Below are 56,515 nucleotides of genomic sequence, written 5' to 3'. Positions count from 1 at the left end.
GTACCCCTGCTGAGGTGAAGCGGCTGACGCCGACATCATCCATGGTCCACTGCACGGTGTACGTGGCCGGTGTCAACGGGGCGATCTTCGCGTCCAGCGTCACGCTCTCGCCCGGCGAGATGTCCTGGGGCATCGCGGTCCAGCGGATCTTCGCCGAGTCGGTGATCTCCTTGCCGGCGGAGTCGAACAGGTTGTACCGCAGCTTGTAATTGCCGCCCTTCGGCCAGGTCGCCTGGCCCTGGTTGGTGACCGTCACCTTCTGGACGCCCTCGGTCGTGGCGGTCACCGGCGCGGTGAAGTCACCGAGCTTGTACGTGGCGCCGTACTTCGTCCAGGTCACGTCCAGGCTGGGCTTGCCGCCCGGGTAGTCGTCGGACCCGAACTGCTTCCAGCCCTTGGAATCGGAGGTGGAGGCCTTCACCGCGAGGCCGTAGTTCTTCTTCCGGCCGTGGGTCCAGTCGTCCACCAGCTTGCGGCCGGCCGAACCGAGTTTGATGCTCTCCCAGGCCGGTCCGCACGACCACGTCGTCGTGCCCGAGGGCCGCCAGCCGTGCGCGAAGCTCTTCGACGCCAGCGACGAACCGGTGGACGGTCCCGGGTACTTGGTGGTCGTGGACTCCGACCAGTTGGACGTGATGGGGTGCACGGTCACGGGGCGCGCGGTGCACGACAGGGACCAGGTGTTGTAGAGGGCCAGGTTGGCACCGAGCACCCAGGCGTTCTTGAGCGTGCTCTCGACACCGGTGAACCGGATGAAGGCCGCGGCCTTGTGGTCACCACCGTCGTACGTGCCGACCTTCAGGACGGTGTCCGAGGCGAAGTTCTGGTTGTACGGGTACTGGACGTAGGTACCGGAGGTGGCATCGATGGACTTGACGGAGGGGTCGACCCGCACGGGGAAGACACGGTCCGGATCGCTGAGCCATTCCTTGTCGAGCTTCACTACGAGAACCTGACGACCGGCCTCTTCGGTGAGGCTGTACGTCACTCCGGAGGAGATCGCGCCTTCGTTGGCGTTCTCGGCGAAGGCGGAGTCCTCCATCCATCCGGCGGGGGTCCACGCCCGCTGGGCGCCCTCCTCGTCGACGAAGAGCAGTCCTCCGTGGCCGTCAAGACGAACAGTGAGTCCCTGGAGATCCAGTGGGAAGCGCCACTCGGTGGGCGCTTCCTCGTCCTTCAGGATCAGCGTCTCCTTCACCGAGTCACTGCCCGCGAGGAACTCGATGTCCGAGTACGGACGCACGTCCTGATAGGTGACCTTGCTGCCGTCGGCCAGGCCCGGCGAGGGGCTTGCCTCGTCGACTCCATAACCGATCGAGAGTCCATCGCCGAGTTGCATCCGCAGGACGGCATCCGCGTCGGCGGACCCGGCGAACGAGATCGCCTTCTCGGTGGAGTTGGTCTCCCACCCCGGCTCACTCGCACTCATCGTGCGCGGACCGGAATCGTCCTGGCGTGCCAGCGTGGTGTCGACGGCGATCCAGTCACCGTCTTTGTTCCGGTAGTTGACGGGCTCTGTGTAGAACCGGGTCGTATGTGTACCGTCCGGGTTCCGGAAGGTCCGCTGACGCTCCTCGCGCTCGCTCTTGATCTCGGTGCTTCGTCGGCTGTCGAACCCCTGCGGCACGGGCGCCCCGGGCACATCGGTCGGCGTCGCCGGCCCGGGCTCAGGCATGCTCGGAACGTTGGGCAATCGAGTGACGCCTGGTCCCTGGTCCGGGGACAACTCTCCGCGGCCGGTCAGCGCCCCTGCGCGTCCGCCCGTGGCCGAGGCATCCGTGGCATCGGCCGGTGCCTTGTGACTGCGACCGGTGGCCGAACCCCACCCCTGCTCCGGGGCGCTCTCACCGGAACTGTCACCTGGCCACTGTCCGATCGCCAACGCGGCCTGCTCCGTGCCGGCAAGCCCGGCGAGCACGAAAGCAACGACAACAGCGAACGAACGCGTCGAACGACGCACAGACGCCCCCACTTGATCAACCCAAAAGTCGGGAAAACGTAAGCGCCTCACAGGTTGATTCACAAGATGATCACAACTTCTCGTGATCACAGCGTGATGATCCTCGACCGATATATTCGATAAATGATCACTGGTCCGGCAGGGAAGGGCCCAGCACGCTGCAAGACTCATCGGATCGAGCACCGGGGCAGTCGCCGATCGGCGGACAGGACGGAAACGCCACCATGGCCAACGCTGCCGAGCTGACGCACTGCCCGGTCAAGGGCCGTGCCGGGACATCGGTACGCGAGGCGCCGCTCACCTCCGCCGGGCTCGCGCACCACACGACCTTCCCGGGCTCCCGCTCCCCCACTCCCCACGTGTCCGCCGGCCCGGCCCCGAGCAACATCCCGCGCACGCCGTCGACGTACGGCAGGAGGCGCGGGAGGAGGCCACGGCCGGGCGGCACGCCCAGGACGACCGTCAAGAGGCGTGCCCTGCGAAGGGGATGCGGTAGTACGTGGCCTCCGGTTCGCGCTCTTCGGGGTGCGCGACGAATGGGCCGCCTTGCCTCGCCGCCATCCCCCGAAGGGGATACGGGCGATATCTGACGCAAACTCCGTTTAGGTTCCCCTGTGGGCCCAACGCACCGGAATGCAACCGTCAGTTGATCTTCGACACCATGACGGGGGACACTACCCGTCAGATGCGCGTTCCCGACCGAGTGGCACTTGCTTCAGCGCCCTCCCGCGCAGGTCGTCGGAGGCCATCCACCCATGTATCACTGGGCAGTTGACCTCGGGGTTTCGTGGTAGCGTCCTCGCCCGGAGGGACAGCGCAACCTGAAAGGGCAATCGTGAACACGGAGAAGATCACCGCTCGCCGCCTCTCGCTGGAAGAGGTGACGAAGCTCGGCGTGAAGGACAGGATCTTCGTTTCCGCCGACACGGCAGAACTCAAGCTTCCCGACTGCCATGTCCCTGCTTTCCTGACCAAGCCCGGTGAGAATTTCGAGGGCGGCTCGATCACGGCGAGGACCATCTTCCAGGAAGAGGTCTCCTGCCTTCCCGACGACGAGAACGAAGCGGGAATCTACCTGGCCGACGAGAACGGCCCGGTGACCATCGAGGTCCTCCAGTCCGCCGGTGTCGTGCTGGACCTGGCGCTCTTCGTCCCCGGCGGGGACAAGGGATCCCTCACGGCCCTCTACGCCGCGGCCCGGCAGGCGTTCGGCGCCGACATCGTGCAGATCTGGCGCCAGGGCCTCAAGGAGGTCCCCGACGTGAAGGTCGACATCTTCGAGGAGCAGATCCCCCGGGGACGCAAGGCGAGCGACAGCCCCAAGCGTGACCGTCGCGCGATCGACACCTACCCCACCCGCGCGGACTTCATCGACTTCTCCGCGGGGTGGAAGCCGGTCATCGAGATCCACAAGCCGGTGGTCGACGACACCCCGACTATCTGAGGCGGCGCCACCTCTCGTCCCGGCCCGGGAGAACACACCGATCGGTATTCTCGGCACGTGCTCACCGGCCCGGTGAGCACCAGGGCGGTCGCCGACCGGCGGAACAGGACGGAAACGCCACCATGGCCAGCGTCGCCGAGCTGACGTACTACCCGGTCAAGGGCTGTGCCGGGACATCGGTGCGCGAGGCTCCGCTCACCCCCGCCGGGCTCGCGCACGACCGCAGCTTCATGGTCGTCGGCGAGGAGGGGGTGGGGCGGACGCAGCGCAGGGACCCCCGGCTGGCCCTGATCCGGCCGACGGTCAGCGCCGACGGCGGCCGGCTCACCCTCCACGCACCGGAGTTCGAGACGCTGGAGCTCCGCGTGGACACGGCCGCCGTCCGGCGGAAGGTGGACCTGTTCGGGACGGTCCACCAGGGCGTCGACCAGGGCGACACGGCCGCCGAATGGTTCACGGAGGTGCTCGGCGTGCCGAGCCGGCTCGTGCGCGTGCCGCCGGAGCACGACCGGGTGACCGACGGCAGGACCCCCGGCACCTCCGCCTACGCCGACAGCTGCGCCCTGCACGTCCTCTCACGCGCCACGCTCGACCTGCTCAACCGCAAGCTGGCCGAACGCGGCCTCCCGCCACTGCCGATGAACCGCTTCCGCCCCAACATCGTGGTCGACGGCTGGGACGAACCGCACACCGAGGACCGCGCCCACCGCATCCGCGTCGGCGACACCGAACTGGGCTACGCCAAGCTCGCCGTCCGCTGCGCGGTCACCATGGTCGAACAGGACACCGGGGCGAAGGCGGGCCCGGAGCCGCTGCGCACCCTCGCCGGCTACCGCCGCGCCACCGGGGGCGGCATCGCCTACGGGACCAAGTACGCCGTGCTCCGCACCGGCACCCTGTCCGTCGGCGACGACGTGCACGTCACCTCGTGGGGAGACAGCGAACTGTAGGACGGTTCAGCCGTCCGGCCCGGCGCAGAGGATGCTCATCCCGCCGGCCGGCGGCGGCCCCGCCGACCGGTGACCGGAAGGCCCGCCCCGCCGCACGCCCGCGTCAGTCGCGGCGGAGGGCGCCGGCGCGGCGCAGGCGGCGCACGACCGAGCGGAGTTCGGGGGGTGGGGCGGGCGCCGGGTCCTCGGCGGCGGGCGTGGCCCACAGGGCGAGTTCGCGGTCCCGGAGGCCGTGTTCGACGTGCGGGTCGCCGTCGCCGTAGACCTGCACGGGATGCCCCGCGTCCCAGCGCTCCCAGCCCGGCGAGCCGTCGGTGACGAAGCGCACCCACGCCCCGTGCATCGCGTCGGCCAGGTCCCGCGGCGCGCCCTCGCCCGCGAGCTTGCGGGCGTCGGGCTCGTCGCCGCTGTCGAAGACGAAGCCGAGTTCCAGGGCGTGGCAGGCGCCCAGGCCGGGGCGGCGGGAGGGCCAGGCGAACTCGTAGACGTACGAGGGGTCCCGGCGGCCGTCGGCCAGGCGGTGCAGGGGGACGCGGAGCAGGTGGTCGGTGACCAGCTGGCCGACGAGTTCCGCGGGGCCGGCGTCCGGGCGCAGGGCGCGGTAGCCGCGCGGGACCTCGCCGCCGCAGCGGCAGCGGGCCATCGCGCCGGCGAGGGCGAGGGCGCCGAGGCGGTCGACGCGTTCCACCAGGCCGCCGGGGACGAGCCAGAGGCGGTACTCGTCGCGGGTCCAGCCGGTCAGCAGCTCCACGCCGGGGGCGGCGCCGTCGGTGAGCGCCTCCAGGGGGTCGCGCGGGACCAGGTCGCCGTCGGTGACGATGCCGAAGGCGGGGCCGCCGAGTATCGGGCTGCCGAGGCGGCCGACGTCGGCCTGGACGCGGAGCAGCCGGCCGCGGTCGACGGCGGCGAAGGCCTCGGCGGTGGCGGGGACCTTCAGGCGGTTCGCCATGCGGCGGACCATGCGGCGCACCTTGTCGCGGTCGGCGGTCTCGGGCGGGCCGCTCTGCAGGACGGCGCGGCGGACCAGTCCCCGGGTCTGCGGGGCGGCGAGGAGAGCGCCCGTGCTGATCGCTCCGGCGGACTGGCCGCCGAGGGTGATGCGGTCCGGGTCGCCGCCGAAGGCCCGGACCGCCGTGTGGACCCAGTGCAGCGCGGCGAGCTGGTCGCGCAGGCCGGGGTTGGCGGGGGCGTCCGGGAAGAGGCCGTAGCCCTCGACGCCGAGGCGGTAGTTGACCGACACGAACACCACGCCGTCGCGGGCGAAGGTGTGCCCGTCGTAGACGGGGACGGCCGAGGAGCCCCTGGTCAGGGCGCCGCCGTGGAGCCAGACGAGGACGGGGAGGCGGGCTCCGGGGGCGGGGTCGGGGGTCCACACGTTGAGGTTGAGGCAGTCGTCGCCGGGGACGGACGGGTCGGACAGGTACCGGGCGAAGGCCTGCGAGTACGGGGGTTTGGGGGCCGTCGGCCCGAAGGCGGCGGCCTCCCGCACGCCGTCCCAGCGGTCGGGCGGGGCCGGTGGACGGAAGCGGCGGGGGCCGAAGGGGGGCGCCGCGTAGGGGATGCCCCGGAAGACGGCCACGCCCCGCTCCCAGCGACCGCGCACGGCCCCGTACGGGGTTCCGGTCACGGGGTGCTCCCGGTCTGCCGTCATGTGCCCACCGCCCCTTCGCCGCACCGCGCCGCGTCGCGCACCGGACGGGCCCGCCGGTGACATGAGAGCCCCACGACGCCCTTCGGTATTCCCGCGTCCGTGTGGGAGTTCTTCCCGCCCCGGTGCGCCGGACCTACAGTAGGAAGCGCTTTCTATTCGGAGGGGTGGATGCTCGATGGTCCGTGCGGGGGGTGCCGGCGTGACGGCCGGGCCGACGCTGGCGGTGGTGGCCCGCGAGGCGGGGGTGTCCGTGCCGACCGCGTCCAAGGTGGTCAACGGCCGCGAGGACGTGGCCCCCGAGACCCGCCGCCGCGTCACCGAGGCACTGGACCGGCTCGGGTACATCAGGAGACCCCGGTTCGACGGCGGGAGGGCGCCGCGCCTGGTGGACCTCGTGGTGCACTCGCTGGAGACCTCCGGGTCGGGCGCGGTGCTGCACGGCGCGGAGGAGGCGGCGCACGACGCGGGCCTCGAGCTCGTCGTCTCGGCGGCCCTGACGCGCAGCCGTGCGGAGCGGCCGGAGCGGGGCTGGCTGGACAAGCTCGTCCTGCGGGGTTCGTCGGGGGTGCTGTTCCACCTGGCCGAGCTGAGCGAGCCGCAGTACGCGTGGCTCGAGCAGCACCGCATCCCGTTCGTGATGATCGACCCGGTGCTCGAACCGCCGGCGGGCGTGGTCTCGGTGGGCGCGGCGAACTGGCGGGGCGGGGTGACGGCGACCGAGCACCTGCTGGCGCTGGGGCACGAGCGCATCGCGGTCGTCGCCGGACAGCGGCGCACGCTGTGCGCCGACGCGCGGATCGCCGGTTACCGCTCGGCCCTCGCCGCGGCGGGCGTGCGGCACCGCCCCGAGTACGTCCGGCACGCCGGCTCCGGGGAGGACGCGGCCGGCCGCCGGCTGCGCGAGCTCCTCGATCTGCCCGAGCCGCCCACGGCCGTCTTCGTCTGCTCGGACCGGATGGCGCTGGGCGTCTACGAGGCCCTGGCCGAGCGCGGTCTGCGCGTACCGGACGACATGAGCGTGGTCGGCTACGACGACCTGCCCGAGGCCCGCTGGCTCACCCCGGCCCTGACGACGGTCCGCCAGCCGCTGTCCGAGATGGCGGCGACGTCCCTGCGGCTGCTGCTGCGCATGATGGACGGCCACCGCCCGGAGAGCACCCGCACGGAACTGTCGACCCGGCTGGTGGAACGCGCGAGCACGGCGCCTCCCGGCCCCCGTGCGGGCGGTCACGGCTGACGGACGGCGCCGTGCTCCCGCCCGGCCGCGCCCCGGCGTCCGGCCGGGCGGGACCGGAGGCCGGGAGACGGCGTCCCCGCCCGGTACGGCGTGACCGTGACACAGCTCACGGCGGTGTGCGGCCCGATCGTGGAATGCGCGGCCCGCCGTCCTTGCTCCACTCCTTATGGGCTTGCTCCGTCCAAGGGCCTGCCCTCTCCCGGAGTGCGCCGTGCAAGGGTGCTCAGCGCGACCGGCCACGAGAGCCGGGGACGGCCTCGGTCCTTCCCTCCCTCACTCCGGCCCGCTGTCTTCGAAAGGTTTCCCCGCACCATGCCCCTGGCTCTGCTGGCCCTGGCCGTCGTCGCGTTCGGCCTCGGCACGACCGAGTTCGCCACCATGGGGCTGCTGCCCCAGATCGCCGACGGGGTCGGCGTCTCCGTGCCGGACGCCGGCAACCTCGTCTCGGCCTACGCGCTCGGCGTCGTCGTCGGCGCCCCCGTGCTGACCGGCATCGGCGCGCGCGTGCCCCACAAGCGGCTGCTGCTGCTCCTGTCCGGGCTGTTCGTGGTCGGCAACGTCGCGTCCGCGCTCGCCCCCACCTACGGCCTGCTCTTCGGCGCGCGCTTCCTGACGGGGCTGCCGCACGGGGCGCTGTTCGGCGTGGGCGCCGTCGTGGCCTCCCGGCTGGTCGCCCCCGACCGGGCCGCGCGCGCCGTCTCGAAGATGTTCCTCGGCCTCACCGTCGCGAACATCGTCGGCGTCCCGGCCGGCACGGCCCTCGGCCAGCAGCTGGGCTGGCGGTCCGCCTTCCTCGCGATCGCCGTCATCGGCCTCGCCGCCCTCGCCGCGCTGGCCCTGTTCGTCCCCCACCAGCCCCGCGGCGGGCAGACCGGCATCCGGCACGAGCTGCGGGCGATGGGCAACCGGCAGGTCGCGATCGGTCTGGCCGTCGCGGTGGTGGGATTCGGCGGCTTCTTCGCCGTCTACAGCTACCTGGTGCCCATCCTGACCAACGTGACGGGCATCTCCGAGTCCTCGACCACCCTGGTCCTCGCGCTCTACGGCGTCGGGATGACGCTCGGCACGCTGGTCGCGGGCCCGCTCACGGACCGCGCCCTGCGCCCGACGCTGTACGCGGGGCTCGCCCTGCTCGCCGCGGCGCTGGTGACGTTCTCCTTCACCGTCCACAGCACCTGGCCCGCCCTGGTGACGATCACCTTCATCGGCGCGCTGGGGTCCCTCATCACCACGCCGGTCCAGATGCTGCTCATGGCCAAGGCGAAGGACGCCCCGACGATGGCGGCGGCCTCCAACCACTCCGCCTTCAACCTGGCCAACGCGGGCGGCGCCTGGCTCGGCGGGCTGGCCCTCTCGGCGGGCTGGGGCTGGACCTCCCCCGCCCTGGTCGGCGCCGTCCTCGCCGTGGCCGGCCTCGGCCTCGCCCTCACCGGCGGCCTGCTGAACCGGGACGGCCGCCGCTCCGAGGTGATCACCTCGTCCTCCGCCGGGGCCCCGGCGCGGGCCGGTCAGGTCACGGCCTCCCACCGCCCGGACTGACCCGCTCGCCCGCCCAGGCGATCCCGCCGCGCAGGTGGGCGCGGAAGGCGGGGTCGTCGTAGGCCTCGGCGGCATGCCCGAGCGCGGTGTAGAAGACCCGCCCGGCGCCCTGGTCGCGGCACCACGCCAGGGGGTGTCCGGGCCCCGTCCCGGCTCCCTCGTACGACGACTCGTCGGCGCGGAGCAGGACCCGCACGCCGGCGGCGCGCGGGTCGGTGCGGAAGTCGTACCACTCGTCCGTGAAGTCCCAGACGGCGGGCAGGTGCCGGGTCGCCGGGTGGCCGTGGTCCTCGGTCACGACCCGGCCCGGCTGGAAGGCGGGGTGCCGGTCGAAGCGGGCGCCGAGGAGTTCGCCGTAGTACGGCCAGTCGTACTCCGTGCAGGCGGCGGCGTGCACCCCCACGAACCCGCCGCCCGCCTCGACGTACGCCCTGAGCCGCTCGCGTCCGGCCGGGGTGAGCACCTCACCGCTGGTGGAGAGGAAGACGACGGCGGCGTACCGGCCGAGCGGTCCCTCGAGGGCGGCCGGGTCCTCGGTCGCGTCGACGGCGAAGCCCCCGAGGGCGCGCAGGGCGGCGACACCGGCGGGGATGGAGTCGTGCCGGTAGTCGGTGGTGCGGGTGTACACGAGGAGTGCGGGGGCGGGCATGGGCGAGAGCCTATGCGGCGGGCGCCGGGAACTCGTCGCCGGGCGGCCGGCGCGGTGCTCCAGAATGTGCGGATGACCAGTAACCGGATCACCCACCGCACGGCGGACGGCGTGCGCGTCCCCGGAACGTGGCGGCACGTCTTCATCCGCAACAGGGGCTATCACCTGACCGACCTGTTCGTCTACGCGGACGGGCTCGTCGACTGCTGGGGACTGGTCACCCTGGAGGAGTTCGAGGAGGAGCTGCGCAGCGGCCGGGTCGCGACCGAACTCCCCGAGGGCGGTCGGGCGTCCGCCCACGGGCTGGCCGAATGGGAGTTCGGCGAGCCGCGCACGTGGCTCACCCCCGAGGCGCTGCTGGCCGAGGTGCGCGACACCGTCGACCGGCTCAACGGGCGTCCGGACTCGACGGACCGCTGTCTGGCCGCCGTCGACGCGTTCCTGGCCGACCGGACCGAGGAGAAGCGGGCCCTCGCCCGTGACGCCTACTTCGCGATCCCCGAGACACAGCGCCACTACGCGCTGGGCGACATGCACGAGAAGGACCGGCCGTTGTGGATCCTGGTGACCGGCCCCGACGGGTCCGGCGGCCACCGGCCGGACGAGGGGATCACACAGGAGGAGTACGAGGAGGCGCTCGCCTACTTCGAGGACGGGGCGGAGGAGAGGGCCGAACGGCGCGCACACGTCCCGGCCGACGGACCGGCGACCGCCTTCGCCCCCGCGGTCCACCTCCACCAGGGCCACACGCCCGAGCCGCTGGACGCCCCCGGCACGAAAGTCCTGCGCAACGACTACCCGGCCCCCGTCACCGTCGGCGGGACCACCTTCCCCACGGTCGCCCACGCCTACTGGGCCCTGTCCGCCGCCGACCCCGCCGTCCGGGAAGCGGTCGCCGGGGCGGGCAACGCCTTCGCCGCACGCGGTCTAGCGGCCGCCGCCGGCCGGCGCGAGGGCTGGGAGCAGGCCCGCACGGCCGTGATGACCGGCCTGTTGCGGGCCAAGTACGCCCAGCACCCGGACCTGGCCCGCGTCCTCCTGGCCACGGACGACGCGACGCTCGTCTACGACGACGTCGAGTCGGACTTCTGGGGCGACAACGGCGGGCGCGGCCGGAACTGGACGGGCCGCCTTCTGGAGCTGGTCCGCTCCGAACTGCACGCAGAGCGGGCGGGCTGCCCGCCCGGGGCGTGAACGTCGCGCGGCCGGTGTCCGATTCCTTCAAGACCGGGCCGGCGCGCCGGCCCTACCGTGGGCGGCATGAGCGCACGATTCGATGCCATCGGAATGGTCGTCTCGGACATGGCCGCCTCCGTCGCCTTCTACCGGCGGCTCGGGTTCGCCTTCCCCGAGGGGGCGGAGACGCAGGGACACGTGGAGGCGGAACTGCCGGGCGGGCTGCGGTTGTTGCTGGACACGGAGGAGGTGATCCGGTCCTTCCACACGGAATGGGAGCCGCCGACGGGCGGGGGCAGGACCTCCCTGGCGCTGCGGTGCGACGGTCCCGCCGAGGTCGACGCCCTGTTCGCGGAGATGGCCGAGGCCGGGAGCCGTGTCGAGCTGAAGCCGTGGGACGCGGTGTGGGGGCAGCGGTACGCCGTCCTCCTCGACCCGGACGGCAACGGGGTGGACCTGTTCGCCCCGCTACCCGCGGGCGACTAGCTCGCCCAGCGCCAGTCCCGTCAGGTGCCGTACGTCGCGCGCCAGATGGGGCTGGTCGGCATAGCCGGCGCGGGTCGCCGTCTCCGCGAAGGGGACGCCCGCCCGCGCCAGGGCCAGCGCGCGGCGCATCCGGAGGATGCGGGCCAGGGTCTTCGGTCCGTAGCCGAACGCGGCCAGCGAGCGACGGTGCAACTGGCGGGCTCCCACGCCCAGTTCGTCGGCGGTCGCGGCGACCGGGCGGCCCGCCTCGAGGGCGGCCACGAGAAGGCCGAGCGAGGGGTCCGGCCGGGTGGTCTCCGCCGCCCGGCGCAGGGCCAGGTCCTCCAGGGCGCGCGCCGGGTCGTCCGCCGCGTTCACCCGGGCCGTCATGCGGCGCACGTCCGCCGGCGGCCACAGGTCGGCCAGGTCGACGCGGCGGTCGCGCAGTTCGTGGGCGGGCACGCCGAGCAGGGCGGGCGCGGTGCCGGGGCGGAAGCGGACGCCCGCCCAGGCGCTCGGCCGGCCTTCGGTGAGGTGGGCGCGGGTGTCGGGGCCCGCGACCAGCAGGCGTCCCTCGTTCCACAGCAGGTCCATGCAGCCGTCGGGAAGCACCCGGCTCTCCCCGCCCGGGGACGGGGTGCTGGTCCACACGACCGCTCCCGTCAGCCGCGACGCCCGTTCCCTGTACACGCCCTCAGGTTACGCCGCCCGGTTCCGCCACTCCTGCGGGCTGACCCCGTAGGCCCGTTTGAAGGCGGTGGACAGGGCGAAGGCGCTGCCGTAGCCGACCTGGCGGGCGATCGCGCCGATGGTGTCGTCGGTGTCGCGCAGGCGGTCCGCGGCGAGGGCGAGGCGCCGGCCGGTGAGGTAGGCCATCGGGGGTTCGCCGACGAGCCGGGTGAAGCGGCGGGCGAGGGCGGCGCGGGAGACCCCGGCCTCGGCGGCGAGTCCGGCGACCGTCCACGGGTGGGCGGGATCGTCCTGGAGCAGGCGTACGGCCGGGCCGACGACCGGGTCGGCCCGGGCCCGGTACCAGGTGGGCGGTTCCGCCTCCGGGCGGGCGAGCCAGGCGCGCAGCGCGGTGATGACCAGCAGGTCGAGCAACCGGTCCAGGACGACCTCCTGGCCGGGGGCGTCGCGCACGATCTCGTCCATGAGGAAGGGGGTGAGCGGGCAGTCCCACGCGTCGGCGGTGAGGGAGAGCAGCGGCGGCAGCGCGTCGAGGAGCCGGCCGCCGGTCTCGCCCCGCATCCGGTAGGCGCCGATCAGCATCACCGTCCCGCCGTCCGGCCGGTGGCCCCAGGTGCGGACGCCCAGGTCCATGACGCCGTTCAGGGGGCGTCCGTCGGGGTAGGAGCACTCGCCGCCGGGCAGGATCAGCGCCTGCGGGGCCGTGGCCGGGTCGTCGGCGCAGGTGTACGGGCCGGGGCCGCGCGCGATGGCCAGGTCGCCGGGGCGCAGTCGGAGGCGTTCCCCTCCGTCCGGCACGACCCACGCCTCGCCGCGGACGAGCAGCATCACCGTCAGGGGGGCGCGGTCCTCCACGCGGATCGCCCACGGCGGTTCGAGACAGGCCCTGATCATGAACGCCCCCCGTGCTCGGGGGCCCTCGAGCAGACCGGTGAGTGCGTCCATGGGAGCAGCGTAGACGCGGGCTCATGGGAGCGAGCCGTTCGGCGATGGTTCCCCGCGGCGGGGGCGGAGCCCCGGGCCGGGAGGAACGGCTCACTTCTCCTCGTGCCCCGGGTCCTCGTCGTGCCCCGGGCCCTCGTCGTGCCTCGGGTGGGTGGACTTCGCATGGGCGCGCAGCCGGGCCGTGACGTCCTCCGGGGGCAGGAAGCGGGACCAGCGTTCGGGGAACTCGGAGGGCATGTCGGGGTCGGCCTCGCCGGCCGCGGCGGTGCGGGCGACGTACTCGGCGACCTGCGCCTGCCGCAGCCGCTCGTTGGCCTCGCGGGCCGCGGCCGTCGCGGCGGCCGGCCAGACCCGGTCGATGGCCGCGTTGACCGCGGCGCCGACGAGCACGGCGAACGCGGACACGCCGATCCACAGCAGTACGGCGACGGGGGCGGCGAGGGAGCCGTAGATGGTGGGGCCCTCGACGGTGTTCGTCAGGTAGAGGCGCAGCAGGAAGCTGCCGAGCACCCACATGGCGAGGGCGACCAGCGCGCCGGGCACGTCCTCGATCCACGGGGAGCGCACGGGCACGGAGACGTGGTAGAGCGTGGTCAGGAAGGCGACGGAGAGCAGGATCACGACCGGCCAGTAGAGGATCTGGACGAGCGTCGTCGACCAGGGCACCACCTGGACGACCGCGTCCGGTCCCGCCACCATCAGCGGCAGCGCGACGGAGCCGATCAGCAGGGCCACGATGAACAGCAGGAAGGCCAGCAGCCGGGTCCTGACGATGCCCCGCACGCCGTCGAGGCCGTACATGACGGTGATGGTGTCGATGAAGACGTTCACCGCGCGGGAGCCCGACCACACGGCGATCAGGAAGCCGAGGGAGATCACGTCGGGGCGGCCGCCCTTGGTGACGTCCCGCAGGATCGGCTCGGCGACCTCCGTCACGCCCCGGTCGGACAGCACCGTCCGGGAGGCCTCCAGGAGGTTGCGCTGCACGCTCTGGATGGTGTCGGCGCCGGTCCAGGCGTCGACGTAGCCGAGCAGGCCGATCAGGCTGAGCAGCAGCGGGGGCACCGACAGCAGCGTGAAGAACGCCGCCTCGGCCGCCAGGCCCAGGATGCGGTACTCCATGCACGAGTTGACGGTGTCCTTCAGCAGCAGCCAGGCGGTCCTGCGCTTGGAGACGTTCCGGTAGAGGGCCCGGGCCCGGTGGAGGCGGCCGGAGGGCGCGTCGGGGGGTTCACTTGCTGGCTGCACGCCCTAAAGGTATCCGTCGTACCAGGTCGCACTCACCCACAGGCCGGATCGGCGGGTGAGGCCCGGGTGCCAGGGGGTACGTTCGTGGGCATGGCAGGCACCACGCACACCGTGACCAATCAGGCTCCCCCGCTGGTGCAGTACGACGTGTTCGGCGCCGACCGGGCGCTGGTGGAGGCGGTCGAGCGGCATCTGGATCCCGGCGTGCGGGACGAGGGCCTCTCCGAGCTGTCGGGGTTCGGGCGGACCGCCGGATCCGCGCAGGTGCAGGAGTGGGGGGCGCTGGCGAACGAGAACCCGCCGCGGCTGCGCACCCACGACCGCTACGGTCACCGGATCGACGAGGTCGACTTCCACCCGTCCTGGCACCGGCTGCTCGGCAAGGGCGTCTCGGCGGGGCTGACGGCGGCCTGGGGGCGGCCGGGCGGGCACGTGCGGCGGGCGGCGGCGTTCCTGGTGTGGACGCAGGTGGAGGCCGGCAACGGCTGCCCGCTGTCGATGACCCACGCGGCGGTCCCCGCGCTGCGCACGGACCCGGAGCTGGCGGCGGAGTGGGAGCCGCGGCTGACGTCGACGGTCTACGACCGCGCCCTGCGGCCCGCGGGGCACAAGCCCGGCGTCCTGTTCGGGATGGGCATGACGGAGAAGCAGGGCGGCAGCGACGTGCGGGCGAACACGACGGCGGCCCGGCCGCTGGCCGGGGACGGCGCGTACGAGCTGACCGGGCACAAGTGGTTCTGCTCGGCGCCGATGTCGGACGCCTTCCTGGTGCTGGCGCAGGCGCCCGGGGGGCTCACGTGTTTCCTGGTGCCGCGGGTGCTGGAGGACGGCACGCGCAACGTGTTCCTCATCCAGCGGCTCAAGGAGAAGCTGGGCAACCGGTCCAACGCGTCCGCCGAGGTCGAGTTCGACGGGACGTGGGCGCGCCGGGTCGGGGACGAGGGGGCCGGGGTGCGCACCGTCATCGGGATGGTGGCGGCGACCCGGCTGGACTGTGTGCTGGGCTCGGCGGGGCTGATGCGGCAGGCGGTGGCGCAGGCGGTGCACCACTGCGCGTACCGGGAGGCGTTCGGCGGGAAGCTCGTCGACAAGCCGCTGATGCGCAATGTGCTGGCCGATCTGGCGCTGGAGTCGGAGGCGGCCACCACGCTGGCGCTGCGGCTGGCGGCGGCGTACGACGACGGCGGCGAGCGGGAGCGGGCGTTGCTGCGGATCGCGGTGCCGGCGGCGAAGTACTGGGTGACCAAGCGGTGCGCGCCGCTCGCGGTGGAGGCGGCGGAGTGCCTGGGCGGGAACGGGTACGTCGAGGAGTCGGGGATGCCGCGGCTGGTGCGGGAGTCGCCGCTGAACTCGATCTGGGAGGGCGCGGGCAACATTCAGGCGCTGGACGTGCTGCGGGCGCTGCGGCGGGAGCCGGCGGCGCTGGACGCGTACCTGCGGGAGGTGGGGCGGGCGCGCGGGGCGGATCACCGGCTGGACGCCGCGATCAAGGACCTGCTGACCGACCTGGCGGACCTGGAGGGCGTCGAAGGGCGGGCGCGGCGGCTGACGGAGCGGCTGGCGCTGGTGCTGCAGGGGTCGCTGCTGGTGCGGTACGCGCCGCCCGAGGTGGCGGACGCGTTCTGCGCGGCGCGGCTGGGCGGGGACGGGGGCGCGGCGTTCGGGACGCTGCCGCACGCACTGGACCTGGCGTCGGTGGTGGAGCGGGCCCGGCCGGTGTGCTGAGCGGCGGCGGGCGCGACGCGGGGGTGGTGCTGCGCCGACACGGCACCACCCCCGCCGCACGGGCCCTTGCGAGCCGTGGACGCCGCTCGGGACGGCGTCGCCCAAGTCTCGGTCGGACGGGAGACCTCCACCAGGGTTGCAAGGGGTTGCAACGTGTCGTCCCCGTGGCCGTGGCGGGCGTTCGCGCCGGGGGACGGACGGCAGTATGGGACCGACAGTTCTTCTTCCGGGAGGGGACCGGTGGCGCTCTCGCCGATGGACGTGACGCAGCTGGCCGCCGTCGACGCGGCGCGGGCGGCGCGGGTGCTCGACGAGGTCCGCTCCGCCACGCTCTCCGGGCGGCGCACGCCCGTGGCGCCCCGTCCGGTGATCGGGCAGTCCTGGGAGCGGATGCTGCGCAGCGGGGTGGACCCGGACCACGACTTCCGCAGCCGTCCGCTGTCCCGGGAGGAGGTGCAGCGGCGGCGGGAGACCTCGGCGCTGCGGCGGATACTGCCGGTGCTGCGGGAGGGGCTGCTGCCGGTCGCGGACGTCGCCCACCACATCATGGTGGTGGCCGACGAGGAGGGCCGGGTGCTGTGGCGGGAGGGCAGCGCGCCGGTGCTGCGCAAGGCCGACGGGCTGGGCTTCGAGGTCGGCGCGGACTGGCGCGAGGAGGTCGTCGGCACCAACGGGGTGGGCACGCCGGCGGTGGCACGGCGTCCGGTGCAGGTGTTCGCCGCCGAGCACTTCGTGCGGTCGCACGCAGCCTGGACGTGTGCCGGGGCGCCGATCACGGACCCCCGTGACGGGCGGCTGATCGGTGTGGTGGACGTGAGCGGGCCGCTGGAGACGATGCACCCGGCCACGCTGGCGTGGGTCGCCTCGGTGGCCAAGCTCGCCGAGGCGCGGTTGCGGGAGACGCACCTGCGGTCGCTGGAGCGGCTGCGCGCGGTGGCGGCGCCGGTGCTGGCCCGGATCGACGGGCGTGCGCTGGTCGTGGACCGGCAGGGGTGGACGGCGGCGGTGACGGGGATGCCGTACACGGAGCGGCTGACGCTGCCCGCGTCGGTGTCGGCGGGCATGCGGTGGCTGCCGACGCTGGGCCGCTGCTCGCTGGAGCCGCTGGCCGGGGGCTGGCTGGTGCGGGCGGCGGACGAACCGGTGGCGCGCGCCGCGACCCGGATCGTGCTGGATCTGAGGGAGCCGCGCCGCCGGTCGGTGGAGGTGTCCGGCACGTCGGGCTCCTGGACCCGGGAACTGAGCCCCCGGCACGCCGAGTTGTTGTACCTGCTGGCCGTGCACCGCACGGGGCGCAGTGCCGCGGACCTCGCCCGGGACGTCTTCGGCGACCCGGCCCGCACGGTGACGGTACGCGCGGAGATGTCCCGCGTGCGCCGCTACCTGGGGCCCCTCCTGGACCACCGCCCCTACCGCTTCACGGAGAGCGCGCAGGTGGAGGTCGTCCTCCCGGACGGCCCCCACGACCCGTTCCCCCGCCCGGCGGCCCCGGTCCCGGGCGGTCCACGGCGACCGGTGCGCAAAGCCTGACCGGCCCTTCGCCGTCAGGACCGCGCGGGGGCGCACAGGCGTGCCCGCCGACTCCTCGGAAGGCCGCTGTTTCGCGTATTTGCGGGGTCTCCCCCTCCCGGACCGGCCGCCTGCCGTAGCATCCCGGTACGGGCCACCCCAGCTGTTCCACGGTCAACGCTCGGACCACCGGAAACAGTTGGCTCGTCTCGGGAGGACGTCATGAAGCATCGCGGCAGACACCGCCGGCGCAGGCGGAGCAGGGCGCTGCGGGCGGCGCTGGCCGGGACCGCCCTCGCGCTGACCGCTGCCGCCACCATGATCAGCGCCTCCCAGGCCACCGACGCCGACGACCCCGGGGCGCTGAAGCCGCTCACCGCGTCCGCCGAGACCGCGCCGCTGCGGCTGACCGAGCACCAGGTGCCGCGCGACGCGCTGGAGCGGCTCTCGGACGGAATGGGCCGGCCGGTCGGCGTCGGTTCCGTGCTCGCCGATCCCGACGGCGCCCTGGGCGACGCCGGGGACTGTACGGCCGACGACCGGCGGGCCCTGCCGGTCGAGCCCGCCGCGACCCGCGCGTACTGCTGGCCGGCGGCCGACACCGACGGCTGGCGGTCCGGCGCGGTCACCACCTCGGGGGACGCGGACGACGACGGCCGCTGGGGCGAGCACCGGGTGATCCTGGCCGGGTGGAGCCGCAGCACCGGCACGCCGTCCGAGGACGGTCTCGCCCGCGTCGCCTTCGTGGACGCCGGCGACCCGGACGGCCTCCGCTACACCTGGGTCCTGCTGGCCGTTCCGGTGGACGGCGGCCGCGACTACCGCGGGCTCGGCTCCGCCGTCTCCGGCATGGTCTGGTACCAGGACAAGCTGCTGGTCACCGCGGGCCCGGCGGACGACAGCACGCTGTACGTGTACGACGTCGAACGGATCCAGCGGGCCACCGTGGGCGGCACGTCGGTCGGCCGGGTGCCCGGCGGCTGGTCGGCGGCGGGAGCGCGGTACGTGCTGCCGGCCGTCGCCTCCTACCGGACGGACGGGGCTAGCGCGCCCCGGCCGGGCGGCATCTCCCTGGACCGCAGCACCGCACCCGCCAGCATGGTCGCGCACGAGGCGGCGCCCGCGGACGAGGACGGGCCGACCCGGCTGTGGCGGTACGCGTTCAGCGCCGGGCCGGAGCGCGCGGGACTGCTCGACCCCGACCCGGTCGGGGTGTACGAGACGGAGCTGACCGATGTGCGCGGCGTGCTCTCGTACCGGTCGGGCTGGTACCTGGGCCGGATGACCGGGACGCCGGACGAGCGCGGCACGCTGTGGCGGCAGGACACGGACGGGGCGCGCCCCACCCGGTGCGGCGCGGACGAGACGCACCGCTGCTGGAGCGGCCGGGTGACGGCCCTGTCCCACTGGGAGGAGACCGGCGACGTGTGGTCCCAGTCCGGCCGGATGCTGTTCGCCCTGCCGCTGGCCTCGGTCGACCGTTCCCTGGACTAGGACCGTCCACGTCCTGGTCGGGCGTTCGACAGGAGTTCGGGCCGGATGGTTCCCTTTCGGGCATGACGACCATCTCCGTGACCACCTGGTCCCTGGAGCAGACCGCGCCCACCGATCTCCTTCCGGCCGCCGTGCCCGAGGGGGACGTGCGCATCGTCCGCTCCGAGGTGCCCTCCCCCGAGTTCAGCCGCTTCCTGTACGCCTCGGTCGGCGGGGACATCCGCTGGACCGACCGGCTGGGCTGGACGTACGCGCGGTGGCTGGAGCACCTGGACCGGCCCGAGGTGGAGACGTGGGTCGCCCACGACCGGGGGACGCCCGCCGGGTACGTGGAGCTGGAGGCCCAGGAGGACGGGGTCGTCGAGATCGTCTACTTCGGGCTGCTGCCCGCCTTCCGGGGGCGGCGCATCGGCGGACACCTGCTGTCGTACGGCACGGCCCGCGCCTGGGACCTGGCGGAGCGCCGGCCGGGGCTGAAGCCGACCACGCGGGTGTGGCTGCACACCTGCAGCAAGGACGGCGAGCACGCCCTGGACAACTACCGGCGCCGCGGCTTCACCCTGTTCGACACCAAGGTCGAGGAGGAACCGGAAGTGCCGACTCCGGGCCCGTGGGCCGGTGCCTACCCCGCCTGACCAGCACGGACAAGACCGCCTGCGGCACTTGTGACCAAGGACACCCTTGTCTCTCACTCCGAGACAAGGGCGTCCGCATCTTGGACGAAGCTGGACTGTGTCCAGATCGCCGTGCCACGCTTCCGTCATGCCTGGAACTGGGATCGCCTTGGTGAGTCGGCGGCACGTCGACCTCGGCCGCATGTCCAGCGCCATCTGTCCGGCGCGCTGAGAGCACCCGGCGCCGCCCGGCACCCCCTCCTCGCCCCACTCCCCGCGCAATGACGCGCACATGGACCCGTGCGTACGCATGCGCAGGTCAGAGCCTCTCGCCGCCCCTCACCGACGGCGCCGCGCGCCGACACCATCCACCGCTGTCCCGAAGGACGTATCAACCATGGCCGCCACCCCGCAGAAGCCTGCCGCGACCTCCCGCCGCAAGGTGAGCCGTCACCGCGGAGAGGGACAGTGGGCTGTGGGGCACCACACCCCACTGAACGGCAACGAGCAGTTCAAGAAGGACGACGACGGTCTCAATGTGCGGACACGCATTGAGACGATCTACTCCAAGCGCGGTTTCGACTCGATCGACCCCAACGACCTGCGCGGCCGGATGCGGTGGTGGGGTCTGTACACCCAGCGCAAGCCCGGGATCGACGGCGGCAAGACCGCGATCCTGGCGCCGGAGGAGCTGGACGACAAGTACTTCATGCTGCGGGTGCGCATCGACGGCGGGGCGCTGACGACCCGGCAACTGCGGGTGATCGGCGAGATCTCGCAGGAGTTCGCGCGCGGCACCGCCGACATCACCGACCGGCAGAACGTCCAGTACCACTGGATCCGGGTCGAGGACGTGCCCGAGATCTGGGAGCGTCTGGAGGGCGTCGGTCTGTCCACGGTCACCGCCTGCGGCGACACCCCCCGCGTGATGATCGCCTCCCCCGTCGCCGGCATCGCCGAGGACGAGATCATCGACGGCACCCCGGCGCTGGAGGAGATGAAGCGCCGCGTCCTGGGCAACAAGGCGTACTCGAACCTGCCCCGCAAGTTCAAGACGGCCATCTCCGGTTCGCCGCTGCTCGACGTGGTGCACGAGATCAACGACGTCGCGTTCGTCGGCGTCCGCCACCCCGAGCACGGACCGGGCTTCGACCTGTGGGTCGGCGGAGGTCTGTCCACCAATCCCAAGCTGGGCGTGCGGCTGGGCGCCTGGGTGCCGATCGAGGACGTCCCCGACGTCTACGAGGGGGTCCTGTCCATCTTCCGCGACTACGGCTACCGCCGGCTGCGCAACCGCGCCCGGCTGAAGTTCCTGGTCGCCGACTGGGGCGCGGAGAAGTTCCGCCAGGTGCTGGAGGACGAGTACCTGGGCGGGCGCAAGCTGATCGACGGACCCGCTCCCGAGCAGCCGGTGCAGCAGTGGCGCGACCACGTCGGTGTGCACCGGCAGAAGGACGGCCGCTACTACGTCGGTTTCGCCCCCCGGGTCGGCCGCGTCGACGGCACCACGCTCACCAAGGTCGCGGACCTCGCGGAGGCGCACGGATCCGGCCGGATCCGTACCACCGTCGAACAGAAGATGATCATCCTCGACGTCGAGGAGGACCGGGTCGACTCCCTCGTGGAGTCCCTGGAGGCGCTGGACCTCAGCGCCCGGCCCTCCTCGTTCCGGCGCGGCACCATGGCCTGCACCGGCATCGAGTTCTGCAAGATCGCCATCGTCGAGACCAAGGCACGCGGCGCCTCGCTGATCGACGAACTCGAGCGCCGCATCCCGGACTTCGACGAGCCGATCACCATCAACCTCAACGGCTGCCCCAACGCCTGCGCCCGTATCCAGGTGGCGGACATCGGTCTCAAGGGCCAGCTGATGACCAACGAGAAGGGCGAGCAGGTCGAGGGCTACCAGGTGCACCTGGGCGGCGCGCTCGGTCTGGAGCCGTCCTTCGGGCGCAAGGTCCGCGGCCTGAAGGTGACCTCCGACGAGCTGCCCGACTACATCGAGCGGGTCCTCAAGCGCTTCCAGGAGGAGCGCGAGGACGGCGAGCGGTTCGCGGCCTGGGTCGGCCGCGCGTCGGACGAGGCCCTGTCGTGAGCGAGCGTGCGGCGCCGTTCCACTGCCCCTACTGCGGCGACGAGGACCTGCGTCCGGGAGAGCAGGGCCACGGGGCCTGGGAGTGCGGCGCGTGCAACCGAGCCTTTCAGCTGAAGTTCCTCGGGCTGCTCGCCCGGGGACCCCGGCGATCCGACACGGGAGGGGACCGGACATGACGGCTGTTCAGGAAGAGCGCACCACCGAGGACCTGAAGGCCCTGGCCGAGCAGGCGGGCCGGGACCTGGAGGACGCCTCCGCCCCGGAGATCCTCCAGTGGGCCGCCGAGACCTTCGGCAAGCGGTTCTGCGTGACCTCCTCGATGGAGGACGCGGTGGTCGCCCACCTCGCCTCCCGCGCGCTGCCCGGCGTCGACGTGGTGTTCCTCGACACCGGCTACCACTTCCCGGAGACCATCGGCACCCGCGACGCGGTGGAGGCCGTGATGGACGTGAACGTCATCACGCTGACCCCGCGGCAGACGGTCGCCGAGCAGGACGCGGAGTACGGCCCGAGGCTGCACGACCGCGACCCCGACCTGTGCTGCAAGCTGCGCAAGGTCCGGCCGCTGGAGGAGGGTCTGAAGGGCTATGTGGCCTGGGCGACCGGCCTGCGCCGCGACGAGTCCCCGACCCGGGCGAACACCCCGGTCGTCGGCTGGGACGAGAAGCGGCGGAAGGTGAAGATCTCCCCCATCGCGAAGTGGTCGCAGGAAGACGTGCAGGCGTACGTCGACGAGCACGGCGTCCTCACGAATCCGCTGCTGACGGACGGCTACGCCTCCGTGGGCTGCGCGCCCTGCACCCGTCGGGTGCTTCAGGGCGAGGACGCGCGCGCCGGCCGCTGGGCGGGGCGCTCCAAGACCGAGTGCGGGCTGCACGGCTGACATGACGACGACCACCGAGATCCAGGAGAACCACGTGACGACCGGAGCCACCGTCTGGCTCACGGGTCTGCCGAGTGCGGGCAAGACCACCATCGCCCACGAGCTGGCGGGCCGGCTGCGCGAGCAGGGCCGCCGGGTCGAGGTGCTCGACGGCGACGAGATCCGCGAGTTCCTCTCCGCGGGCCTCGGCTTCACCCGTGAGGACCGGCACACCAACGTGCAGCGCATCGGCTTCGTCGCCGAACTGCTCGCCCGCAACGGCGTCCTCGCGCTCGTCCCGGTCATCGCGCCGTACGCGGACAGCCGGGACGCGGTCCGGGGGCGGCACGGGGCGAACGGCACGCCGTACGTCGAGGTGCACGTGGCGACCCCGGTCGAGGTGTGCTCCGTACGCGACGTGAAGGGCCTGTACGCCAAGCAGGCCGCGGGCGAACTCACCGGACTGACCGGTGTGGACGACCCCTACGAGGAGCCCGAGAAGCCCGATCTGCGGATCGAGTCCCAGAACCAGACCGTGCAGGAGTCCGCGGCGTCGGTGCACGCCCTGCTCAGCGAAAGGGGACTGGCATGACGACCGTCGCCACCGTCGAAGAGGGGACGGACAACCCGTACGCCCTCTCCCACCTGGACGCCCTCGAGTCCGAGGCGGTGCACATCTTCCGCGAGGTGGCGGGCGAGTTCGAGAAGCCGGTGATCCTGTTCTCCGGCGGCAAGGACTCCATCCTCATGCTGCACCTGGCGCTGAAGGCGTTCGCCCCGGCGCCGGTGCCGTTCTCGCTGCTGCACGTCGACACCGGGCACAACTTCCCCGAGGTCCTGGACTACCGCGACCGCACGGTCGCCAAGCACGGGCTGCGGCTGCACGTCGCCTCCGTGCAGGACTACATCGACCGCGGGGTGCTCAAGGAGCGCCCGGACGGCACCCGCAACCCGCTGCAGACCCTGCCGCTCACCGAGAAGATCCAGAGCGAGAGGTTCGACGCCGTGTTCGGCGGCGGACGCCGCGACGAGGAGAAGGCCCGCGCCAAGGAGCGGGTGTTCTCGCTGCGCGACGAGTTCTCCCAGTGGGACCCGCGCCGCCAGCGCCCCGAACTGTGGAACCTGTACAACGGCCGGCACGCCCCCGGTGAACACGTCCGCGTGTTCCCGTTGTCCAACTGGACCGAGCTGGACGTGTGGCAGTACATCGCCCGCGAGAACATCGAGCTGCCGGAGATCTACTACGCGCACGAGCGCGAGGTGTTCCGCCGCGGCGGCATGTGGCTGACCGCCGGTGGGTGGGGCGGCCCCAAGGACGGCGAGAGGGTCGAGAAGCGGCTCGTGCGCTACCGCACCGTGGGCGACATGTCCTGCACCGGCGCGGTGGACTCCGACGCCGACACCATCGAGAAGGTGATCACCGAGATCGCCGCCTCCCGGCTCACCGAGCGCGGTGCCACCCGCGCCGACGACAAGCTCTCCGAGGCAGCGATGGAAGACCGCAAGCGCGAGGGGTACTTCTAGAGATGAGCACCATCACCACCGAGGAGCTCGCGGCCACCACGCTGCTGCGGTTCGCCACCGCCGGCTCCGTCGACGACGGCAAGTCCACCCTGGTGGGCCGGCTGCTGCACGACTCCAAGTCGGTCCTCACCGACCAGCTGGAGGCCGTGGAGCGCGCGTCGGCAAGCCGCGGCCAGGAGGCGCCCGACCTCGCGCTGCTCACCGACGGCCTGCGGGCCGAGCGGGAGCAGGGCATCACCATCGACGTGGCCTACCGCTACTTCGCCACGGCCCGCCGCCGGTTCATCCTCGCCGACACCCCGGGCCACGTGCAGTACACGCGGAACATGGTCACCGGCGCCTCCACGGCCGAACTGACGGTGATCCTGGTCGACGCCCGCAACGGTGTCGTCGAGCAGACCCGCCGGCACGCCGCCATCGCCGCCCTGCTGCGCGTCCCGCACGTCGTCCTCGCCGTGAACAAGATGGACCTGGTGGACTACCGGGAGTCCGTGTTCGCGGGCATAGCCGAGGAGTTCACGGCGTACGCGACCGAGCTGGGCGTCCCCGAGGTCACCGCGATCCCGATCTCGGCCCTCGTCGGCGACAACGTGGTGGAGCCGTCCGCGCACATGGACTGGTACGGCGGCCCGACCGTGCTGGAGCACCTGGAGACCGTCCCGGTCAGCCACGACCTGGCGCACTGCCACGCGCGGCTGCCCGTGCAGTACGTGATCCGGCCGCAGAGCGCCGAACACCCCGACTACCGGGGCTACGCGGGGCAGATCGCGGCGGGCACCTTCCGGGTGGGCGACGAGGTGACCGTGCTGCCGTCCGGGCGGACCACGACGGTCACCGGGATCGACCTGCTGGGCGAGCCCGTCGACGTCGCCTGGACGCCGCAGTCGGTGACGCTGCTGCTGGCCGACGACATCGACATCTCCCGCGGTGACCTGATCGTCCCCAGCAAGGACGCGCCGGCCACCTCGCAGGACGTCGAGGCCACCGTGTGCCACGTCGCCGACCAGCCGCTGACCGTCGGTCACCGGGTGCTGCTCAAGCACGGCACCCGCACCGTCAAGGCGATCGTGAAGGACATCCCGTCCCGGCTGACGCTGGACGACCTGTCGCTGCACCCGCACCCCGGACAGCTCACCGCCAACGACATCGGCCGGGTGAAGATCCGCACCGCCGAGCCGCTGCCCGCCGACTCCTACGCGGACTCGCGGCGCACCGGCTCGTTCATCCTCATCGACCCCAGCGACGGCACCACGCTCACCGCCGGCATGGTCGGTGAGTCCTTCGCCGCACCGGAGCCCGTCAAGGACGAGGCCGAGGACGACGGGTGGGACTTCTGAGCATGAACTCCACGGATTTCTACTCCGGGTTCGCGAAGGAGGGCGGCCGCGTCGGCAGCGGTGCTCTCGGCAGCGGGCAGGGCGGGGTCGACCGATGTGTGCGCTGACGTACGCGCACCGCTCGCGCGCCCTCACCCCCCACCGCCGTAGACGAAAACCCGCCGACTTCCCGGCCACGGCCTGAGAGACCAGGACCGTGACCGCCGGGCCCTGCGAGAGGAACACCTCCCGTGCCTGCCACGAACGCCCTGCGCCGTACCCTCGCGGTGATAGCCGCGCTTCCGCTGCTCACCCTGGCCGCCTGCGGCTACGGGTCCCAGGCCGAGGACGACGACTCCGCGAAGGTCGCCGCCGGGGCGAAGAAGATCGACGGTCTGGACTCCGTCAGGATCGGTTACTTCGGCAACCTCACCCACGGCACCGCGCTGGTGGGGAACAAGAAGGGCCTGTTCCAGAAGGAACTCGGCGCCACGGAGGCGAAGTACGCGATCTTCAACGCGGGTCCTTCGGAGATCGAGGCGCTCAACTCCGGTTCCATCGACATCGGTTTCATCGGCCCCTCCCCGGCCGTCAACGGCTACACCAAGTCCGGCGGCAGGAACCTGCGCATCATCGGCGGTTCGGCGTCCGGCGGGGTCAAGCTCGTGGTGAACCCGGACAAGGTGAAGTCCCTGAAGGACGTCGGGGGCAAGCGGATCGCGACCCCCCAGCTCGGCAACACCCAGGACGTGGCGTTCCTCAACTGGGCGGCCGAGCAGGGCTGGAAGGTCGACGCCCAGAGCGGCAAGGGCGACGTCACGGTCGTCCGCAGCGACAACAAGGTCACCCCTGACGCGTTCAAGGCCGGGTCGATCGACGGCGCCTGGGTGCCGGAGCCGACCGCGTCGAAGCTGGTCGCGCAGGGCGGCGAGGTGCTGCTGGACGAGGCGTCCCTGTGGCCGGACGAGAAGTTCGTGATCACGAACATCATCGTGCGCCAGGAGTTCCTGGAGAAGCACCCGAAGGCCGTCGAGGCGGTGCTGAGGGCGTCCGTCGAGACCAACCGGTGGATCAACGCCAACCCGGACGAGGCGAAGACCGTCGCCAACGAGCAGTTGGCGGCCGACTCCGGCAAGGCGCTGCCCGCCGAGGTGCTGGACCCGGCGTGGGAGTCGATCACGTTCATCGACGACCCGCTGGCCGCCACGCTCGACGCCCAGGCGGAGCACGCCGTCAAGGCGGGTCTGCTGGAACAGCCGGACCTGGACGGCATCTACGACCTCACGCTGCTCAACGAGGTCCTGAAGGCCGCCGGTGAACCGGCCGTCGACGACGCCGGACTCGGCGCCGAGTAAGCCCGGACCACGAAGAGTTCCCAGGAGGTGACGACCATGGCCACGACCCTCGCCAAGGCCGCCGACGGCATCGGGGCGGCCACGCACGCCGCCCGCATCGAGCACGTCTCGAAGTCGTTCGCGGGCCCCGCCGGACAGCAGCTGGTGCTGGACGACATCAGCCTCGATGTCGCACCCGGTGAGTTCGTCACCCTCCTGGGTGCCTCGGGCTGCGGCAAGTCCACGCTGCTCAACCTGGTCGCGGGGCTCGACCGCCCCACGGCCGGCACGATCAGCACGGACGGGCGGCCGGCCCTGATGTTCCAGGAGCACGCCCTCTTCCCGTGGCTGACCGCGGGCAAGAACATCGAACTCGCCCTGAAGCTGCGGGGCGTGCAGAAGAACGAGCGCCGCGAACGGGCCGAGGAGCTGCTGGAGCTCGTCCGGCTGAAGGGCGCGCACGGCAAGCGGGTGCACGAGCTGTCCGGCGGTATGCGCCAGCGCGTGGCGCTGGCCCGGGCGATCGCCCAGGACAGCCGGCTGCTGCTGATGGACGAGCCGTTCGCGGCGCTGGACGCCATCACGCGGGACGTGCTGCACGACGAGCTGACCAGGATCTGGAACGAGACCCGGCTGTCCGTCCTGTTCGTCACGCACAACGTGCGCGAGGCCGTGCGGCTCGCGCAGCGGGTGGTGCTGCTGTCCTCCCGTCCGGGCCGGATCGCCCGCGAGTGGACGGTGGGCATCCCGCATCCGCGCCGCATCGAGGACACCGCCGTGGCGGAACTGTCCGTCGAGATCACCGAAGAACTCCGTGGGGAGATCCGCCGTCATGGCCAGCACTGAGACGACCGCGAAGGACAAGGACGGGGGCGATCTCGCCGGTCTGGAGGCGGGGCTCGACGCACTGGAGACGGTGCAGACCGGACGCAAGCCGCTGCGCCAGACCTTCGTGGAGAAGATCCTGCCGCCGGTCACCGCCATCGTGCTGGTGCTGGCGGTGTGGCAGGCCCTGGTCTCGTTCGAGATCGTCGACGATCCGACCAAGCTGCCCTCGCCGGGCGCGGTGTGGGGCGTCCTGCGTGAGGCGTGGCTCCAGGGCGAGCTGCTCGGCTACATCTGGACCAGCGTCTCGCGCGGTCTGCTCGGCTTCTTCTTCGCGCTGCTGATCGGCACCCCGCTGGGGCTGCTGGTGGCGCGGGTGAAGTTCGTGCGCGCGGCGATCGGGCCGATCCTGTCCGGGCTGCAGTCGCTGCCGTCGGTGGCGTGGGTGCCGCCGGCGGTGATCTGGCTGGGTCTGAACAACCAGATGATGTACGCCGTCATCCTGCTCGGCGCGGTCCCCTCGATCGCCAACGGTCTGGTCTCCGGAGTCGACCAGGTGCCCCCGCTGTTCCTGCGGGCCGGCCGCACCCTGGGCGCGACCGGGCTGAAGGGCACCTGGCACATCGTGCTGCCGGCCGCGCTGCCGGGTTATGTGGCGGGCCTGAAGCAGGGCTGGGCGTTCTCCTGGCGTTCGCTGATGGCCGCGGAGATCATCGCGTCCTTCCCCGACCTCGGCGTGGGCCTCGGCCAGCTCCTGGAGAACGGCCGCAACGCCAGCGACATGGCCATGGTCTTCGAGGCCATCCTGCTGATCCTGACCGTCGGCATCGCCATCGACCTGCTGATCTTCAGTCCGCTGGAGCGGTGGGTGCTGCGCAGCCGCGGTCTGCTGGTGAAGGGCTGAGGAACACCATGCGCCGTCCGGTACTTCTCGTCGTCGCCCACGGCAGCCGCGATCCGCGGCACGCCGCGACCGTGCACGAACTGGTGCGGCGGGTGCGGTCGCTGCGGCCGGGGCTGCGGGTGGAGACCGGGTTCCTGGACTTCAACGTCCCTGGCGTCCAGGGGGTGCTGGAGTCCCTGGACGCGGAGGGCGTCCGCGACGTGGTCGCCCTTCCGCTGCTGCTGACCCGCGCCTTCCACGCCAAGTCGGACATCCCGGCGGTGCTGGCCCAGGCGCCGCCGCGGCTGCGGATCCGCCAGGCCGAGGTGCTGGGCCCGTCCCCGCTCCTGACGTCGGCGCTGGAGCGCCGGCTGTACGAGGCGGGCCTGACGCCCGCCGACAAGTCCTCGACCGGGGTCGTGCTGGCCTCGGCGGGGTCCTCCGACCCGGAGGCGATCGCAGTGATCGCAGCAATCGCGCGGGAGTGGCGGCACACCGGTTGGTGCGCCGTGCGGCCTGCGTTCGCCTCCGCATCCCTGCCCCGCACCGAGCAGGCGGTACGCGAACTGCGCGCCCTCGGCTGCGCTCGCGTCGCCGTCGCGCCGTACGTCCTGGCCCCCGGCTTTCTCCCGGACCGGATCGCCCGGGGCGCGGCCGGTGCGGACGTCCTCGCGGACGTGCTGGGTCCCGCGCCGGAGGTGGCGCGGGTCCTGCTGGAGCGGTACGACGAGGCGCGGGTACCGCTGCTCGCGGCGGTCGGCGCCTGAACCGTCGGCTCCGCCCCTCAGTCGAAGGACAGGCCGCCCGTCCGGGTCCGCTTCAGCTCGAAGAAGTCGGGGTCGCCGGCCAGCACCCGGAAGCTGTCGAAGAGTTCGGCCGCCCGCTCGCCGCGGGGGATGGCCCGCAGCACGGGTCCGAACCACACCGTGCCGTCGACGTGGAGGGTGGGCGTTCCCACGTAGGCGCCGGTGTCCGCCTCGGCGCCCGCCTCGTGGCTGCGGCGCACGGCGTCGTCGTGCGCCGGGTCGTGCGCGGCGGCGGCCAGGTCGGCGGGCAGGCCGAGTTCGGCGAGGGACTCGGCGATCACGGTGTCGAAGTCCTTGACGCCACGGTCGTGGATGCGGGTGCCGAAGGCGGTGTACAGGTCCCGCAGCACCTCCTCGCCGTGCCGTTCGGCGGCGGCCACCGCCACCCGGACCGGGCCGATCGAGCGGTCGACCAGGTCCCGGTACCAGTCGGGCAGTTCGTTGCCGAGGTTGTGCAGGTAGAGGCTCATCACGCGGAAGCGCAGGTCGAGGGGGCGTTCGCGGTCGACCTCCAGCAGCCAGCGGGAGGTGATCCAGGCGAAGGGACAGGCGGGGTCGAACCAGCAGTCGACGCGGGTGGGTGATCGGTCGCTCATGCCGTCGACCGTACGTGCGGCGGGGAGCGGACGCCTGGTCCACTTCGGCGCCTCGCCACTGGTCCACTTCCGTCGGCGCTCCGGCACGTCAGTCCCCGGTGAGCTCCACGAGCTTCGTCACCGTGTTCCAGTTGCGGCTGGTGGCGACGACGCCCCTGGTGAGGCGCGGCCTGGAGAGGTGCTCGGCGAGTTTGGAGCGGCCCAGGCCGTTCGGGGCGCAGAGGTAGAGCGCGCGGTCGCCGAGGCTGAACTCCTCGGGCCGGTAGGCGTCCGGGTCGATCTCGGCGAAGCGGTCGGGGGTGACGGGCGCGGAGAAGTACGTGACGTGGAGCTGCTTGGGCTCCAGTTCGCCGGCCGGATACGGGCAGGCCTCCACGATCCCCCTCAGATAGGCGTGGTCGCGCACGATCACGTCCACGGCGAAGCCGAAGTGCCGCTCGATCGCCTCCGACACTCCTGCGGCCAGCGACTCCTCGTCGCCGTGCGCGGCGGTGAACACCGCCTGGCCGCTCTGCAGGTGGGTGCGCACCCCGTCGTGGCCGAGCCCTTCCATGAGGGTCCGCAGTTCGGCCATCGGCACTTTCCTGCCGCCGCCCACGTTGATCCCGCGCAGCAGTGCCGCGTATCTCGTCGCCATGCCGCACAGCCTAGGACGGCCGCTCCGCGGGAAGGGGCGCGACGGCGGACCCGCACCCTGATCACCGGCCCCGACATCCCGGGGTGGGTGTAAGGGGCCACTGTCCTCCTCAATGAGGAAGAGGCGGGCGCCGATGGGATGACCCGGGGCCCTCGGGCTTCACCGGACAGCACGACGAGACGGGCTTATCCGGCCCCTACCTTCGAAAGGGTCAGGTGGCGGCAGGGGGCCGCTGCCGAACACGAGGGAGCGAGCCCGTCATGGGGACCGGAGAATCACGGGTGCGGGGCCTCGCCGCCCGGGCCGGCGGCTGGAGCGCCCGGCACCGCTGGGCGGCCGTCGGCATCTGGGTGCTGTTCGTCGTGCTGGCGATGGGACTCGGTTCGGCCGCGGGCCGGGTCGACGTCGGCGACAGCGATCAGCTCAAAGGAGAGACCAGTACGGCCGCCCGCATCATCGAGGACGCCGGCATCGAGGAGCCGGCCGGTGAGACCGTGCTCGTCCAGGCGAAGGACGACGGCCTCACGGCCACGGACGAGGAGTTCCGGTCGGCGGTCACCGCGGTCGTCACGGCCGTCGGGAGGACCGGCGAGGTGACCGCGGTGACCTCGCCGTACGAGAGCGGCACCATCTCGAAGGACGGGCGCAGCGCGCTGGTCCAGTTCGACATGCGGGGCGACTCGGACACCGCCGGTGAGCGGGTCGAGCCGGTGCTGAACGCCGTGGAGGAGGTCCAGCGGGACCACGAGTCGCTGCGGATCGAGGAGATCGGCGGCGCCAGCATGATGAAGACGTTCGACGACGCGTTCGGCGACGACTTCAAGAAGGCCGAGTACTCCGCGGTGCCGGTGGCCCTCGGCATCCTGCTGATCGCGTTCGGCGCGCTGGTGGCGGCGCTGCTGCCGGTGGCGCTGGCGATCACCGCGATCATGGCGACGATGGGTCTGATGGGCCTGGTCAGCCATCTGCAGCCGATGAGCGAGACCGCGAACTCGGTGATGCTGCTGGTGGGCCTGGCCGTCGGGGTCGACTACTGCCTGTTCTACCTGCGTCGTGAGCGTGAGGAGCGGGCGGCCGGACGGGACGCGCAGACCGCGCTGCGGATCGCCGCCGCCACCAGCGGCCGCGCGATCGTCGTCTCCGGTGTCACGGTGTGCGTGGCCATGGCGGGCATGCTGTTCACCGGGCTCGCCGAGTTCGAGGCGATGGGCCTGGCCTCGCTGATGGTCGTGGCGGTCGCGATGGTCGGCTCCGTCACCGTGCTGCCCGCGCTGCTCTCGCTGCTGGGCGAGCGGGTGGAGAAGGGCAGGGTTCCGTTCCTGCGCAGGCGGCGGGCCGGCAAGGGCGACGACAGCCGGTTCTGGTCGGCCGTACTGAAGCGGGTGCTCGCCAAGCCGGTGCTGTCGGTCGTGGTGGCGACCGGTGCGCTGCTGGCGGTGGCCGCCCCGGCCATCGGGATGAAGACGCAGAACCTCACGCTCGACCAGGAGTTCGGCGACTCGCTGCCGATCGTGCAGACGTACAACCGGGTCAACGACGCCTTCCCGGGCGGCACCGAGCCGGCCGAGGTGGTCGTCAAGGCGGACGACATCAACGCACCCGAGGTGAAGTCCGCGCTCGCCGCCTTCCGTGAGCAGGCGATCAGTTCGGGGGCCTCGCGCGGCCCGGTCGAGATCAAGCTGCACGACCAGCGGAACGTCGCCTTCGTCTACGTGCCCCTGGTGGGCGGCTCCGACCAGGACAAGGCGGGCGAGAGCCTGGACAGGCTGCGCGACGAGGTACGGCCCGCCACGCTCGGCGAGGTCGACGGCGTCGAGGCGCCGATCACCGGGCAGGTCGCCGGGAACAAGGACTTCAACGACCAGCTGGTCGGCTCCGTCGTCCCGGTCTTCGCCTTCGTGGTGGTCTTCGCCTTCCTGGTGATGCTGCTGTCGTTCCGCTCGCTGACGGTCGCGCTCACCTCGATCGTGCTGAACCTGCTGTCGGTGGGCGCCGCGTACGGCATCCTCGTGGCGGTCTTCCAGCACGGCTGGGGCGCGTCCCTGGTGGGCGCGGAGGGCGTCGGCGCGATCATCACGTGGCTGCCGCTGTTCCTCTTCGTGATCCTGTTCGGCCTGTCGACGGACTACCACGTGTTCGTGGTCTCCCGGATCCGCGAGGCCCGGCTGCGGGGCCGTACGACGCGGGACGCGGTGCAGCACGGGGTGGTCACCACGGCCGGCGTGGTCACCAGTGCCGCGGTCATCATGGTCGCCGTGTTCGGGATCTTCGGAACGCTGTCCATGCAGTCCATGAAGCAGATGGGCGTGGGCCTGGCGGCGGCGGTGCTGATCGACGCGACGGTCATCCGGGGTGTGCTGCTGCCCGCGGTGATGACGCTGCTCGGCGAGCGCAACTGGTACCTGCCGAAGTGGCTGCACCGGATGCCCGACCTGACCCACGACGAGTCGCCGGAGGCGGTGGCGCCGCCGACGTCGCGGGACGACGAGGGCGAGCGGGTGCCGGTGTGATCCGGTAGGCGCGGCGAGGCCCGGCGGTTTTCCGCCGGGCCCTTCTTCGTGCGCAGGGGCGGAGGTCACGCTGCCCGGCGTTTTCGGGGTGCCTCCCCCGCTCTCGGCCGCGCTCGAGCGGGAGGTACCCCCACCGCCCGCCCGTGCCGCCCTGCGGCACGACTGTCCGCAGTCAGGCGGGCAGCTCCGCCTCGATGAGGTCGGCCGCCCGGCGCGTACCGCCCTCCTCCGCCATCTCCGCCTGGATGTCCTTCAGCCGCCGGGCGACCTGCGGGTCGTCGACGAGGTCGAGGGCCGCCGCCCTCAGCACCTCGGCGTTCGCCCCGTCCGCCGGAACGTGCCGGGCCACCCCGAGCCCCTGGAGCATGTCCGCGTTGCCGAACTGGTCCACGGCCTGCGGTACGGCGATCATCGGCGTGGCCGTGGCCAGCCCCTCCTGGCTGCCGCCGGCCCCGGCGTGGGTGACGAACAGGTCGGCCTGCTTCAGGATCGCGAGCTGCGGCACCCAGGACCGCACCTCGACGTTCTCCGGCACGTCCCCCAGTTCGGCGGGGTCGACGTGCCGGCCGACCTGGAGCACCAGGTGCCAGCCGGGCAGGTCCGCGAACGCCTTGACGCACTCCCGGTAGAAGGCCGGCTGCTTGGTGAAGGACGATCCGAGCGACACCAGCACGACCTTCTCGGCCCCGGCGGGCCGCTGCCAGTCACCCTCGGCGCTCCGGTCGCCCTGGCAGGCCCCGACGAAGGAGTACACGCTCCCGTCGACCCGGTCGGCGTTCGGCTGGAGCGCCCTGGGGATCAGGACGATCGAGCGGGCGGGGCGGCCCACGAAGTCGTCCGGGTGCACGGTGATCCCGTTCTCCTCCAGCCAGGCGTGGAAGCGGGCATAGTACGCCTGCCCCCGTTCGGTCTTCCTCGGCTCCTCCCACATCGGCTCGGCGACCTCCTTCTCGTACCCGTCCCAGGCGACGAGGTTCGGCGAGAGGGAGACCGCGGGCACGCCCCAGCGGTGGGCGAGCACGCGGGCCGGGTAGGAGGTGATGTCGTGCAGGACGAGGTCGGGGGTGTCGCCCTCGTAGGCCTCGACGAGCTGCGGGAGCGCCTGGATCGCGTCGTTCAGGAACGGCTCCACGTTGTCCAGCAGCGTGGAGCCCCAGGCCTCCGGGTCGTCGTCGGGGCCGGGCAGCGTGCTGTTCCACGGCTTGGGTTCGGCGCCCGTCTCCGCGACCTTCTCGGCGAACAGCGGCGGGATCGCGTACGTGACCCGGTGGCCGCGCGCCACGAGCTCGCGGATCACCTCGAGGCTCGGGTTCACGTGGCCGTGGGCGGCGATGGAGAACATGGCGATGTGCGCGGGAGTGGTCATGCCGGAACCATAGGCGAGACGATACGTCTCGTGCAACACGTGTGCGATCACGGGGCCAGCGCCTCGTGCAGCCGCAGCCACCGCTCGGGCGCCACCTCGCCCACCAGCACCCCGGAGTCCAGCCGCGCCGCCCGGAACGCGGCGTCCACCCTCCGCCGGGGATGCGCCCGGCGCAGAGAGGCGTGCAGCGAGCCGCCGGCCCCGGAGAAGCCCAGCTCCACCAGGCTCCGCCAGCCGTCGGTCGCGGTGGCGTCGAGCAACGGGGTCCGACGGCGTTCGATGCGGACGACACCGGCGTCGACCCGGGGCACGGGCCGGAAGGAACGCCGGCCGACCCGGGCGAGCAGCCGCCACTCGTAGCGGGGCCAGGTCAGCACCGTGAGACGGGTCCACCTGCCGTAGTCGCCTGTGCGCTTGCGGGCGTACTCGAGCTGGGTCAGGAGGGTGGCGTCGGTGAGCCGGGGTGCGCGCAGGCACCAGTCGACGACGGCCGCGGTGCGGGAGAACGGCACGTTCCCGGCGACGGAGAACGGTGTGCGCGGCGGGCGCGCGGCGAGGAAGTCGGCGCCGACGACGCGGACGTGGGGCGCGGCGGAGAAACGGCCGCGCAGCGCGGGCACGAGCCGAGGGTCGATCTCGTAGGCGTGCAGCTCCCGGCAGAGCGGGGCGAGGGCGTCGGTCAACGCGCCCTTTCCCGCGCCGACTTCGAGCAGCAGCGGGGCGGACCCGCCGTGCGGGACGGCGAGGCGGGCGAAGCGCCGGGCGGTGGCGCGATCGGTGAGGAAGTTCTGCGAGAGCGCGCGGGATGCGGAGGTGGTGCGGGCCATGGCCTGCGGTCCTTGTCTTCCGTGAAGGGGAAAAGGGCAGACGAACGCCCTGACCGGAAGACGGAGGAGGGAAGGGGGAGGCGTGCGAACCGCGGCCGCGCCGGCTCAGCGGGCGTGGCTCCCCGGACCGGTCAGGGCTCCGGGGCCACGACGCATCCGGGTGGAATACGTGCAGCCCCGGCCGGGACCGGAGTCGAAGATCGCGTTGAACGCTGCCACGGAGTGCACGCTAGGCGGCGCGCGCGACGGCGTGCAACGGGTTTTCGGACGGCCGCGCTCAGCGCTGGTAGCGGGCCAGGACCAGGTTGCCGTCCTCCTCCAGCCGCTCACGCAGCTCGTCGAGGCCGATCGCGCCGCTGTAGTACTCCTGGAACGCCGGGGTGGCGACCTTGTCCTTCCATTCGGGGTAGCCCCGTACGGTCTGTGCGGGGGCCGGGCGCAGCTGGGCGGCGAGGGCCGTGCCGGTGGCCCAGCCGTGTTCGGCGGTGTGCAGGGCGGGGTCGGCGAGAGCCCGGCTGCCGGTGGGCAGCATCCAGTCGCCGAGGGCGAGCCGGACCATGTTCTCCGGCCGGAGCAGGAAGTCGAGGAAGGCCACGGCCTCCTTCTTGTGCGGGCAGTCCTCGGCGACGGAGAGGGTCTGCGGGCTGACGCCCTGGGTGAGTCCGCCGGTTCCGGCCGGGGCGGGCAGCACCTGCCAGTCGAAGCCCTCCGGCGCCTGCTGGACGATCTGCTGGCGGTAGGAGAAGCCGAGCGGCACCATCGCGTACGTGCCGGCGAAGAAGCCGGGCAGGGTGTCGGAGCCGCCGCTGCCGAGCGTGGTGGGCGAGGCGCTGCGATCGGTGTTCACCTGCTCGTGGACGGTGCGCGGGACGGTCTCGTCGCCCTCCTCGAACCGCACGGTCACCCTGCCGTCGTCGCCCCGGTGGAACAGCCGTCCGCCTGCGGAGAGGGAGAGGTTGAGCGTGGCGGACACGGGCTCCTTGAGCGGCCAGGCCACCCCGTATGTCCCGTCGCCGCTGAGCCGCTTCGTGATGTGACGAAACTCGTCCCAGCTCCAGGGGTGTTCGGGGGTCGGTACGCGGACACCGGACTCCTTCAGCCAGGTGGCGTTGGCGACGAGCACGCGCGGTTCCTGGAGGAAGGGCACGCCGTAGACACCGTCGCCGAAGGTGACGGTCTCCCAACTGCGGGGCGGGATGTCGGACTTCAGCCGCCCGGGCAGCAGGTCCGTCAGATCGGCCAGGTAGCCGCCGTAGGCGAAGTCGGCCAGGTCGTCGGAGGCGTCGTGGATGACGTCGGGGGCCTCGCCGCCCTCGAAGGAGGTGAGGAGCTGGTCGTGGACGCTGTCCCAGCTGCCCTGGACGTACTCCACCCGGACGCCCGGGTGGGAGGCGTTCCACTCCTCGACGAGTTCCTCGGTGGCCTCGACGGACTCCTCCTGCCAGGCCAGGGACTGGAACCGCAGGGTGATCCGGCCGTCGTCGCGGGTGCCGCCGGAGGAGCAGCCCGCGAGGAGCAGGGCGAGGGCGAGCGCCGCCCCCAGGATTCTGGCCCGCATCAGCTCTTCACCGCCCCGGCGAGCATGCCGCCCGTGATCCGCCGCTGGATGATCGCGAAGACGACCAGGGAGGGCAGCGTCGCGAGGAACGCGGCGGCCGCCAGCGGGCCGAGGTCGGCGACTCCCTCGGCGCCGATGAAGTGGGTGAGGACGACCGGCAGGGTCTGTTTCTCCGGGGTCTTGAGCAGGACGAGGGCGAAGAAGAACTCGTTCCACGCGCTGACGAAGGCGAACAGCGCGGTCGCCACGATCCCCGGCGCGAGCAGCGGTGCGGTCACCGACACCAGGGTCCGCAGCCGCCCGGCGCCGTCGACGGCCGCCGCCTCCTCCAGCTCGGCCGGCACGGCGCGGACGTAGCCGGTGAGCATCCACAGGGCGAAGGGCAGCGCCCAGACCACGTAGACCAGCACCAGACCGGGCACGGAGTCGATCAGTCGCAGGTTCTTCAGCACCAGGAACAGCGGGATGATCAGCAGCACGAACGGAAACGCCTGGCTGACCACCACCCAGCCGGTGGCGGCCCGGGCGAGCGCGGTACGGTGACGCGCCATCACGTAGGCCATGGGGGTAGCGATGACGACGGCGACCACGGCCGCCGCGAGCGCGGCGAGCAGGGAGTTGAGGGCGGCCCGCGGCAGTGGCTGTTCCTCGAAGGCCTGACGGAAGTTGGCGAGGGTGGGGTCCTGGGGAATCCAGGTCGGATGCAGACCGGCCAGCTCCGCCGGCGGCTTGAACGCCGTCGAGACCAGCCAGAGGAACGGGAAGGCGAGGAAGACGAGATACGCGAGCAGCGCGGCGTACTGGCCGGCGCGGGCGCCGGTGGAGGTCCTCATCTCTCGTCACCTCCCCGGAGCCGGCCGGCGAGGAAGACGGCCAGCGCGATCGAGACGGCGGCGACCATGACGCAGCCCATCGCCGCCGCGTAGCCGAACTGCCCGTAGCGGAAGGCCTCTTCGTAGGCGAAGAGCATGGGCAGCCGGGTGCGTCCGCCGGGACCGCCGTTGGTCAGCACGTAGACCAGGGCGAAGGAGTTGAAGTTCCAGATCAGGTTGAGTGCCGTGACGGCGAGGGCGACGGGGCGGAGGGCGGGCCAGGTGACCGTCCGGAAGCGGCGCCAGGCGCCGGCGCCGTCGACCGCCGCCGCCTCGTGCAGCTCGCGCGGGGTGTTCTGGAGCCCGGCGAGCAGCGCGACCGTGGTCTGGGGCATTCCGGCCCACACCCCGACGACGATCACCGCGGGCAGGGCGGTGGCGAGCCCGCTGAGCCAGTCCCGGCCGTCACCGAGGCCGAGGTCGCGCAGCGTCTCGTTGAGGATGCCGGCGTCGGGGTTGTAGACGATCCGCCACATGATGCCGACGACGACCTCGGGCATCGCCCAGGGGACGATCGCCAGGGCGCGGGCGAGCCAGCGCAGCTTCAGGTCCTGGTTCAGCAGCAGGGCGAGGCCGAGCGCGAGCAGGAACTGCGGCACCGTCACCCCGACGGCCCAGACCAGGCCGATACGGAACGACTCCCAGAACAGGGTGTCCTGCAGCAGGTCCTGGAAGTTGAGGGTGCCGATCCACCGCGTGGGCTCGGTGCGCCCGGACTGGGCGTCGGTGAAGGCCAGCAGGACGCCGTGGAGCAGCGGGCCGACGCTGAGGAGGAGGATCGGGAGCAGCGCGGGCAGCACCAGGAACCAGGGGCCGTGGTCGACGGCCCGCCCGGTTCTGCGGCCCGGGCCGGGTGCGCGGGGCGCCGGTCTCCTCACCTCGGTCACCGGTGTCACGGAATCAGCCCCTTCGCGCGGCGCGGGCGGCCCAGGTCATGGTCGTGAAGGTGGTCCGCCTCGTCAAGACACCGCGCACACCGCCGTCACCTGTGCGAATGCGACACTGGCCGACGGACCGCCGGATCCCGGCGGTCGGACGGGACCGGTGATCGGGCGTGGACGGACACGGAGGCGGACGGATGGACGAGGCACGGGCGCGGGACGTGCTGGCGGCGGCCGGGGTGCTGCCCGGTGCGGCGGCGGACGCGCGGCTGCTCGCCCTCGGGGAGAACGCGGTGTTCACCGCCGGCGGCCTGGCCGTCAAGGTGGGCCGGGACGCCGAGCTGCTGGAGCGGGCCCGCCGGGAGCTGGCCGTCGCGGGGTGGCTGGCGGAGGAGGGCGTGCCGGCGGTGCGGGCGGCCGAGCCGGAGGCGCTGCTGGTCGACGGGCACCCGGTGACCGTGTGGCACCGGCTGCCGGAGGCGGTGCGGCCCGCCGAACCCCGGGATCTGGCCGAACTGCTGCGACTGGTCCACGCACTGCCCGCTCCCCCCTTCGCACTGCCGCCCCGCGAGCTGCTGGGCGGTGTGGAGCGCTGGCTGCGGCTGGCGGGCGACGCGATCGCCCCCGCGGACGCGGCGTACCTGCGCGAGCGGCGTGACGGCTTCGCGGCGGCCGCGGCGGCGCTGACGCCCGAGCTGCCGCGGGGGCCCATCCACGGGGACGCGCTGCCCCGGAACGTGTACATCGGGCCGGATGGGCCGGTCCTGACCGACCTGGAGACCTTCTCCACCGATCTGCGCGAGCACGACCTGGTGGTCATGGCCCTCTCCCACGACCGCTACGGGCTGCCGGACGAGGCGTACGCGTCCTTCACCGCCGCCTACGGCTGGGACGTGCGCGCCTGGGAGGGCTGCTCGGTGCTGCGCGGCGCGCGGGAGACCGCCAGCTGCGCCTGGGTCGCCCAGCACGCCCCGGGCAACCCCGGGGCGCTGGCCGAGTTCGAACGCCGGGTGGCGTCCCTGCGCGACGGGGACGAGAGCGTGCGCTGGTATCCCTTCTGACCCGGACCGCGCGGCGCGCCGGACCCGCTCGCCCGCCGGCTCCCGCGGCGGCCACAGGGATCGACCGTTTGGCCGTTCGCGAGCCACGGATACCCGGCCTTGCCCACTTCGGCCCGGAGCCGGCCGTGGAAGGCCACGGCCTGGGCGGGCTCTTCCCGCCCGGTCCCAGCGGATTCCACGACGGCGCGGGGATTCCCCCGTCGTCACCGTCGGACAGGAGATCTCGGCCGAGATCCTCGACGTCGATCCCACCCGGCGGCGCATCACTCTCTCCCACCTGCAGGCCCTCACACGCGGAAGGGCTTGACCAGCCCGGGCTAACGGCTGCGCGGGACGACCGGCCAGGCCGGCTCGACGACCGCCGCCGGGTTCGTGGTCCGTCTCAGGTACGCCTGCAGAGAGGCCGACTGCTCGGCCGCCGCTCGTACCTGGAGGTCGTGCAGGTCCGCCAGGGGCATCGTCCCGACGGGCTGGTGCTTCTCCCCCAGGCGTCGCACCACACGGGCCGCGGCCACCGCGTCCGCCCTCGCGTCGTGCGCGTCGTCGAGCGACACGCCGTAGTGCGCGCACAACGCGTGGAGGGCACGCTTGCCCCTCCGGTACTTGTCGATGTGCTTGTCGATCACCAGGGGATCGATGACCGGGGAGGGAAGGGCGCCCAGCCGCTCGCTGAGCGACTCCAGCCCGTACCGCCGGCACTCACGGTCCAGCAGCGACAGGTCGTAGCGCGCGTTCATCACGACCAGGGGAGTCCCTGCCCGCAGGACCTCGGCGACGGCCTGTGTGATCTCCTCGACGGCGAACGGGGCCGGGGCCCCCTGCTCGCGGGCCTGCTCCGTCGAGATGCCGTGGATCGCCGCGGCCTCTTCCGGTATCGCCACCCCGGGATCGAGCAGCCAGGTCCGTTCCGTCGAGATGGTCCCGTCCGGCTCCAGGCGTACGACCGCCGCGGTGACGATGCGGTCGGTCTCGATGTCCGTGCCCGTGGTTTCCAGGTCGAAGGCCACCAAAGGCCCCGTGGTCCAGCTCATCACGCGGCCTCCGCTCCGGCGCAGGCCGCAAACCGGCACGCCGCTGCCGGACGAGACGTCCGGGACGCGCCCGAAGCGCGTGGGTGGAAGGCGACGACCGGGGCGCCCGGCCCCTCCCGGCGGCCCGCCGCCTCCCCCGCTCCGACCTCGCTCACGGCCCCCGTGACGATCCGTGCCTCGTGCGGGTCGGTACCCGTCGTCTCCAGGTCGAAGCCGATCAGCAGCTCCCGGTGCCAGCCCATGGCTGCCCCCTTCCGTGTGGTGCGTTCCCCCAGTGGTTCCCACCTTCGCACGCACCACTGACAATCAGAGGATCGCGTTCCGCTCACCGGCCCCTCCCCGGGGCGTTCAGGACACCGGCCGCGAATCCGCCCACATCAGCTCGAACTCCTCGCGGTAGGTGGGGAACAGCCCGCCTTCCTCGACTTCGCCCGGCTTGACCACTCTGGCGCCGTTGCGCAGGACCAGCACCGGCGCCTCCATCCCCCGGGCCCGGCGCAGGTGGTTCTGGACGACCGCGACGCCGTCCGACCCGTCCCCGTCCACCAGGTAGGCGGTGCAGCGGGGCGTCTCGTCGTAGACCTGGATCTCGAAGGCTCCGGGGTCGCGCAGCCGGGACCGGACCCGGCGCATGTGCAGGATGTTCATCTCGACGCTGCGGCCGAGCTCGCCGCGCTTGAGGCCGAGTTCGCGCTCGCGGCGCTTGACCGCGCTGGAGGCCGGGTTCAGGAACAGCAGCCGCACCCGGCAGCCGGACTCCGCCAGCCGCACCAGACGCCGCCCGGAGAAGTTCTGCACCAGCAGGTTGAGGCCGATGCCGAGGGCGTCGAGCCGGCGGGCCCCGCCGAAGATGTCCTCGGCCGGGAACTGGCGCAGCAGCCGCACCCGGTCCGGGTGGACGGCGACCACGTCGGCGTACCGGTCGCCGACCAGGTCCTCGACCGCGTCGACGGGCAGCCGGCGCGCGGACGGCACGTCGCCGCCGGCGCCGAGCATCTCGAGCAGCCGCGCGGAGGCCCGCTCGGCCTGGCCGAGCACCGCCTCGGACAGCGCGCGGTTGCGGGAGACGACGTTCCGGGTGACCTCCAGCTCGTCCAGGGCGAGTTCGACGTCCCGGCGGTCGTCGAAGTACGGCTCGAAGCAGGGCCAGTGCGCCACCATCAGCTCGCGCAGCTGCGGCAGCGTGAGGAAGGACAGGACGTTGTCGTCGGCCGGGTCGAGCAGATAGCCCTTGCGGCGGCTGACCTCGCGCACCGCGACCGCGCGCTGCACCCACTCCTGCCCGGCGGGCCCGGCGGCGGCGACCACCCAGTCGTCGCCGTGCACGGGCTCGTAGATGGGGCGCAGGACGGCGGCCACGACCGCGCGCAGCCGCTGCTCGACGAGGTTCAGCCAGATGTAGGCGCGGCCGGCCCGCTGGGCGCGGGTGCGCACCTCGCGCCAGGCGTCGGCGCCCCAGTCCAGCTCCGGCCCGATCGAGCCCGCGTCCATCGGCCGTGCCAGGGACACCGCACCGGGCGGGACGTCCGGGGAACCGCTCCCCTCGTGACCATCGTCACCAGGGGGCAGTTCCAGCCCTCCCGCGCCCACCCGCGTACCGCCTTCCGCTCCCCCGAGCACTCCGTCCCGACGATCAAGGAGAGTACTCCGCCGACGGCGCGCGGTGCAGCCCGATGGACAGGGTCGTTTCCCAACTTCCCGCGATCACGGGACCGTTCCGCCCCGAAGACTCCCGGGAGTGAGCGGATTCATAACGGGATCGGCGGCGGATACGGGTCATCGGAGCCGGGTGGTCCGGGTAGAAGGTGGTTCCCGTCCTTTCGGGGAGACACGGAAACACTCGGAGCCAAGGCGCCCCACCGGCGCCGTACACCTGAAAGAGTCCTATCCATGCAGGTCTGGCCTGGCGAGGCGTATCCGCTCGGTGCCGCGTACGACGGCGCCGGAACGAATTTCGCGGTCTTCACGGAGGCCGCGGACCGAGTGGAGCTGTGTCTGCTGCACGACGACGGCTCCGAGACCGCGGTCGAACTGCGCGAGAGCGACGCGTTCGTGCGGCACGCGTACCTGCCCGGAATCATGCCCGGGCAGCGGTACGGCTTCCGTGTGCACGGGCCGTACGCCCCCGAGCGGGGGCTGCGCTGCAATTCGGCGAAGCTGCTGCTCGACCCGTACGCGCGTGCGATCAGCGGCTCGGTCCAGTGGGGCGAGGAGGTGTACGGCTACCACTTCGACGACCCCGACCGGCGCAACGACCTCGACTCGGCGCCGCACACGATGACGTCGGTCGTGGTCAACCCGTACTTCGACTGGGGCGACGACCGGCCCCCCCGTACGGAGTACCACCACACGGTGATCTACGAGGCCCACGTCAAGGGCCTCACCATGCGCCACCCGGGGCTGCCGGAGGAGCTGCGCGGCACCTACGCGGGCCTGGCGCACCCGGCGGTGATCGAGCACCTGACCGAGCTGGGGGTGACGGCGCTGGAACTGATGCCGGTGCACCAGTTCGTCAACGACCACCGCCTGGTGGACATGGGCCTGAACAACTACTGGGGCTACAACACGATCGGTTTCTTCGCCCCGCACAACGCCTACGCGTCCTGGGGCGACCGTGGCCAGCAGGTGCTGGAGTTCAAGTCGGCGGTGAAGGCGCTGCACGAGGCCGGCATCGAGGTGATCCTCGACGTGGTCTACAACCACACCGCCGAGGGCAACCACCTGGGCCCCACGCTGTCCCTCAAGGGCATCGACAACCCGTCGTACTACCGGCTGACCGACGACCCCCGGTACTACATGGACACCACAGGCACGGGGAACTCCCTGCTCATGCGGTCCCCGCACGTACTGCAGATGATCATGGACTCGCTGCGGTACTGGGTCACCGAGATGCACGTCGACGGGTTCCGCTTCGACCTGGCGGCGACCCTCGCGCGGCAGTTCCACGAGGTGGACCGGCTGTCGTCGTTCTTCGACCTGGTCCAGCAGGACCCGGTGGTCTCCCAGGTGAAGCTGATCGCCGAGCCGTGGGACGTGGGCGAGGGCGGCTACCAGGTGGGCAACTTCCCGCCGCTGTGGACCGAGTGGAACGGCAAGTACCGCGACACCGTACGGGACCTGTGGCGGGGCGAGCCGCGCGCGCTCGCGGAGTTCGCCTCCCGGCTGACCGGCTCCTCCGACCTGTACCAGGACGACGGGCGGCGCCCTCTGGCCTCGATCAACTTCGTCACCTGCCACGACGGTTTCACGCTGCACGACCTGGTGGCGTACAACGACAAGCACAACGAGGCCAACGGCGAGGACAACCGGGACGGCGAGAGCCACAACCGGTCCTGGAACTGCGGGGTCGAGGGCGAGACCGACGACCCGGGCGTGCTGCGGCTGCGGACGAGGCAGATGCGCAACTTCATCGCCACGCTGATGCTCTCCCAGGGCGTGCCGATGATCAGCCACGGCGACGAGGTGGCCCGCACCCAGCGCGGCAACAACAACGCCTACTGCCAGGACAACGAGCTGGCCTGGCTGGACTGGCCCGCGCCCGGCGGGGCGGAGGAGGGCGAGGAGGACCCGCGCCGGCGGCTGCTGGAGTTCACCCGCGCGATGGTGTGGCTGCGCAGGGACCATCCGGTGTTCCGGCGGCGCCGCTTCTTCCACGGCCGGCCGGTGGAGGGCACCCACGACGACCTCTCCGACATCGCCTGGTTCACCCCCGAGGGCGCGGAGATGACCCAGCGGGACTGGGACTCCGCGCGGGCGTCGGCACTGACGGTGTTCCTCAACGGCAACGCGATCTCCGAGCCCGGGCCGCGCGGGGAGCGCATCACGGACGACTCGTTCCTGCTGATGTTCAACGCCTCCCCCAAGCCGCTGGACTTCGTCGTGCCGGTCGGCCACGGCCGGCAGTGGCAGGTGGTCGTCGACACCGCCCGCGCGGACGGCGTACCGCCGGGGACCGGTCCGAAGGCGGCGGCCGGCGCCCGGCTGACGCTGACCGACCGCAGCATGACGGTGCTGCGGCGGCCGGCGTAGGCGGGGGCGCGGCCCCCGGGGAGTACGGCCCCCTCCCCTTCCCGTCCCCCGGAGAAGCGGGTCCGGGGCGGAGCCCCGGGTTCGGGCGGGAAGGGGCGGCGGGGGAGAAAAACGTCCCGATCGCACCCCGAACGGAGGAGCGATGGCACGAGAGGCGGCTACGCGGGTACGTACGTTCCCATGACCCCTGAGCGACCTGACCCGGCGGTGCCCACGGCCACCTACCGGCTGCAGCTGCAGCCCGGCTTCCCGTTCGGGGCGGCGGCGGACGCCGTGCCGTACGTGGCCTCGCTCGGCGTGTCCCACCTGCATCTGTCGCCCGTCCTGGAGGCCGTGCCCGGCTCGCGGCACGGCTACGACGTGGTGGACCACACGCGCGTGCGCGAGGAGCTGGGCGGCGAGGAGGGCCTGCGGGAGCTGGCGCGCACCGCGCGGGAGCACGGTCTCGGCCTGGTCCTGGACATCGTCCCGAACCACATGGCGATGTCCCCGCGCCACAACCGGGCCCTGTGGGAGGTGCTGCGCGACGGCCCCGCCTCGCGCCACGCGCGGTGGTTCGACATCGACTGGGAGGCGCAGGGCGGCCAGGTGCTGCTGCCGGTGCTCGGAGGACCGCTCGGCCGGGAGGCCGAGCACCTGAGGACGGACGGCGACGTGCTGCGCTACCACGACCACGCGTTCCCGCTGCGTGAGGGGACGGCCGGGCTGCCGCTGCCGCGGCTGCTGGACGCGCAGTGGTACCGCCCCGTGTGGTGGCGCCTGGCGCGGACCGAGCTGAACTACCGGCGGTTCTTCAGCATCTCCGAGCTGATCGGGGTGCGGGTGGAGGACCCGGAGGTGTTCGACGCCACCCACGCCAAGATCCTTCAGCTGCTCCGGGAGGGCGTGATCGACGGGCTGCGCGTCGACCACCCCGACGGGCTCGCCGACCCCGACGGCTATCTGCGGCGGCTGCACGAGGCCACGGGCGGCCGGTGGACGGTGGTGGAGAAGATCCTCGCCGACGGCGAGTCGCTGCCCGCCTCCTGGCCGGTCGCCGGCACCACCGGCTACGACGCCCTGCGGCACGTGGACGGGCTGTTCACGGACCCGGCGGGGTTCGGGGAGCTGCTCGGCCGGTACCGGCGGTTCGCGGCCCCGCGGACGGACCGGGGCGGCGACTGGGACGCCACGGTGCGGCGGGCCGCGTACGAGGTGCTCACGCACGAGCTGGCCGCCGAGGTGGACCGGCTGGTCCGGGTGGCGGCCCGGCTGTGCTCGACCGCTCCGGAGACCGGGCTGCGCGACCGCGCGCCCTGGGCGCTGCGCACCGCCCTGCGGGAGCTGCTGGTGCGGCTGGAGGTGTACCGCCCGTACGCCTCCGTGGACGCGTCCGCGGTGGTCACCGAGGAGGCCGCCGCCGAGGCCCGGCTCGCCTTCGCCGTCCCCGAGGAGGCCGGGGCGGTGGACGTCGTACGGGACCTGGTGCTCGGGCGGTACGGGGACGGCGCGGAGTACGTGGAGTTCCGTACGCGGTTCGCGCAGACCGCGTCGGCGCTGCGGGCCAAGTCCGTGGAGGACACGGCGTTCTACCGCTACGTGCCGCTGCTGTCGGCGACGGAGGTGGGCGGCGACCCCGGTGACCCGGCGGTGTCCCCGGAGCGGTTCCACGCGTACTGCGCGCGCGTGCAGCGCGACTGGCCGTCGACCGGGACGGTCGTCTCGACGCACGACACCAAGCGCAGTGCCGACGTGCGGGCGGCGCTGCAGGTGCTCACCGAGTGCCCGGAGCGCTGGGCGGAGGTCCTGGCGGAGGTCACCGGCGCGGGCGAGGGCGTGCCGGACGCGCAGCTGGCGTGGGCGGCCTGGCAGACGGTGTTCGGGCTCGGGCCCGCGGAGGAGGAGCGGGTGCGGGGGGCGCTGCTGAAGCACGTGCGGGAGGCGGGCCTGTACACGAGCTGGACGGAGCAGGAACCGCCGTACGAGGAGGCGGTGGCGCGGTTCGTGGCGGCGGGGCCGTGCGGGGCGCCGGGCGAGCGGGTGGCGGCGCTGCGCGCCTCGCTGGAGGCACACATCCGGGCGAACGTGCTGGGCACGGCGCTGGTCCACCTGACGATGCCGGGGGTGCCCGACCTCTACCAGGGCACCGAGCGCGAGTACCGGGCGCTGGTCGACCCGGACAACCGGCGGACCGTGCGGTTCGCGGACGACGCGGACGACGGGAGCGGCAAGGATGCGGTGACGCGGGCGGCGCTGCGGCTGCGGGCGCGGCGGCCGGACGTCTTCGGTGACACGGCCGCCTACGAACCGTTGTCCGCCGAGGGGCCCGCGGCGCCGCACTGCCTGGCCTTCGTTCGCTCCGGCGAGGTGCTCACCGTCGTCACCCGGCTGTCGCTCCGGCTGGCGGAGGCGGGCGGCTGGCGCGGCACCCGGCTGTCCCTGCCGCCGGGGCGGTGGGCCGACGCGCTGGGAACGGGACGGGAGTTCAGCGGGCACGCGCGCCTGGAGGAGCTGCTCGGACGCTCCCCCGTGGCGTTGCTGGAGCGGCTCACGGACTGAACGCCTTGACACCGCCTCCCCGCCGTGGGGTACTGCGCAATGCGGGTGCGGGTGGTGACGGGGGGTGGGTCCGCTGCTGGAGCTGCGCTATCCGACGGTGGCCGAACTGGTCTCCGCCGCCCGTGTGTTGGCGGCCGGGGCGCCCGGTCTGTGCGTCCTGCGGCAGGTGGGGGTCTCCCGCGCGGGCCGGCCGCTGCACCTGCTGTCCGTCGGACACGCGCGGCGGGCCGTGCTGGTGGTGGCCGGCGCCCACGCCAACGAGCCGGCCGGCGGGGGCACGCTGCTCGCGCTGGCCCGGCGGACGGTCCGGGAGCGGGAGCTGCGCGACGGCGTCTCGTGGCACTTCCTGCTGTGCGCGGACCCCGACGGGGCGAGCCTCCACGTGACGCCGGCGCCGCGCAGTCTGTACGACTACCACCTGGGCTTCTTCCGCCCGGCGGGACCGGAGCAGCCGGAGTGGGCGCCGTCGGTGCTGCCGCCCGGCCGGCTGCCGCCCGAGACCCGGGCGCTGACCGGGGTCATCGACGAGGTGCGGCCCTATCTGCAGGTGTCCCTGCACGGCACCGATCTGGGCGGCACCTGGGTGCAGTTGACGAGGGACGTGCCCGGGCTGGCGGAGCCGTTCGCCAAGTCGGCGGCGCAGCTGCACATTCCGGTGGAGACGGGCGCCTCGGACGCGGCGGGCTGGCCGGCGTCCGGCCCCGGGGTGCACGTGATGCCGGCGCCGGAGGCCGCGCCGGCCTATCCGAGCCTGACCGACGACGCGCGGCACAGCACCTGGTACCACGCCCACCGGTACGGCGGCCTGACGGCGGTGATCGAGGTGCCGATGTGGGCCGGCGACCTGGTGGGCGACCCGGCGCCGCATCCGGACCCGGACGCGGCGCTGCGCCGGCTCGCGGACCGGCTGCTGCGGGAGGCGGACGAGGTGCGGCGGGTGCTGGAGGGGACGCGTCCGCGGCACGGGGACGGGCCGCTGCTGCGGGCGGCCGCCTGGGGACTGGAGCTGGTGCCGGGACTGGCCGCCGACCTGGTCCGCACGCCGCCCGTGGGCGGCACGCGGGCGTACGTGGGCAGCGTGGACGCGTTCACGCGCCGGGTGCCGCTCAGGGCGGCGGCGATGCTGCGGCGGGCGCTGCGGGAGAGCGACACGGGGGCGGCGGACCGGCTGGAGGGGCTGGTCGCGCGCTGGAGCGCCGCGTTCGCCGGGCGCTTCCGCGCCCGGTGGGTGCCGGTGGACCATCAGGTCGAGCACCAGTCCCGCACGGTGCTGGTGGCTGCCCGCCAGGCCCGCGAGCAGGCCCGGTGACGAGGCGCTCGCGGGCGGGGCGTCGGTGCCGGGCGGCAGGGGCGGTGCGCAGCCCGGCGCCGACGGGGCGCCTGCCCCTACCGCCCTCCCGTGCCGCCCCGGGGGCACCTTCCGGGCCCGTGAGGCACTGGGGCGGCACGACTGCCCGCGGCCGGGTCGGTCATCGGGGGTCCAGGGCGAAGACCGAGCCCGTCCGGGCGGTCAGCATGCAGGTGTTCGAGAAGGTCTCGGTGTAGTCGACGGGGTGGCCGCGCCACCTTCCGCTCGCGTGCGCCGTCACCGGGGCGAAGACCATCGGACAGACGGCGTCCTTCGCCGGGAGGTCGGCGATGCGCCCGTCCACCGCGTCCAGCTCCGCGCAGGCCTCGGCGGCGCGCCGGTGGCCCCGGGGCGGGTCGCACCGCAGCATGGTGCCGCCCTCCGCGGTGGACGGCGTCTCTCCGCGGCTGACCGTGAGCATCAGCCACCTGTCCTCGGCGAAGTGCCCGCCGCCGGCCCGCGCGGGCGCCGCGCACGCGAGCAGGACGAGGGCGGCGACCAGTCCCGCCCGTACCGCTTTCACTGAGATGTGCGTCATTCCCGATGCATCGGCACGACGGCGCCCGGACCCCACTCAGCTCACCCGAACGGAAGGTTCCGCGGCCGGCCACGGCTTCGGGGGGACGGTCGGCGCCTCGACGGCCGTGAGGGCTTCGCGGAGGATCAGTGCGCCGCGAGCCGGTAGGTGATCTGCCCGAAGCCGATCTGGTCGCCCTCGCGGACGACGGCCGCGCCGACCACCCGACGCCCGTTCACCGTGGTGCCGTTGGTGGAGCCGAGGTCCCGCAGCACCCAGAGGCCGCCCTGGTGGCGGAGTTCGGCGTGCACGCGGGAGACCGTCTCGTGGCTGAGCCGCAGTCCGCTGCCGGGGTCGCGGCCTATGCGCAGGGGGTGGCCGGTCGCCGGATGCGGCAGCAGCAGCTTGGGGAGCTTCTCGGCCCGCCAGGCCCGGCGCAGCCGTACGGTGAACCCGGAGACGGCCTCCACGGTGCCGAACACCAGGCGGGAGACGCGGTTCTCCCGCGGGAGGTCGGCGGTGAGCGCGGCGAGCTCGTCGGAACGGCGGGCCACGAGCGCGAGTTCCATGCGCCGGACGAACGTGTCGTGGGAGAGGCGGCCCGCGGCGACGCCGTCCCGCAGCACGCTCAGCGCCTTGTCGCGCTCCGCGTCGGAGAGCCGCGCGGGATACGTGTGGAACTCGAAGGACGACGTCACGTCGCCGATTGTCGGTCAGTGACGGCCGGGCTGTCCAGGAAGCGGGGGAACGGCCGCACCCGCGCGCGGGTGCGGCGACACCCGCCGCAAAAGGGAGGATCCCCCGGCGAATTGATCTCCGATGGAGCACGATGGAGGGGCTACATCACGGTGAGCAGACGAAGGGGAACCGTCCGTGCAGTTCGAGGTGTGGGCACCGCAGGCCGACCGAGTGACGCTCCAGTGCGACGGCGTCGGGCACGCGTTGGAGCGCGATCCGGAGCGGGAGGGGTGGTGGCGGGGGGAGGCCGGGGCGCACGACGGCTCCCGGTACGGCTTCGCGCTGGACGACGGGCCCGTCCTGCCCGATCCGCGCTCGCGCCGGCAGCCCGACGGGCCGGACGGGCTGAGCGCCGTCGTCGACCACGACCGGTTCGCCTGGCGCACGGAGTGGACGGGACGCCCGCTGCCCGGCGCGGTGCTGTACGAGCTGCACGTGGGCACGTACACGCGCGAGGGCACCTTCGACGCCGCCGCCGAGCGGCTCGGCCACCTCGCGGAGCTGGGTGTGACACATGTCGAGCTGATGCCGGTCTGCCCGTTCCCGGGCCGGCACGGGTGGGGGTACGAGGGTGTCTCGCTGTGGGCGGTGCACGAGCCGTACGGCGGACCCGAGGGACTGAAACGGTTCGTCGACCGTGCGCACGCGCTCGGCCTCGGCGTCGTGCTGGACGTCGTGCACAACCACCTGGGACCGTCCGGGAATCATCTGCCCGAGTTCGGGCCGTACTTCACGGACACCCATCACACCCCGTGGGGGGCGGCGGTCAATCTGGACGCGCCCGGCTCCGACGAGGTGCGCGCGTTCCTCGTGGACAGCGCGCTGGCGTGGCTGCGGGACTACCGGTTGGACGGGCTGCGGCTCGACGCGGTGCACGCGCTGGCGGACACGCGCGCGTGCCACTTCCTGGAGGAGCTGTCCGGGGCCGTGGACGCCCTCGCCGCCGACACCGGCCGGCCCCTGTTCCTGATCGCCGAGTCGGACCTGAACGATCCCAGGGTCGTCCGGCCCCGCGCGGAGGGCGGCTTCGGGCTGCACGCGCAGTGGAACGACGACTTCCACCACGCCCTGCACACCGCGCTGACGGGTGAGGCCCAGGGGTACTACGCCGACTTCGCGCGCGCACCCTTCGCGGCCCTCGCCAAGACGCTCACCGGCGGGTTCTTCCACGACGGGACGTACTCCAGCTTCCGGGGCAGGCGTCACGGCCGCCCCCTGGACCGCAACCGGGTGGCCGGGCACCGGCTCCTCGGCTACAGCCAGACCCACGACCAGATCGGCAACCGCGCCCGGGGGGACCGTCTGGCCGCCCTGGTCTCCCCCGGGCTGCTGGCCTGCGCGGCGGCCCTCACGCTGACCGCTCCCTTCACGCCCATGCTGTTCATGGGCGAGGAGTGGGCGGCGGGCACGCCCTGGCAGTTCTTCACCGACCACACCGACCCGGAGCTCGCCAAGGCGGTGAGCGCGGGCAGGCGGCGGGAGTTCGCGGCGCACGGCTGGGCCGAGCAGGACGTGCCAGACCCGCAGGACCCCGCCACCCGCGACCGCTCCTGCCTCGACTGGTCGGAACCGGAACGCGAGCCCCACGCGCGCGTGCTGTCCTGGTACCGGCTCCTCCTCGCCCTGCGTCACGAGCACCCGGACCTCACCGACCCCGACCTCGGCGACACCAAGGTGGCCTACGACGAGGAGCACCGCTGGCTGGCCTTCAGGCGGGGGGACGTCCGGGTCGCGGTGAACCTCGGCGCCGAGCGGGCGGCGATCCCCCTGGGCGTCCCCGGCGCACGCGTCCTGGCGGCGTGGGAGCCGGTGCGGACCCCGGGCCCGGACGGGGTGCTGCACCTGCCCGCGGAGTCGGCGGTGGTGCTGCAGGAGTGACCGCCGCGGCTACGGGACTTCGTCGCCGCCGAGGTCGGTCACGCGTTCCAGCATGATCGGTTCCCAGGCGCGGCGCAGCCTGGTGCGCGAAGGGCGCGGCGACGGGGCGGTGGCGGGGCCGGCGAGCGCCTCGTCGAGCCGGACGAGGGCGTCGCAGCGGGCCAGCCACAGGCCGCGCAGGCAGGGGCGGGCGCCGTAGCCGGCGAGGGTGGCGGCGCGCACGGCGGCCGGGGCGCCGACGGCGAGGGCGAGACCCGCGATGTCCTCGGCGGGATCGCCGACCACCGCCGCGTCCCAGCCGAGGACGCCCCGGACCCGGCCGTCCGCGCTCACCACGAGGTGCCCGCCGGTGAGGGCGTGGTGGACGAGGACGGCCGTGCCGGGCTGGGCGGCGAGCTGGACGGCGGCGGGCGGGGTGAGCCGGTCCAGCCGCCCCGGGTCGAACTCGTCGGCCGCGGCGAGCCGTCCGGCGGCCTCCGCGGCGACCCGGCGCAGGGCTTCCAGGGAACGCGGGGGGACGCGCGGCACGCCGAGCGTCTCCGCCTGCCGCACCGGCACCTCCCGCAGCCCCGAGAGCAGCCCGGCCAGGTCGGCCTCGCCGACGGCGGACACGCGGTGCTCCTCCCCCGTGCCGCCGGTCAGCCTGGTGTCCAGGCTGCAGAGCAGACCGGGCGCCCACTCGCCGTGCGCCACGGCGGACGGCAGCGCGACCGGGACGTGCGGGCGGACGAGGTCACGCAGCCGCAGTTCGCGGCGGCGGCGCACGCTCGCCCCACGGTCCGGGGCGAGGCGCAGCACATGGCGGGTGCCGACCCACCAGGCGGCGGGCTCGGCACCCGCGGCGACGGGCCGGACGTCGGGTCCGGCGGCGGACTCCGCGCCGCCTCCGCCGCCGTCCCTCAGCAGGGAACGGGCCAGTCGGCGGACGGTGTCCGCGGTGGGTGTCGGTGTCTGGGTCATGGTCGCGCCCTTGCCGTTCGGGGAGGCGGGGAGGGGACGGAAGGGCCTTCAGTCCACTGTGACCATCTCCCGCTCGGTGTTGTTCAGCCGCCGTCCGCCGTCCTCGGTCACGGTCACGATGTCCTCGATCCGCACGCCGAACCGGCCGGGCAGATAGACGCCGGGTTCGACGGAGAAGCACATGCCGGGGACGAGGGGCCGCTCCTCGCCCTCGATCATGTACGGGGGTTCGTGCGTGGTGACGCCGATGCCGTGCCCGGTGCGGTGGATGAAGTACTCCCCGTACCCCGCGTCGGCGATGACCGCGCGGGCGGCCCGGTCGACGTCCTGGCAGGCGGCTCCGGGCCGTACCGCGCGGAAACCCGCCTCCTGGGCCTCGCGCACCAGGTCGTGCACCCGGCGCTCCTCGTCGGTGGGTTCGCCGACGTGGACGGTGCGGGAGGTGTCCGAGCCGTAGCCGTCCTTGAGGCCGCCGAAGTCGAGGACGACCATGTCGCCGCGTTCGATGACGCGGTCGCCGGTCTCGTGGTGGGGGTTGGCGCCGTTGGGACCGGAGGCGACGATCGTGAAGTCGACCCGGGAGTGCCCGAACCGGCGCAGCAGGACGGCCAGATCGGAGGCGACGTCGGTCTCGCGGCGGCCGGCGAAGGCGACCTGCCTGATCTCCTCGAAGGCCGCGTCCGCCGCGGCACCGGCGGCGGTCAGGAGCTCCAGCTCCGCCGCGTCCTTGACGGCGCGCAGCATCGGCAGGGCCTCGGTGAGGGAGGCGTACGAGGTGCCGGGCAGCGCCTTCTGCAGGCCGAGCAGGTGCATGGCCCAGGCGTTGTCGCTGATGCCGAACCGCCCGTCCGCGTCCAGCAGGGCGGCGGCGGTTGCGTAGGGGTCCTTGCCGTCGGTCCAGTCGCGCAGGGTGAAGGCGCCGGCGCCGGGGGCGCGCTCGGCGTCCGGGGCCTCCAGGGTCGGGACGACGAGCACGGGGTCCCGGCCGGCCGCCAGCACCAGCAGGGTGAGCCGCTCGGTGACGGCGGTGGGGGTGTAGCCGGTGAGCCACACCAGGTCGGGGCCGGGCGCCACGAGCAGCCCGGCGAGGCCGGCGTCGGCGGCCTGCCGCGCCGCACGCTCCATACGGGCCTCGTAGTCGTCGGCGGTGAAGGACGCGGGCGCGGCGCCGGTCATCTCGGGGGCCTCCCAGGGCGACAGCAGGTTACGGGCAGCATCCTGCCCGGCGGGCAGGGCCGACGCGAGCCGGTTCGCGGTGTTCGCCCCGCCACCCTCCTCGGCCAATGGCAGGGCATTGCTCTTCCATTACATCTAATGATGAGATCGCACTGAACCGTTAACAGGAACATCGGGGAGGCGTACGACCGTGCTCGTACTCGCGCACATCAGCGATCTGCACCTGGACGGAACCACGCGGGCGACGGAGCGCGCCCGGCGGGTGCGGGACCGGCTGTGGGAGCTGCCGGTCCGGCCGGACGCGCTGCTGGTGACCGGGGACATCGCGGACCACGGCGCCGAGGCCGAGTACGAGGAGGCCGCCCGCCTGCTGGGGCTGCGCGACGGGAGCGCCCCGTTCCCGGTGCTGACCTGCCCGGGCAACCACGACAGCCGGGCGCCGTACCGCAAGGCGCTGCTGGGCCGGCCGGCCGGCGACGGACCGGTCAACAGCGCGCACGTACTGGACGGCGGCGCGGTGCTGATGTGCGACTCGAGCATCCCGGGCCGCGATGACGGGGAACTGGACGCGCAGACCTGTGCCTGGATCGAGTCGACGCTCGACGGACTCGACGACGGCCTCCCGGCCCTGCTCGCCTTCCACCACCCGCCGGTGCCGCTGCACCATCCCCTGCCCGACTCCTGCCCGCTGCGCGCGCCGGAGCGGCTGGCCGCTCTGCTGGCACGCCGCCCCGAGGTCGCCGGGCTGATCACCGGCCACGCCCACACCCCGGCCGCCACCACCTTCGCGGGCCGCCCGGTCCTGGTGGGACCGGGCGTGACCTGGACGCTGGGGCTGCCCTGGGAGGGCGAGCGGATCGCGGACCGGGACGCCCCGGTCGGGCTCGCCTTCCACGTGCTGGACGACGAGGGCCGGCTCACCAGCCACTTCCGCGTGGTCACGTGACGATGCCGGGGACCGCCGTCAACTGCTGGTAGCCGCCGTCGCGGCGGCGCACGGTCAGTGTCACCTCGTCGCCCGGGCGGGCCCGGGCGACGGCGCGCGCCAGGCCGGCGGCCGAGTCGACACGGGTGGTCCCGAAGACGAGGAGGACATCGCCGCGCGCGAGACCGGCCGAGGCCCCGGGGCCGGGCACGTGCACGCCGACGACCAGCGCCCCGGGTCTTTCGTCGTCGGCCACCTCCACCCCGAGCCGGGCGACCGGCGCGGACGGAGCGGACCGCGGCGACGCGGCCGGGACGGCGGACCCCACCCCCGCCTGCCGCTTCAGCCCGGTGAGCCCGCCCGCGCCGGCGATCGTGGCCCCCACCGCCCCCAGCCCGGCCCCGGAGAGCACCAGGACCGCTCCGGTCAGCGCCCCGAGCACCGCGGTCACCACCCGGCGCCCGCGCCGCCGCCCGGGACGCCGGCCGGACGGACCGGAGCCCGGCCCGCCCCCGAAACCGCCGCCCCCGCCCCCGTCGCCGGGCATCGGTCTGGGCCGTAACGCGGTCTGTTCCATGGTTCGCCTCCGGCGGCGGTGCTGGGGGTGCAGGCGGTGCTGGGGTGCGGGCGGGGACGGGTCAGACGAGGACCGGTGGCGCCGGTGCGCGGCCCGGGAGGAAGCCGTGGACCCGGCCGGACAGGTACTCGTCCTTGTACCGGTCGACGTTCCGGTGCCAGTTGAGGATGCCCGCCATCCAGTTCCGCAGGTCCGTCACATAGCCCCGCATGATCGTCCGCGCTTCGTCCGACAGCTGGAAGTCGTCGTAGACGACGGGCAGTTCGTGCTCCACGACATGCTCGAACTGGCGCATCCGCTGGTTCATCAGGTCCTGCACCACGGGCAGCGCGGTCGGATAGTCGACGCCGAAGAAGTTCTGCACCACGAGGACCGCGTTGTGCATCTCGCCCTCGAACTCGATCTCCTTCTGGTACGAGAAGATGTCGTTGAGCAGGCACGCGTAGTCGATCGCCGCGTTCTCCAGGGAGCGGACGGGACCGCTGCGGTAGACCTCCGGCGGCACCGCCGGTCCGTGTCCGGCGCGGCAGAGCCCCAGAGTGAGGTCGGAGCCGAAGGTGGCGCGGCGCATCTCCAGATAGTCCACGGGGTCCGGGACGCGGTTCTGGATCTGGTTGGACAGCTCCCACACCCAGGCCTCGGTCATCGTGTCGACGGCCGACTTCAGGGGGCGGCGCTCATCGGGCGTCATACCGGCCGTGGTACGCCTCCACAGGTCGATCAGCGCCCTCTCCATGGCGTTGACCGGCGGCGGGACCTCCTCGGGACCGAGGGGCATGCAGGCCGACAGGCGGGCCGTGGTCAGCCGCGCGGCGGCCAGGTCGCGGCGGTGGCCGTAGACGAGCGGGTAGTAGTCGTCGCCGTAGGTGCCGAAGGCCAGCCAGCCGGAGGCGAGGTCGAGCTGCTCCTGGGTGGCGTCCGGGTCGAGGCCCGCCGCGCACAGCGGGAGGTCGCAGCTGGCGAGCTTGTCCTCGTCCCAGACGCCCTCCCCGAGGAAGCCGATCTCGCGCGACCACTCCAGCAGGTGCCGTCGCGCGCCGTCGAGGGCGGGGCTGAGGCGCAGCGGGAACGGCATGCGGATGTCGGGGATGATCGACGGGCCGACCTTCCGGAACGGCACGTGCGTGTAGGCGCGCAGCCTCTCGGCCCCCGCGCCGGCGAGCAGGGCGCCGACGTCGGCGGCGGACGTCCCGGGGCCGGACGGAAACCGCCAGGGGGCACCGGACCGCGCGCCCCCGTTCATGTAACGGCTGGAGCGCAGGTGCCATTCGTGGCCGCCGGACTGCCAGTCCTGCAGACCCTTCGCGTACGCCCCGACGGCCGCGGTCTCGGCCGGGGCGAGTCCGTTCTCCAGCGCCACGGCGGGGACTTCGGTGAACGCGGTGTGCTCGAACTGGTGGAGCCGCGAGGTGAGGACGTCGTTGACCATGTCGGCGGCCTCCTGGGTGGTGCAGCCGAAGAAGGTCTCCAGGACGAGCACGCCGTTGCTGAGCTCGCCCTCGTCCTCGACCTCCCGCTGGTAGGAGAACAGGTCGTTGCGCAGGTGCAC

General features: G+C 73.1%; 50 protein-coding genes (2 of these 50 only partly in view). 28 read left to right on the top strand and 22 right to left on the bottom strand.

Going from position 1 to position 56,515, the window contains the following annotated elements; genetic code table 11:
* Positions 1–1,675, bottom strand: the 5' portion of a protein-coding gene (locus tag ACZ8ZB_RS27550) for a DNRLRE domain-containing protein (protein WP_470740320.1). 260 nt of this gene lie to the left of the window's left edge; 1,675 of the gene's 1,935 nt are visible here — the first part of the coding sequence; it begins with the start codon at positions 1,673–1,675; its stop codon lies beyond the left edge, outside the window.
* Positions 1,676–2,795: 1,120 nt separating this feature from the next.
* Between ACZ8ZB_RS27550 and ACZ8ZB_RS27545 the strand changes: the two genes are divergently transcribed.
* On the top strand, positions 2,796–3,404 hold the full coding sequence (locus ACZ8ZB_RS27545; RefSeq protein ID WP_470740319.1) for a hypothetical protein: 609 nt from the start codon (positions 2,796–2,798) through the stop codon (positions 3,402–3,404).
* Positions 3,405–3,526: 122 nt separating this feature from the next.
* Complete coding sequence (locus ACZ8ZB_RS27540) at positions 3,527–4,354, top strand: MOSC domain-containing protein (protein ID WP_470740318.1); 828 nt, start codon at positions 3,527–3,529, stop codon at positions 4,352–4,354.
* A 103-nt stretch (positions 4,355–4,457) separates the two neighbouring features.
* Here the strand turns inward: ACZ8ZB_RS27540 and ACZ8ZB_RS27535 are convergent, their stop codons facing one another.
* The gene (locus ACZ8ZB_RS27535) at positions 4,458–6,005 is read right to left on the bottom strand and encodes a carboxylesterase/lipase family protein (protein ID WP_470740317.1); all 1,548 of its coding nucleotides are present in this window, start codon (positions 6,003–6,005) and stop codon (positions 4,458–4,460) included.
* Positions 6,006–6,180: 175 nt separating this feature from the next.
* Between ACZ8ZB_RS27535 and ACZ8ZB_RS27530 the strand changes: the two genes are divergently transcribed.
* Together ACZ8ZB_RS27530 and ACZ8ZB_RS27525 are read left to right on the top strand one after the other, a co-directional pair.
* The gene (locus ACZ8ZB_RS27530; RefSeq protein ID WP_470740316.1) at positions 6,181–7,242 is read left to right on the top strand and encodes a LacI family DNA-binding transcriptional regulator; all 1,062 of its coding nucleotides are present in this window, start codon (positions 6,181–6,183) and stop codon (positions 7,240–7,242) included.
* Between the two features lie 312 nt (positions 7,243–7,554).
* Entirely contained in the window at positions 7,555–8,781 is a 1,227-nt protein-coding gene (locus ACZ8ZB_RS27525) for an MFS transporter (protein ID WP_470740315.1), read from the top strand.
* Here the strand turns inward: ACZ8ZB_RS27525 and ACZ8ZB_RS27520 are convergent.
* Positions 8,756–9,430: a ThuA domain-containing protein gene (locus ACZ8ZB_RS27520; protein WP_470740314.1), complete on the bottom strand. Its 675-nt coding sequence runs from the start codon at positions 9,428–9,430 to the stop codon at positions 8,756–8,758. The genes ACZ8ZB_RS27525 and ACZ8ZB_RS27520 overlap by 26 nt on opposite strands.
* 72 nt (positions 9,431–9,502) lie before the next feature.
* Here ACZ8ZB_RS27520 and ACZ8ZB_RS27515 point away from each other — a divergent pair, with 72 nt between their 5' ends.
* The gene (locus ACZ8ZB_RS27515; RefSeq protein ID WP_470740313.1) at positions 9,503–10,624 is read left to right on the top strand and encodes an NADAR family protein; all 1,122 of its coding nucleotides are present in this window, start codon (positions 9,503–9,505) and stop codon (positions 10,622–10,624) included.
* Between the two features lie 66 nt (positions 10,625–10,690).
* Positions 10,691–11,092 (top strand): VOC family protein, encoded by a 402-nt coding sequence (locus ACZ8ZB_RS27510; protein ID WP_470740312.1) that lies wholly within the window; start codon positions 10,691–10,693, stop codon positions 11,090–11,092.
* Here the strand turns inward: ACZ8ZB_RS27510 and ACZ8ZB_RS27505 are convergent.
* The 3 genes from ACZ8ZB_RS27505 to ACZ8ZB_RS27495 form a co-directional block, all read right to left on the bottom strand.
* Positions 11,075–11,761, bottom strand: a complete 687-nt coding sequence (locus tag ACZ8ZB_RS27505) for a DUF6597 domain-containing transcriptional factor (protein WP_470740311.1) — start codon at positions 11,759–11,761, stop codon at positions 11,075–11,077. The genes ACZ8ZB_RS27510 and ACZ8ZB_RS27505 overlap by 18 nt on opposite strands.
* Before the next feature lie 9 nt (positions 11,762–11,770).
* Positions 11,771–12,706, bottom strand: coding sequence for an AraC family transcriptional regulator (locus ACZ8ZB_RS27500; RefSeq protein WP_470740310.1), 936 nt, complete (start codon positions 12,704–12,706; stop codon positions 11,771–11,773).
* Between the two features lie 90 nt (positions 12,707–12,796).
* Complete coding sequence (locus ACZ8ZB_RS27495) at positions 12,797–13,954, bottom strand: YihY/virulence factor BrkB family protein (protein WP_470740309.1); 1,158 nt, start codon at positions 13,952–13,954, stop codon at positions 12,797–12,799.
* 90 nt (positions 13,955–14,044) lie between these two features.
* Here ACZ8ZB_RS27495 and ACZ8ZB_RS27490 point away from each other — a divergent pair, with 90 nt between their 5' ends.
* The 15 genes from ACZ8ZB_RS27490 to ACZ8ZB_RS27420 all read left to right on the top strand — a co-directional run bounded on the left by ACZ8ZB_RS27490 (position 14,045) and on the right by ACZ8ZB_RS27420 (position 28,902).
* The gene (locus tag ACZ8ZB_RS27490) at positions 14,045–15,679 is read left to right on the top strand and encodes an acyl-CoA dehydrogenase family protein (protein WP_470740308.1); all 1,635 of its coding nucleotides are present in this window, start codon (positions 14,045–14,047) and stop codon (positions 15,677–15,679) included.
* A gap of 255 nt (positions 15,680–15,934) precedes the next feature.
* Positions 15,935–17,209 (top strand): helix-turn-helix domain-containing protein, encoded by a 1,275-nt coding sequence (locus ACZ8ZB_RS27485; RefSeq protein ID WP_470741590.1) that lies wholly within the window; start codon positions 15,935–15,937, stop codon positions 17,207–17,209.
* 201 nt (positions 17,210–17,410) lie between these two features.
* Positions 17,411–18,682, top strand: coding sequence for a hypothetical protein (locus ACZ8ZB_RS27480; RefSeq protein WP_470740307.1), 1,272 nt, complete (start codon positions 17,411–17,413; stop codon positions 18,680–18,682).
* 62 nt (positions 18,683–18,744) lie between these two features.
* On the top strand, positions 18,745–19,317 hold the full coding sequence (locus ACZ8ZB_RS27475; protein ID WP_470740306.1) for a GNAT family N-acetyltransferase: 573 nt from the start codon (positions 18,745–18,747) through the stop codon (positions 19,315–19,317).
* A 127-nt stretch (positions 19,318–19,444) separates the two neighbouring features.
* Positions 19,445–19,528: a putative leader peptide gene (locus tag ACZ8ZB_RS27470; RefSeq protein ID WP_310887545.1), complete on the top strand. Its 84-nt coding sequence runs from the start codon at positions 19,445–19,447 to the stop codon at positions 19,526–19,528.
* Between the two features lie 165 nt (positions 19,529–19,693).
* Positions 19,694–21,391 carry a nitrite/sulfite reductase gene (locus ACZ8ZB_RS27465; protein WP_470740305.1) on the top strand — a complete coding sequence of 566 codons (1,698 nt, stop codon included), beginning with the start codon at positions 19,694–19,696 and terminating at the stop codon, positions 21,389–21,391.
* On the top strand, positions 21,388–21,567 hold the full coding sequence (locus tag ACZ8ZB_RS27460) for a hypothetical protein (protein WP_470740304.1): 180 nt from the start codon (positions 21,388–21,390) through the stop codon (positions 21,565–21,567). Before ACZ8ZB_RS27465 ends, ACZ8ZB_RS27460 begins: the two co-directional genes overlap by 4 nt.
* Positions 21,564–22,274, top strand: a complete 711-nt coding sequence (locus ACZ8ZB_RS27455; RefSeq protein ID WP_470740303.1) for a phosphoadenylyl-sulfate reductase — start codon at positions 21,564–21,566, stop codon at positions 22,272–22,274. The genes ACZ8ZB_RS27460 and ACZ8ZB_RS27455 overlap by 4 nt, the downstream gene beginning before the upstream one ends.
* A 1-nt stretch (position 22,275) precedes the next feature.
* Positions 22,276–22,845, top strand: coding sequence for an adenylyl-sulfate kinase (gene cysC, locus ACZ8ZB_RS27450; protein WP_470740302.1), 570 nt, complete (start codon positions 22,276–22,278; stop codon positions 22,843–22,845).
* Positions 22,842–23,777, top strand: a complete 936-nt coding sequence (gene cysD, locus ACZ8ZB_RS27445; protein ID WP_470740301.1) for a sulfate adenylyltransferase subunit CysD — start codon at positions 22,842–22,844, stop codon at positions 23,775–23,777. The genes cysC and cysD overlap by 4 nt, the downstream gene beginning before the upstream one ends.
* A 2-nt stretch (positions 23,778–23,779) precedes the next feature.
* Positions 23,780–25,114: a sulfate adenylyltransferase subunit 1 gene (locus ACZ8ZB_RS27440; RefSeq protein WP_470740300.1), complete on the top strand. Its 1,335-nt coding sequence runs from the start codon at positions 23,780–23,782 to the stop codon at positions 25,112–25,114.
* 230 nt (positions 25,115–25,344) lie between these two features.
* Positions 25,345–26,448, top strand: coding sequence for an aliphatic sulfonate ABC transporter substrate-binding protein (locus ACZ8ZB_RS27435; protein WP_470740299.1), 1,104 nt, complete (start codon positions 25,345–25,347; stop codon positions 26,446–26,448).
* Positions 26,449–26,484: 36 nt separating this feature from the next.
* On the top strand, positions 26,485–27,273 hold the full coding sequence (locus ACZ8ZB_RS27430) for an ABC transporter ATP-binding protein (protein WP_470740298.1): 789 nt from the start codon (positions 26,485–26,487) through the stop codon (positions 27,271–27,273).
* Positions 27,260–28,156, top strand: coding sequence for an ABC transporter permease (locus tag ACZ8ZB_RS27425; protein WP_470740297.1), 897 nt, complete (start codon positions 27,260–27,262; stop codon positions 28,154–28,156). The genes ACZ8ZB_RS27430 and ACZ8ZB_RS27425 overlap by 14 nt, the downstream gene beginning before the upstream one ends.
* Before the next feature lie 8 nt (positions 28,157–28,164).
* Entirely contained in the window at positions 28,165–28,902 is a 738-nt protein-coding gene (locus ACZ8ZB_RS27420) for a sirohydrochlorin chelatase (RefSeq protein ID WP_470740296.1), read from the top strand.
* Between the two features lie 17 nt (positions 28,903–28,919).
* On the opposite strand, the gene ACZ8ZB_RS27415 is transcribed toward ACZ8ZB_RS27420, so the two are convergent.
* Together ACZ8ZB_RS27415 and ACZ8ZB_RS27410 are read right to left on the bottom strand one after the other, a co-directional pair.
* Positions 28,920–29,537 carry a DsbA family protein gene (locus ACZ8ZB_RS27415; RefSeq protein ID WP_470740295.1) on the bottom strand — a complete coding sequence of 206 codons (618 nt, stop codon included), beginning with the start codon at positions 29,535–29,537 and terminating at the stop codon, positions 28,920–28,922.
* Between the two features lie 88 nt (positions 29,538–29,625).
* Positions 29,626–30,174: a DUF1697 domain-containing protein gene (locus tag ACZ8ZB_RS27410; RefSeq protein WP_470740294.1), complete on the bottom strand. Its 549-nt coding sequence runs from the start codon at positions 30,172–30,174 to the stop codon at positions 29,626–29,628.
* Positions 30,175–30,434: 260 nt separating this feature from the next.
* On the opposite strand from ACZ8ZB_RS27410, the gene ACZ8ZB_RS27405 reads away from it, so the two are divergent.
* Positions 30,435–32,684, top strand: coding sequence for an MMPL family transporter (locus ACZ8ZB_RS27405; protein WP_470740293.1), 2,250 nt, complete (start codon positions 30,435–30,437; stop codon positions 32,682–32,684).
* Positions 32,685–32,856: 172 nt separating this feature from the next.
* Here ACZ8ZB_RS27405 and mgt read toward each other — a convergent pair whose 3' ends face one another.
* The 5 genes from mgt to ACZ8ZB_RS27380 all read right to left on the bottom strand — a co-directional run bounded on the left by mgt (position 32,857) and on the right by ACZ8ZB_RS27380 (position 38,203).
* Positions 32,857–34,050 carry a macrolide-inactivating glycosyltransferase gene (gene mgt, locus ACZ8ZB_RS27400; protein WP_470740292.1) on the bottom strand — a complete coding sequence of 398 codons (1,194 nt, stop codon included), beginning with the start codon at positions 34,048–34,050 and terminating at the stop codon, positions 32,857–32,859.
* Positions 34,051–34,097: 47 nt separating this feature from the next.
* Positions 34,098–34,877: an ErmE/ErmH/ErmO/ErmR family 23S rRNA (adenine(2058)-N(6))-methyltransferase gene (gene erm / locus ACZ8ZB_RS27395; protein WP_470740291.1), complete on the bottom strand. Its 780-nt coding sequence runs from the start codon at positions 34,875–34,877 to the stop codon at positions 34,098–34,100.
* Positions 34,878–35,154: 277 nt separating this feature from the next.
* Positions 35,155–36,435, bottom strand: a complete 1,281-nt coding sequence (locus ACZ8ZB_RS27390; protein ID WP_470740290.1) for an ABC transporter substrate-binding protein — start codon at positions 36,433–36,435, stop codon at positions 35,155–35,157.
* Complete coding sequence (locus ACZ8ZB_RS27385; RefSeq protein ID WP_470740289.1) at positions 36,435–37,268, bottom strand: carbohydrate ABC transporter permease; 834 nt, start codon at positions 37,266–37,268, stop codon at positions 36,435–36,437. Before ACZ8ZB_RS27385 ends, ACZ8ZB_RS27390 begins: the two co-directional genes overlap by 1 nt.
* Positions 37,265–38,203: a carbohydrate ABC transporter permease gene (locus ACZ8ZB_RS27380; RefSeq protein WP_470740288.1), complete on the bottom strand. Its 939-nt coding sequence runs from the start codon at positions 38,201–38,203 to the stop codon at positions 37,265–37,267. The genes ACZ8ZB_RS27385 and ACZ8ZB_RS27380 overlap by 4 nt, the downstream gene beginning before the upstream one ends.
* Positions 38,204–38,385: 182 nt before the next feature.
* Between ACZ8ZB_RS27380 and ACZ8ZB_RS27375 the strand changes: the two genes are divergently transcribed.
* On the top strand, positions 38,386–39,249 hold the full coding sequence (locus ACZ8ZB_RS27375; RefSeq protein ID WP_470740287.1) for a phosphotransferase: 864 nt from the start codon (positions 38,386–38,388) through the stop codon (positions 39,247–39,249).
* A gap of 317 nt (positions 39,250–39,566) precedes the next feature.
* Here ACZ8ZB_RS27375 and ACZ8ZB_RS27370 read toward each other — a convergent pair whose 3' ends face one another.
* The 3 genes from ACZ8ZB_RS27370 to ACZ8ZB_RS27360 form a co-directional block, all read right to left on the bottom strand.
* Complete coding sequence (locus ACZ8ZB_RS27370) at positions 39,567–40,280, bottom strand: exonuclease domain-containing protein (RefSeq protein ID WP_470740286.1); 714 nt, start codon at positions 40,278–40,280, stop codon at positions 39,567–39,569.
* Complete coding sequence (locus tag ACZ8ZB_RS27365) at positions 40,280–40,522, bottom strand: hypothetical protein (protein ID WP_470740285.1); 243 nt, start codon at positions 40,520–40,522, stop codon at positions 40,280–40,282. The genes ACZ8ZB_RS27370 and ACZ8ZB_RS27365 overlap by 1 nt, the downstream gene beginning before the upstream one ends.
* Before the next feature lie 106 nt (positions 40,523–40,628).
* A complete protein-coding gene (locus ACZ8ZB_RS27360) occupies positions 40,629–41,870 on the bottom strand; it encodes an SAV2148 family HEPN domain-containing protein (protein WP_470740284.1) in 1,242 nt (413 codons plus the stop codon).
* A gap of 300 nt (positions 41,871–42,170) precedes the next feature.
* Between ACZ8ZB_RS27360 and glgX the strand changes: the two genes are divergently transcribed.
* From glgX to ACZ8ZB_RS27345, 3 genes are all read left to right on the top strand, one after another.
* Positions 42,171–44,309, top strand: coding sequence for a glycogen debranching protein GlgX (gene glgX, locus ACZ8ZB_RS27355; protein WP_470740283.1), 2,139 nt, complete (start codon positions 42,171–42,173; stop codon positions 44,307–44,309).
* 180 nt (positions 44,310–44,489) lie between these two features.
* The gene (treY, locus tag ACZ8ZB_RS27350; RefSeq protein WP_470740282.1) at positions 44,490–46,847 is read left to right on the top strand and encodes a malto-oligosyltrehalose synthase; all 2,358 of its coding nucleotides are present in this window, start codon (positions 44,490–44,492) and stop codon (positions 46,845–46,847) included.
* A gap of 64 nt (positions 46,848–46,911) precedes the next feature.
* Entirely contained in the window at positions 46,912–48,156 is a 1,245-nt protein-coding gene (locus tag ACZ8ZB_RS27345; RefSeq protein WP_470740281.1) for a M14 family zinc carboxypeptidase, read from the top strand.
* A 160-nt stretch (positions 48,157–48,316) separates the two neighbouring features.
* On the opposite strand, the gene ACZ8ZB_RS27340 is transcribed toward ACZ8ZB_RS27345, so the two are convergent.
* Both ACZ8ZB_RS27340 and ACZ8ZB_RS27335 read right to left on the bottom strand, forming a co-directional pair.
* Positions 48,317–48,733 (bottom strand): SSI family serine proteinase inhibitor, encoded by a 417-nt coding sequence (locus tag ACZ8ZB_RS27340; protein WP_470740280.1) that lies wholly within the window; start codon positions 48,731–48,733, stop codon positions 48,317–48,319.
* 125 nt (positions 48,734–48,858) lie between these two features.
* On the bottom strand, positions 48,859–49,410 hold the full coding sequence (locus ACZ8ZB_RS27335) for an FHA domain-containing protein (RefSeq protein WP_470740279.1): 552 nt from the start codon (positions 49,408–49,410) through the stop codon (positions 48,859–48,861).
* Between the two features lie 175 nt (positions 49,411–49,585).
* On the opposite strand from ACZ8ZB_RS27335, the gene treZ reads away from it, so the two are divergent.
* Positions 49,586–51,328 (top strand): malto-oligosyltrehalose trehalohydrolase, encoded by a 1,743-nt coding sequence (treZ, locus tag ACZ8ZB_RS27330; RefSeq protein ID WP_470740278.1) that lies wholly within the window; start codon positions 49,586–49,588, stop codon positions 51,326–51,328.
* A gap of 9 nt (positions 51,329–51,337) precedes the next feature.
* On the opposite strand, the gene ACZ8ZB_RS27325 is transcribed toward treZ, so the two are convergent.
* The gene (locus ACZ8ZB_RS27325) at positions 51,338–52,288 is read right to left on the bottom strand and encodes an aminoglycoside phosphotransferase family protein (RefSeq protein ID WP_470740277.1); all 951 of its coding nucleotides are present in this window, start codon (positions 52,286–52,288) and stop codon (positions 51,338–51,340) included.
* Between the two features lie 48 nt (positions 52,289–52,336).
* On the bottom strand, positions 52,337–53,464 hold the full coding sequence (locus ACZ8ZB_RS27320; protein ID WP_470741589.1) for an aminopeptidase P family protein: 1,128 nt from the start codon (positions 53,462–53,464) through the stop codon (positions 52,337–52,339).
* A gap of 190 nt (positions 53,465–53,654) precedes the next feature.
* Between ACZ8ZB_RS27320 and ACZ8ZB_RS27315 the strand changes: the two genes are divergently transcribed.
* A complete protein-coding gene (locus ACZ8ZB_RS27315; RefSeq protein WP_470740276.1) occupies positions 53,655–54,410 on the top strand; it encodes a metallophosphoesterase in 756 nt (251 codons plus the stop codon).
* Here ACZ8ZB_RS27315 and ACZ8ZB_RS27310 read toward each other — a convergent pair.
* Together ACZ8ZB_RS27310 and cyc2 are read right to left on the bottom strand one after the other, a co-directional pair.
* A complete protein-coding gene (locus tag ACZ8ZB_RS27310) occupies positions 54,403–54,966 on the bottom strand; it encodes a PDZ domain-containing protein (RefSeq protein ID WP_470740275.1) in 564 nt (187 codons plus the stop codon). The two genes, ACZ8ZB_RS27315 and ACZ8ZB_RS27310, sit on opposite strands and share 8 nt — an antisense overlap.
* Before the next feature lie 61 nt (positions 54,967–55,027).
* A protein-coding gene (gene cyc2 / locus ACZ8ZB_RS27305) for a germacradienol/geosmin synthase Cyc2 (RefSeq protein WP_470740274.1) crosses the window boundary here: on the bottom strand, positions 55,028–56,515 show its 3' portion. The gene runs 669 nt beyond the window's last position; the window shows 1,488 of its 2,157 coding nt (coding positions 670–2,157); its start codon lies beyond the right edge, outside the window; it ends in the stop codon at positions 55,028–55,030.

The organism is Streptomyces sp. 12E (assembly GCF_055633275.1).
Note: the sequence above shows the minus strand (reverse complement) of the source record. Positions and strands in the feature narration are given on the sequence as shown.

Coding starts and splice junctions, on each gene's coding strand:
- ACZ8ZB_RS27310 (WP_470740275.1), bottom strand. CDS start 54,966: ATGGAACAGACCGCGTTACGGCCCAGACCGATGCCCGGCGACGGGGGC.
- ACZ8ZB_RS27325 (WP_470740277.1), bottom strand. CDS start 52,288: ATGACCCAGACACCGACACCCACCGCGGACACCGTCCGCCGACTGGCC.
- ACZ8ZB_RS27455 (WP_470740303.1), top strand. CDS start 21,564: ATGACGGCTGTTCAGGAAGAGCGCACCACCGAGGACCTGAAGGCCCTG.
- ACZ8ZB_RS27500 (WP_470740310.1), bottom strand. CDS start 12,706: ATGGACGCACTCACCGGTCTGCTCGAGGGCCCCCGAGCACGGGGGGCG.
- erm (WP_470740291.1), bottom strand. CDS start 34,877: ATGGCCCGCACCACCTCCGCATCCCGCGCGCTCTCGCAGAACTTCCTC.
- ACZ8ZB_RS27490 (WP_470740308.1), top strand. CDS start 14,045: ATGGCAGGCACCACGCACACCGTGACCAATCAGGCTCCCCCGCTGGTG.
- glgX (WP_470740283.1), top strand. CDS start 42,171: ATGCAGGTCTGGCCTGGCGAGGCGTATCCGCTCGGTGCCGCGTACGAC.
- ACZ8ZB_RS27475 (WP_470740306.1), top strand. CDS start 18,745: ATGACGACCATCTCCGTGACCACCTGGTCCCTGGAGCAGACCGCGCCC.
- ACZ8ZB_RS27365 (WP_470740285.1), bottom strand. CDS start 40,522: ATGGGCTGGCACCGGGAGCTGCTGATCGGCTTCGACCTGGAGACGACG.
- ACZ8ZB_RS27525 (WP_470740315.1), top strand. CDS start 7,555: ATGCCCCTGGCTCTGCTGGCCCTGGCCGTCGTCGCGTTCGGCCTCGGC.
- ACZ8ZB_RS27535 (WP_470740317.1), bottom strand. CDS start 6,005: ATGACGGCAGACCGGGAGCACCCCGTGACCGGAACCCCGTACGGGGCC.
- ACZ8ZB_RS27420 (WP_470740296.1), top strand. CDS start 28,165: ATGCGCCGTCCGGTACTTCTCGTCGTCGCCCACGGCAGCCGCGATCCG.
- ACZ8ZB_RS27375 (WP_470740287.1), top strand. CDS start 38,386: ATGGACGAGGCACGGGCGCGGGACGTGCTGGCGGCGGCCGGGGTGCTG.
- ACZ8ZB_RS27340 (WP_470740280.1), bottom strand. CDS start 48,733: ATGACGCACATCTCAGTGAAAGCGGTACGGGCGGGACTGGTCGCCGCC.
- ACZ8ZB_RS27385 (WP_470740289.1), bottom strand. CDS start 37,268: ATGAGGACCTCCACCGGCGCCCGCGCCGGCCAGTACGCCGCGCTGCTC.
- ACZ8ZB_RS27520 (WP_470740314.1), bottom strand. CDS start 9,430: ATGCCCGCCCCCGCACTCCTCGTGTACACCCGCACCACCGACTACCGG.
- ACZ8ZB_RS27470 (WP_310887545.1), top strand. CDS start 19,445: ATGCCTGGAACTGGGATCGCCTTGGTGAGTCGGCGGCACGTCGACCTC.
- cysC (WP_470740302.1), top strand. CDS start 22,276: ATGACGACGACCACCGAGATCCAGGAGAACCACGTGACGACCGGAGCC.
- ACZ8ZB_RS27390 (WP_470740290.1), bottom strand. CDS start 36,435: ATGCGGGCCAGAATCCTGGGGGCGGCGCTCGCCCTCGCCCTGCTCCTC.
- ACZ8ZB_RS27540 (WP_470740318.1), top strand. CDS start 3,527: ATGGCCAGCGTCGCCGAGCTGACGTACTACCCGGTCAAGGGCTGTGCC.
- ACZ8ZB_RS27440 (WP_470740300.1), top strand. CDS start 23,780: ATGAGCACCATCACCACCGAGGAGCTCGCGGCCACCACGCTGCTGCGG.
- ACZ8ZB_RS27430 (WP_470740298.1), top strand. CDS start 26,485: ATGGCCACGACCCTCGCCAAGGCCGCCGACGGCATCGGGGCGGCCACG.
- ACZ8ZB_RS27515 (WP_470740313.1), top strand. CDS start 9,503: ATGACCAGTAACCGGATCACCCACCGCACGGCGGACGGCGTGCGCGTC.
- ACZ8ZB_RS27320 (WP_470741589.1), bottom strand. CDS start 53,464: ATGACCGGCGCCGCGCCCGCGTCCTTCACCGCCGACGACTACGAGGCC.
- ACZ8ZB_RS27410 (WP_470740294.1), bottom strand. CDS start 30,174: ATGGCGACGAGATACGCGGCACTGCTGCGCGGGATCAACGTGGGCGGC.
- ACZ8ZB_RS27415 (WP_470740295.1), bottom strand. CDS start 29,537: ATGAGCGACCGATCACCCACCCGCGTCGACTGCTGGTTCGACCCCGCC.
- ACZ8ZB_RS27425 (WP_470740297.1), top strand. CDS start 27,260: ATGGCCAGCACTGAGACGACCGCGAAGGACAAGGACGGGGGCGATCTC.
- ACZ8ZB_RS27465 (WP_470740305.1), top strand. CDS start 19,694: ATGGCCGCCACCCCGCAGAAGCCTGCCGCGACCTCCCGCCGCAAGGTG.
- ACZ8ZB_RS27480 (WP_470740307.1), top strand. CDS start 17,411: ATGAAGCATCGCGGCAGACACCGCCGGCGCAGGCGGAGCAGGGCGCTG.
- cysD (WP_470740301.1), top strand. CDS start 22,842: ATGACGACCGTCGCCACCGTCGAAGAGGGGACGGACAACCCGTACGCC.
- ACZ8ZB_RS27510 (WP_470740312.1), top strand. CDS start 10,691: ATGAGCGCACGATTCGATGCCATCGGAATGGTCGTCTCGGACATGGCC.
- ACZ8ZB_RS27485 (WP_470741590.1), top strand. CDS start 15,935: ATGGACGTGACGCAGCTGGCCGCCGTCGACGCGGCGCGGGCGGCGCGG.
- ACZ8ZB_RS27370 (WP_470740286.1), bottom strand. CDS start 40,280: ATGAGCTGGACCACGGGGCCTTTGGTGGCCTTCGACCTGGAAACCACG.
- ACZ8ZB_RS27530 (WP_470740316.1), top strand. CDS start 6,181: ATGGTCCGTGCGGGGGGTGCCGGCGTGACGGCCGGGCCGACGCTGGCG.
- treY (WP_470740282.1), top strand. CDS start 44,490: ATGACCCCTGAGCGACCTGACCCGGCGGTGCCCACGGCCACCTACCGG.
- ACZ8ZB_RS27405 (WP_470740293.1), top strand. CDS start 30,435: ATGGGGACCGGAGAATCACGGGTGCGGGGCCTCGCCGCCCGGGCCGGC.
- mgt (WP_470740292.1), bottom strand. CDS start 34,050: ATGACCACTCCCGCGCACATCGCCATGTTCTCCATCGCCGCCCACGGC.